General features: G+C 56.4%; 55 protein-coding genes, 3 tRNA genes and 1 pseudogene (1 of these 59 cut by a window edge). 20 read left to right on the forward strand and 39 right to left on the reverse strand.

The annotated features are described in order from the left end of the window. Positions 1–123 precede the first annotated feature (123 nt). From creD to creA, 4 genes are read right to left on the reverse strand one after another with little or no spacing between them, the layout of a single operon-like run. Positions 124–1,482, reverse strand: a complete 1,359-nt coding sequence (gene creD, locus GVK32_RS17760; protein WP_200842902.1) for a cell envelope integrity protein CreD — start codon at positions 1,480–1,482, stop codon at positions 124–126. Between the two features lie 57 nt (positions 1,483–1,539). Then, positions 1,540–2,964: a two-component system sensor histidine kinase CreC gene (creC, locus tag GVK32_RS17765; protein WP_159871260.1), complete on the reverse strand. Its 1,425-nt coding sequence runs from the start codon at positions 2,962–2,964 to the stop codon at positions 1,540–1,542. Continuing rightward, positions 2,964–3,653 (reverse strand): two-component system response regulator CreB, encoded by a 690-nt coding sequence (gene creB / locus GVK32_RS17770; RefSeq protein ID WP_159871263.1) that lies wholly within the window; start codon positions 3,651–3,653, stop codon positions 2,964–2,966. The genes creC and creB overlap by 1 nt, the downstream gene beginning before the upstream one ends. Positions 3,654–3,665: 12 nt before the next feature. Further along, positions 3,666–4,139 (reverse strand): protein CreA, encoded by a 474-nt coding sequence (gene creA, locus GVK32_RS17775; protein ID WP_159871266.1) that lies wholly within the window; start codon positions 4,137–4,139, stop codon positions 3,666–3,668. A gap of 207 nt (positions 4,140–4,346) precedes the next feature. Here creA and robA point away from each other — a divergent pair, with 207 nt between their 5' ends. After that, positions 4,347–5,216: an MDR efflux pump AcrAB transcriptional activator RobA gene (gene robA, locus GVK32_RS17780; protein ID WP_159871269.1), complete on the forward strand. Its 870-nt coding sequence runs from the start codon at positions 4,347–4,349 to the stop codon at positions 5,214–5,216. On the opposite strand, the gene gpmB is transcribed toward robA, so the two are convergent. Continuing rightward, the gene (gene gpmB / locus GVK32_RS17785; protein ID WP_159871272.1) at positions 5,213–5,860 is read right to left on the reverse strand and encodes a 2,3-diphosphoglycerate-dependent phosphoglycerate mutase GpmB; all 648 of its coding nucleotides are present in this window, start codon (positions 5,858–5,860) and stop codon (positions 5,213–5,215) included. The genes robA and gpmB overlap by 4 nt on opposite strands. A 113-nt stretch (positions 5,861–5,973) precedes the next feature. On the opposite strand from gpmB, the gene yjjX reads away from it, so the two are divergent. Further along, positions 5,974–6,489: an inosine/xanthosine triphosphatase gene (gene yjjX / locus GVK32_RS17790; RefSeq protein ID WP_133600716.1), complete on the forward strand. Its 516-nt coding sequence runs from the start codon at positions 5,974–5,976 to the stop codon at positions 6,487–6,489. Here the strand turns inward: yjjX and trpR are convergent. Both trpR and sltY read right to left on the reverse strand, forming a co-directional pair. Further along, the gene (gene trpR, locus GVK32_RS17795) at positions 6,476–6,808 is read right to left on the reverse strand and encodes a trp operon repressor (RefSeq protein WP_041143958.1); all 333 of its coding nucleotides are present in this window, start codon (positions 6,806–6,808) and stop codon (positions 6,476–6,478) included. The genes yjjX and trpR overlap by 14 nt on opposite strands. Positions 6,809–6,953: 145 nt before the next feature. After that, on the reverse strand, positions 6,954–8,891 hold the full coding sequence (sltY, locus tag GVK32_RS17800) for a murein transglycosylase (RefSeq protein ID WP_159871275.1): 1,938 nt from the start codon (positions 8,889–8,891) through the stop codon (positions 6,954–6,956). A 269-nt stretch (positions 8,892–9,160) separates the two neighbouring features. Between sltY and ettA the strand changes: the two genes are divergently transcribed. Beyond that, positions 9,161–10,828, forward strand: coding sequence for an energy-dependent translational throttle protein EttA (gene ettA, locus GVK32_RS17805; protein WP_123552680.1), 1,668 nt, complete (start codon positions 9,161–9,163; stop codon positions 10,826–10,828). An 83-nt stretch (positions 10,829–10,911) separates the two neighbouring features. Here ettA and nadR read toward each other — a convergent pair whose 3' ends face one another. The 3 genes from nadR to serB form a co-directional block, all read right to left on the reverse strand. Further along, positions 10,912–12,144, reverse strand: coding sequence for a multifunctional transcriptional regulator/nicotinamide-nucleotide adenylyltransferase/ribosylnicotinamide kinase NadR (nadR, locus tag GVK32_RS17810; RefSeq protein WP_095103923.1), 1,233 nt, complete (start codon positions 12,142–12,144; stop codon positions 10,912–10,914). A gap of 151 nt (positions 12,145–12,295) precedes the next feature. Next, positions 12,296–13,678 (reverse strand): DNA repair protein RadA, encoded by a 1,383-nt coding sequence (gene radA, locus GVK32_RS17815; RefSeq protein ID WP_159871278.1) that lies wholly within the window; start codon positions 13,676–13,678, stop codon positions 12,296–12,298. A 9-nt stretch (positions 13,679–13,687) separates the two neighbouring features. Beyond that, positions 13,688–14,659, reverse strand: a complete 972-nt coding sequence (serB, locus tag GVK32_RS17820; protein WP_095103927.1) for a phosphoserine phosphatase — start codon at positions 14,657–14,659, stop codon at positions 13,688–13,690. A 103-nt stretch (positions 14,660–14,762) separates the two neighbouring features. Between serB and GVK32_RS17825 the strand changes: the two genes are divergently transcribed. Further along, the gene (locus tag GVK32_RS17825; RefSeq protein ID WP_159871281.1) at positions 14,763–15,410 is read left to right on the forward strand and encodes a YtjB family periplasmic protein; all 648 of its coding nucleotides are present in this window, start codon (positions 14,763–14,765) and stop codon (positions 15,408–15,410) included. After that, on the forward strand, positions 15,410–16,426 hold the full coding sequence (gene lplA / locus GVK32_RS17830) for a lipoate--protein ligase LplA (protein WP_159871284.1): 1,017 nt from the start codon (positions 15,410–15,412) through the stop codon (positions 16,424–16,426). The genes GVK32_RS17825 and lplA overlap by 1 nt, the downstream gene beginning before the upstream one ends. An 87-nt stretch (positions 16,427–16,513) precedes the next feature. Here the strand turns inward: lplA and deoD are convergent, their stop codons facing one another. The 12 genes from deoD to GVK32_RS17890 form a co-directional block, all read right to left on the reverse strand. Next, positions 16,514–17,233 carry a purine-nucleoside phosphorylase gene (deoD, locus tag GVK32_RS17835; RefSeq protein ID WP_041143950.1) on the reverse strand — a complete coding sequence of 240 codons (720 nt, stop codon included), beginning with the start codon at positions 17,231–17,233 and terminating at the stop codon, positions 16,514–16,516. Between the two features lie 57 nt (positions 17,234–17,290). Then, positions 17,291–18,514 carry a phosphopentomutase gene (gene deoB / locus GVK32_RS17840; protein ID WP_076946445.1) on the reverse strand — a complete coding sequence of 408 codons (1,224 nt, stop codon included), beginning with the start codon at positions 18,512–18,514 and terminating at the stop codon, positions 17,291–17,293. A 52-nt stretch (positions 18,515–18,566) separates the two neighbouring features. After that, positions 18,567–19,889 (reverse strand): thymidine phosphorylase, encoded by a 1,323-nt coding sequence (gene deoA, locus GVK32_RS17845; RefSeq protein ID WP_159871287.1) that lies wholly within the window; start codon positions 19,887–19,889, stop codon positions 18,567–18,569. Between the two features lie 156 nt (positions 19,890–20,045). Next, positions 20,046–20,825 carry a deoxyribose-phosphate aldolase gene (gene deoC / locus GVK32_RS17850; RefSeq protein ID WP_132513396.1) on the reverse strand — a complete coding sequence of 260 codons (780 nt, stop codon included), beginning with the start codon at positions 20,823–20,825 and terminating at the stop codon, positions 20,046–20,048. A 438-nt stretch (positions 20,826–21,263) separates the two neighbouring features. Further along, the gene (locus GVK32_RS17855) at positions 21,264–22,043 is read right to left on the reverse strand and encodes a TatD family hydrolase (RefSeq protein WP_159871290.1); all 780 of its coding nucleotides are present in this window, start codon (positions 22,041–22,043) and stop codon (positions 21,264–21,266) included. Then, complete coding sequence (locus GVK32_RS17860; protein ID WP_123710181.1) at positions 22,040–23,113, reverse strand: patatin family protein; 1,074 nt, start codon at positions 23,111–23,113, stop codon at positions 22,040–22,042. The genes GVK32_RS17855 and GVK32_RS17860 overlap by 4 nt, the downstream gene beginning before the upstream one ends. Before the next feature lie 142 nt (positions 23,114–23,255). Further along, entirely contained in the window at positions 23,256–23,417 is a 162-nt protein-coding gene (locus GVK32_RS17865) for a DUF1328 domain-containing protein (protein ID WP_004857650.1), read from the reverse strand. Positions 23,418–23,538: 121 nt separating this feature from the next. Then, on the reverse strand, positions 23,539–24,150 hold the full coding sequence (gene osmY, locus GVK32_RS17870; RefSeq protein ID WP_159871293.1) for a molecular chaperone OsmY: 612 nt from the start codon (positions 24,148–24,150) through the stop codon (positions 23,539–23,541). Positions 24,151–24,368: 218 nt separating this feature from the next. Continuing rightward, positions 24,369–25,958, reverse strand: a complete 1,590-nt coding sequence (gene prfC / locus GVK32_RS17875) for a peptide chain release factor 3 (RefSeq protein ID WP_041143943.1) — start codon at positions 25,956–25,958, stop codon at positions 24,369–24,371. 91 nt (positions 25,959–26,049) lie between these two features. Beyond that, positions 26,050–26,727, reverse strand: coding sequence for a pyrimidine 5'-nucleotidase (gene yjjG, locus GVK32_RS17880; RefSeq protein ID WP_123710183.1), 678 nt, complete (start codon positions 26,725–26,727; stop codon positions 26,050–26,052). A gap of 14 nt (positions 26,728–26,741) precedes the next feature. Then, entirely contained in the window at positions 26,742–27,188 is a 447-nt protein-coding gene (gene rimI / locus GVK32_RS17885; protein WP_159871296.1) for a ribosomal protein S18-alanine N-acetyltransferase, read from the reverse strand. Then, positions 27,157–27,570, reverse strand: a complete 414-nt coding sequence (locus tag GVK32_RS17890) for a DNA polymerase III subunit psi (RefSeq protein WP_041143940.1) — start codon at positions 27,568–27,570, stop codon at positions 27,157–27,159. The genes rimI and GVK32_RS17890 overlap by 32 nt, the downstream gene beginning before the upstream one ends. A 175-nt stretch (positions 27,571–27,745) precedes the next feature. Here GVK32_RS17890 and rsmC point away from each other — a divergent pair, with 175 nt between their 5' ends. From rsmC to GVK32_RS17910, 4 genes are all read left to right on the forward strand, one after another. Then, positions 27,746–28,774 (forward strand): 16S rRNA (guanine(1207)-N(2))-methyltransferase RsmC, encoded by a 1,029-nt coding sequence (rsmC, locus tag GVK32_RS17895; protein ID WP_159871299.1) that lies wholly within the window; start codon positions 27,746–27,748, stop codon positions 28,772–28,774. Positions 28,775–28,944: 170 nt separating this feature from the next. Next, a tRNA-Leu gene (locus GVK32_RS17900) sits at positions 28,945–29,030 on the forward strand. 28 nt (positions 29,031–29,058) lie between these two features. Then, positions 29,059–29,144: transfer RNA gene (locus GVK32_RS17905), tRNA-Leu, on the forward strand. 30 nt (positions 29,145–29,174) lie between these two features. Then, positions 29,175–29,260 (forward strand) — tRNA-Leu (locus GVK32_RS17910). Between the two features lie 22 nt (positions 29,261–29,282). Here the strand turns inward: GVK32_RS17910 and GVK32_RS17915 are convergent. Next, entirely contained in the window at positions 29,283–29,522 is a 240-nt protein-coding gene (locus tag GVK32_RS17915) for a DUF1435 domain-containing protein (RefSeq protein WP_041147516.1), read from the reverse strand. 261 nt (positions 29,523–29,783) lie between these two features. Here GVK32_RS17915 and GVK32_RS17920 point away from each other — a divergent pair, with 261 nt between their 5' ends. Both GVK32_RS17920 and fhuF read left to right on the forward strand, forming a co-directional pair. Next, positions 29,784–30,830 (forward strand): GGDEF domain-containing protein, encoded by a 1,047-nt coding sequence (locus tag GVK32_RS17920; RefSeq protein WP_159871302.1) that lies wholly within the window; start codon positions 29,784–29,786, stop codon positions 30,828–30,830. A gap of 112 nt (positions 30,831–30,942) precedes the next feature. Continuing rightward, the gene (fhuF, locus tag GVK32_RS17925; protein WP_159871305.1) at positions 30,943–31,731 is read left to right on the forward strand and encodes a siderophore-iron reductase FhuF; all 789 of its coding nucleotides are present in this window, start codon (positions 30,943–30,945) and stop codon (positions 31,729–31,731) included. Between the two features lie 43 nt (positions 31,732–31,774). Here fhuF and GVK32_RS17930 read toward each other — a convergent pair whose 3' ends face one another. Continuing rightward, positions 31,775–33,118 carry a PTS sugar transporter subunit IIC gene (locus GVK32_RS17930; RefSeq protein ID WP_159871307.1) on the reverse strand — a complete coding sequence of 448 codons (1,344 nt, stop codon included), beginning with the start codon at positions 33,116–33,118 and terminating at the stop codon, positions 31,775–31,777. Between the two features lie 339 nt (positions 33,119–33,457). Between GVK32_RS17930 and GVK32_RS17935 the strand changes: the two genes are divergently transcribed. Further along, positions 33,458–33,916, forward strand: a complete 459-nt coding sequence (locus tag GVK32_RS17935; RefSeq protein ID WP_159871309.1) for a YbaK/EbsC family protein — start codon at positions 33,458–33,460, stop codon at positions 33,914–33,916. Positions 33,917–33,930: 14 nt separating this feature from the next. On the opposite strand, the gene bglJ is transcribed toward GVK32_RS17935, so the two are convergent. The 4 genes from bglJ to pobA form a co-directional block, all read right to left on the reverse strand. Then, positions 33,931–34,608 carry a DNA-binding transcriptional activator BglJ gene (bglJ, locus tag GVK32_RS17940; RefSeq protein WP_159871311.1) on the reverse strand — a complete coding sequence of 226 codons (678 nt, stop codon included), beginning with the start codon at positions 34,606–34,608 and terminating at the stop codon, positions 33,931–33,933. Next, positions 34,569–35,291 carry a LuxR C-terminal-related transcriptional regulator gene (locus tag GVK32_RS17945; RefSeq protein WP_159871313.1) on the reverse strand — a complete coding sequence of 241 codons (723 nt, stop codon included), beginning with the start codon at positions 35,289–35,291 and terminating at the stop codon, positions 34,569–34,571. Before GVK32_RS17945 ends, bglJ begins: the two co-directional genes overlap by 40 nt. Positions 35,292–35,516: 225 nt before the next feature. Then, positions 35,517–36,386, reverse strand: coding sequence for a helix-turn-helix domain-containing protein (locus tag GVK32_RS17950; protein ID WP_159871315.1), 870 nt, complete (start codon positions 36,384–36,386; stop codon positions 35,517–35,519). Positions 36,387–36,409: 23 nt separating this feature from the next. Continuing rightward, the gene (pobA, locus tag GVK32_RS17955; RefSeq protein ID WP_159871317.1) at positions 36,410–37,594 is read right to left on the reverse strand and encodes a 4-hydroxybenzoate 3-monooxygenase; all 1,185 of its coding nucleotides are present in this window, start codon (positions 37,592–37,594) and stop codon (positions 36,410–36,412) included. A 288-nt stretch (positions 37,595–37,882) separates the two neighbouring features. Here pobA and GVK32_RS17960 point away from each other — a divergent pair, with 288 nt between their 5' ends. The 6 genes from GVK32_RS17960 (at position 37,883) to opgB (ending at position 43,619) form a co-directional block, all read left to right on the forward strand. Continuing rightward, positions 37,883–38,659 carry a threonine/serine exporter ThrE family protein gene (locus GVK32_RS17960; RefSeq protein WP_159871319.1) on the forward strand — a complete coding sequence of 259 codons (777 nt, stop codon included), beginning with the start codon at positions 37,883–37,885 and terminating at the stop codon, positions 38,657–38,659. Next, the gene (locus GVK32_RS17965) at positions 38,650–39,123 is read left to right on the forward strand and encodes a threonine/serine exporter (protein WP_041143930.1); all 474 of its coding nucleotides are present in this window, start codon (positions 38,650–38,652) and stop codon (positions 39,121–39,123) included. Before GVK32_RS17960 ends, GVK32_RS17965 begins: the two co-directional genes overlap by 10 nt. 106 nt (positions 39,124–39,229) lie before the next feature. Continuing rightward, a complete protein-coding gene (dnaT, locus tag GVK32_RS17970) occupies positions 39,230–39,769 on the forward strand; it encodes a primosomal protein DnaT (RefSeq protein WP_041143929.1) in 540 nt (179 codons plus the stop codon). Positions 39,770–39,771: 2 nt separating this feature from the next. Next, a complete protein-coding gene (dnaC, locus tag GVK32_RS17975; RefSeq protein WP_041143928.1) occupies positions 39,772–40,509 on the forward strand; it encodes a DNA replication protein DnaC in 738 nt (245 codons plus the stop codon). A 66-nt stretch (positions 40,510–40,575) separates the two neighbouring features. Beyond that, positions 40,576–41,070, forward strand: coding sequence for a DUF2501 domain-containing protein (locus GVK32_RS17980; RefSeq protein WP_159871321.1), 495 nt, complete (start codon positions 40,576–40,578; stop codon positions 41,068–41,070). A 257-nt stretch (positions 41,071–41,327) separates the two neighbouring features. Next, entirely contained in the window at positions 41,328–43,619 is a 2,292-nt protein-coding gene (gene opgB / locus GVK32_RS17985; protein ID WP_159871323.1) for a phosphatidylglycerol--membrane-oligosaccharide glycerophosphotransferase, read from the forward strand. A 50-nt stretch (positions 43,620–43,669) separates the two neighbouring features. Here the strand turns inward: opgB and GVK32_RS17990 are convergent. The 10 genes and pseudogenes from GVK32_RS17990 to GVK32_RS18035 form a co-directional block, all read right to left on the reverse strand. Next, positions 43,670–44,230 (reverse strand): annotated as a pseudogene (locus GVK32_RS17990) (Rpn family recombination-promoting nuclease/putative transposase); the annotation flags it as partial. Positions 44,231–44,344: 114 nt separating this feature from the next. Continuing rightward, positions 44,345–45,355 carry an SIS domain-containing protein gene (locus tag GVK32_RS17995; protein ID WP_200842903.1) on the reverse strand — a complete coding sequence of 337 codons (1,011 nt, stop codon included), beginning with the start codon at positions 45,353–45,355 and terminating at the stop codon, positions 44,345–44,347. A gap of 17 nt (positions 45,356–45,372) precedes the next feature. Then, a complete protein-coding gene (locus GVK32_RS18000) occupies positions 45,373–46,434 on the reverse strand; it encodes an SIS domain-containing protein (protein WP_159871325.1) in 1,062 nt (353 codons plus the stop codon). 12 nt (positions 46,435–46,446) lie between these two features. After that, positions 46,447–47,298 (reverse strand): PTS system mannose/fructose/sorbose family transporter subunit IID, encoded by an 852-nt coding sequence (locus tag GVK32_RS18005; protein WP_182236105.1) that lies wholly within the window; start codon positions 47,296–47,298, stop codon positions 46,447–46,449. Continuing rightward, entirely contained in the window at positions 47,276–48,055 is a 780-nt protein-coding gene (locus tag GVK32_RS18010) for a PTS mannose/fructose/sorbose/N-acetylgalactosamine transporter subunit IIC (RefSeq protein WP_004108505.1), read from the reverse strand. The genes GVK32_RS18005 and GVK32_RS18010 overlap by 23 nt, the downstream gene beginning before the upstream one ends. Before the next feature lie 16 nt (positions 48,056–48,071). Then, positions 48,072–48,542 carry a PTS sugar transporter subunit IIB gene (locus tag GVK32_RS18015; protein WP_159871327.1) on the reverse strand — a complete coding sequence of 157 codons (471 nt, stop codon included), beginning with the start codon at positions 48,540–48,542 and terminating at the stop codon, positions 48,072–48,074. A 14-nt stretch (positions 48,543–48,556) separates the two neighbouring features. Beyond that, positions 48,557–48,979: a PTS sugar transporter subunit IIA gene (locus GVK32_RS18020; RefSeq protein WP_159871329.1), complete on the reverse strand. Its 423-nt coding sequence runs from the start codon at positions 48,977–48,979 to the stop codon at positions 48,557–48,559. 99 nt (positions 48,980–49,078) lie between these two features. Next, complete coding sequence (locus tag GVK32_RS18025) at positions 49,079–51,844, reverse strand: sigma 54-interacting transcriptional regulator (RefSeq protein ID WP_159871331.1); 2,766 nt, start codon at positions 51,842–51,844, stop codon at positions 49,079–49,081. Between the two features lie 135 nt (positions 51,845–51,979). Then, the gene (locus tag GVK32_RS18030) at positions 51,980–53,425 is read right to left on the reverse strand and encodes a tagaturonate reductase (RefSeq protein WP_159871333.1); all 1,446 of its coding nucleotides are present in this window, start codon (positions 53,423–53,425) and stop codon (positions 51,980–51,982) included. Positions 53,426–53,436: 11 nt separating this feature from the next. Further along, a complete protein-coding gene (locus GVK32_RS18035) occupies positions 53,437–54,459 on the reverse strand; it encodes a zinc-binding alcohol dehydrogenase family protein (RefSeq protein WP_159871335.1) in 1,023 nt (340 codons plus the stop codon). 141 nt (positions 54,460–54,600) lie between these two features. Between GVK32_RS18035 and GVK32_RS18040 the strand changes: the two genes are divergently transcribed. Further along, positions 54,601–55,515 carry a GntR family transcriptional regulator gene (locus GVK32_RS18040; RefSeq protein WP_159871337.1) on the forward strand — a complete coding sequence of 305 codons (915 nt, stop codon included), beginning with the start codon at positions 54,601–54,603 and terminating at the stop codon, positions 55,513–55,515. Positions 55,516–55,695: 180 nt separating this feature from the next. After that, positions 55,696–57,057, forward strand: coding sequence for an MFS transporter (locus GVK32_RS18045; RefSeq protein WP_159871340.1), 1,362 nt, complete (start codon positions 55,696–55,698; stop codon positions 57,055–57,057). A 3-nt stretch (positions 57,058–57,060) separates the two neighbouring features. Here GVK32_RS18045 and GVK32_RS18050 read toward each other — a convergent pair whose 3' ends face one another. Further along, a protein-coding gene (locus GVK32_RS18050; protein ID WP_159871343.1) for a GNAT family N-acetyltransferase crosses the window boundary here: on the reverse strand, positions 57,061–57,181 show its end. It continues 716 nt past the right edge of the window; only the last 121 of its 837 coding nucleotides appear in the window; its start codon lies beyond the right edge, outside the window; it ends in the stop codon at positions 57,061–57,063.

Below are 57,181 nucleotides of genomic sequence, written 5' to 3' on the forward strand. Positions count from 1 at the left end.
AAAGCATGAAGTTGAAGAGAGCCAGCTCCCTCTAAAAGAGGTGTGAAGGGAAGGCTCTCAGAGTCTGGACTTAGTACGCCCCTATGGGGCGTTTTCAATGCCACCTGCTATGCAGGTGGTTTTTTACTTCCAGATCCTAAACGTATCGTCTCCCCCGCCGTCGGGCTGCTCCGCTTTTTTTGGCTTCTGAGACGATAGCGCATACCAGTCAACGTGGCGGGTCAGCAGCATCAGCGCGCTTAGCGCCAGCAGCAGTACGCCGGTCCCAAGCAGCAGCGCGCTATCTTCCGAACGCAGCAGCATCCACATAACGCTATCCAGCAATAATAGCGCACAGACGAAGAGCAAGCTGTTGCGCCATCCTTTCAGCACGGCGTGCAGATACACGGCGTTGATCAGCGCGCCAATGGCGCTGGCGGCAATCCACGATGGCGTAAAGCCAATATGTTCCGAGAGCGCCAGCAACACCAGGTAGAACATCACCAGCGACAGGCCAACCAGCAGATACTGCAGCGGATGCAGGCGGTACATCGTTAAGCTTTCGAAAACAAAGAAAGCCATAAAAGTTAGCGCAATCAAAAGGATGGCATATTTAGTCGCCCGATCGGTCAGCTGATATTGATCGGCTGGCGTGGTGACGTTTACGTTGAAAGCCGGCAGCTCTCGCCACTCAATCTCCCTATCGTCCACAAAGAACCTGGACATATTGTTGGCAAACCAGCTGCTTTGCCAGCGGGCGCGATAGCCAGAAGCGCTGACCTCGCGGCTAACGGGAAGAAAATCGCCAAGAAAACCGGGATGCGCCCAGTTGCTTGCCAGCTGCAGCTCGCTATTGCGCCCAACGGGCACCACCGAAAAGCTTCCCGTTCCGTTCAGGTTGAGGGTGAACGCAAGGTCCAACGTTTTCTGCTGCGCCGACAGCGGCGGCAGCGGCATATGAATCCCCTCTCCGCTGCCGCTGAGGCCCAGCCCAGGCTCCACGGGCAGCGTCTCGCCGCCGAACTCCGGCGCGTTAATCGCGCCAATTCCTCGCGCATCGCTGACGCCGACCACCACAAAGGGCCTGCCCAGCGTAATATTATCTTTTTTGAGTTCAGCCAGGCGGGAGGTATCAAACTGCGCCCTGATCCCAAGCGTGTTGTGCCAGATTTGGCCCTCATAAATGCCTATCTGTCGGGATTCCACGTTCTGCTTGCCGCTTATCGCCAGCAATTCCGGTAGCCAGTAGTGCACCCAGGTCTGCTGATACTCAACCTCTTTTTTATCTTCAAGACGGGTCAACGTCTCGGTGACCGGGATTGCGATCAGCGGCCCGGTCAGCTTTTGCGCGCCGCTGGTGCTTTTCTCCAGCGCATCAACAACATCGCTACGATAGTCCGCCCGCTCGACAATCAGCTGCCGGACCATCATCAGGGGGATAGATAACAACACGATGCACCCCAGCAGGGTGCTCATTTTCCAGAATAGCGGTGATTTCAACATAGCGTCCTCCTCAGTGAAGCGCTCACCTTAGCCGGGCTATGTGGGGGGAGTTTGAAGCTATGTGAAGGGACGGTGAAGTATCAGCACGGCGCGCACTCCGCCCTGCGGGCGATTGCTGAGCTGAATATCGCCCTGATGCAGCCGCGCCACTTCGCGGACGAAAGCCAGCCCCAGGCCGCTGCTTTTCTGGCCGTTCTCGCGCGGTAGCGAATAGAAACGTTCGAAGATGCGTCCGAGCGCATAATCCGGGATGCCGCTGCCGCTATCGCTGACGGTCAGCGCCAGGCCCGCCTGCTGCTGCTCTGCGCTCATGACGATCTCCCCTTGCGCAGGGGTAAAATCAATGGCGTTATCCAGCAGATTGCCCAAGGACTGCGCCAGCAGCTCGCCGTCGGCCTCCGCCGTCAGGTCGCTCTCCTGCCAGCGTAAGCGGATTTTCTTTACCGCCAGTACCGCCTCGCGCTCCTCGGCTAAGCGACGGAAAAGGCTATCAATTGCGAGCGGCTCAAGGGCGATCTCCAGCCGGTTCTCCAGCCTTGCCTGGCGTAACAGCTTTTCAATCAGCAACTGCATCCGCGCATTCTGCGTCAGGATATTGCCGGTAAAACGTGCGGCGATCTCCGCCGGGGGCCCTTCACGCAGGATCTCTGCGGCGCCTCGAATAGCGGCCAGCGGACTTTTCAGCTCATGCGTCAGGGCGTGAACGTAGTTTTCAATGGTGTTCTTACCCTCCAGCTTGACGCGCATGCTTTCCAGCGCCAGCGCCAGCTTGCGTAGCTCGCTGCTGCCAACGTCCGGCAGCGGAAGCGGCCGGTCGGCCGTCACCGAATCGGCGTAGCGCACCAGCTTGCCGATCGAGAAGTTGATCCACCAGACCATCAGCGAGCCTACCAACAGCGCGATCCCCAGCAGCGCCCCGCCGGCCCAGAGCATTCGCCGTTCGCTGCGCTTAATCACCGGCGCCATCGCCTGGTTGGGTTTACTGACGCTCAGCACCCCAATAATACGGCCGCCATCGGTGACCGGTGCAGCGACGTACATCACCGAACTGCCCGCGTCGTTAGGGTCGGCCAGGGTGCTGCGCGCGCCGTACTGGCCGCGCAGGGTCAGCCACACGTCATTCCAGCGGGAATAGTCCTGCCCCACCGCTTCTCCCGCCGAATCGAATACCACCTTGCCCTTCTCATCGGTCAGATAGACGCGATACTCGTTACGCGTTTTGCTGATGCCCGCGATATTCGCCTCGATCGGCCGCTGATGCAGCGTCTGAAACGCCTTGGCCAGGCGCCCATGCTGCGGCTGAGCGGAAAGCAGATCTTCTCGCGCCAGCTCCGCCAGCAGCGTGGCGGTATCAATCAGCGTACCTTCCGTCGCCCGGCGTACCCCAGGTTTGATTTCCTGAACGAAAATGAAAAGCACGAACCATGCCGCAATCGCGACAATCAGAAAGTAGCCCAGCAGCAGCCGCATGCCGATACGCATCAGGTGCCTCCCAGGCTATATCCCATGCCGCGATGCGTATTAACCGGTGAGAGGTGGGGATTGACCTCGCGCAGCTTTGCGCGCAGGGTTTTGATATGCGTATCAACGGTGCGGTCAAAGCTTTCATGCGCATCCCCCCACACCGCGTCCATCAGCTGCTGGCGGGAAAAGACCCGCCCCGGCGAGCGCAGGAGCGTTTTTAGCAGCAGGAATTCATAGCGCGTCAGGGTTAACGGCTGGCCGCACCAGGTGACCCGCGCCGCGGCCTCATTGAGCTGAAATTCGCCCACCTGCAGCACTGCGCCAGAAGCCGCAAACTTTTGCACCCGCCGCAGAACGGTCCGCACCCGGGCGCACACTTCGCGCGGCGAGAAGGGCTTCGCGATGTAGTCATCGGCGCCTATTTCAAGGCCCAGCAGCTTATCCACCTCTTCGCCACGGGCGGTGAGAAACAGGACCGGGAGCGTCGGATAGCGGCCCAGCAGCTGACGGCACAGCTCAAAGCCGCTGATGTCGGGCAGGCCCACGTCCAGAATGGCCAGGTCCGGCATCCGGTGGCGAGCGGCATCGAGCGCGGGCAGCCCACGCTCAAAAACGCTCACCACAAAGCCTTCCTGCTGGAGCATGTAGACAAGCGTGTCGGCAATACTCTGCTCATCCTCCACCAACCAGATCTGCGGCTGCTGCATCGTCGTTCCCTGTTATTTATTCCACGGCATGATCGGCACGGCGCTGATCGCATTCTTCGGCGATCCGTCAACGACCTTATCGGAATAGCTCATGTAGATCAGGGCGTTGCGCTTGTTATCGTAAAAACGGACGACCTGCAGCTTTTTAAACACCAGCGAAGTGCGTTTCTGGAACACAACGTCTCCCTGCGACTTGCCGTTTTTGATCTTATCGGTCACTTCAATCGGCCCAACCTGCTGGCAGGAGATCGCCGCGTCAGAGGTGTCTTCAGCCAGCCCCAGACCGCCCTTAATGCCGCCGGTTTTCGCCCGGCTGATATAGCAGGTCACGTTCTGCACGTCCGGATCGTCAAAGGCTTCAACGACGATCTTATGGTCCGGGCCGAAGAATTTGAAGACGGTATCTACCGAGCCAATCTGTTCCGCCTGAGCCGCCTGGCCGCCGGCCAGTAAAAGCAGTCCGATCATTAACTTCTTGTATTTCATATTGTTACCATTTTTTAGAATTTCCCCGAGCGCTGATTATCTGCTCAATGGAAAAGGTTTATAGATCACAGCTTTACAAAAAGTGCGGGATATTCGCTGACAAATCGCATTTAAAAGCAAAAAAAACACTGAATGCTAAAACATCAAAAAATGCTATTATCCGCTACCTTAGTAGCAGGCACCTAAGTTTAAGGATGAGGACATTTTATGGATCAAGCAGGGATTATTCGCGATCTCCTTAGCTGGCTGGAAGGTCACCTGGATCAGCCGCTGTCGTTGGACAATGTGGCAGCGAAGGCTGGTTATTCCAAGTGGCATTTGCAAAGAATGTTCAAAGACGTGACCGGCCATGCCATAGGTGCCTATATCCGCGCGCGCCGTTTATCAAAATCGGCGGTGGCTCTACGCCTGACCGCGCGTCCGATCCTCGACATTGCGCTACAGTACCGCTTCGACTCTCAGCAGACCTTTACCCGGGCGTTTAAAAAACAGTTCTCCCTGACGCCTGCGCTCTACCGCCGCTCCCCTGACTGGAGCGCTTACGGTATGCGCCCTCCCCTACGCCTGGGCGAATTCACCATGCCGCAGCATGAGTTTATCACCCTGAGCAATACGCCGCTGATTGGCGTGACCCAGAGCTATACCTGTAAGCTGGAGGAGATCTCTGATTTCCGTAGCCAGATGCGCGTGCAGTTCTGGCGGGATTTCCTCGGCAATTCGACGTCGATTCCGCCCACCCTTTACGGCCTGCATGAGCCGCGCCCAAGTCTTGAGAAAGATGACGAGCAGGAGGTCTTCTATACCACGGCCGTAACGCCGGAGATGGCCAACGGTCTCCTGCACAATTCGCATCCGATCGCCCTGGAAGGCGGTGAGTACGTGATGTTCATCTATGAAGGATTAGGGATCGGGCTGCAGGAGTTTATCCTGACGGTGTACGGCACCTGTATGCCGATGCTGAACCTCACCCGCCGCAAGGGCCTGGATATCGAACGCTTCTTCCCTGAGGATGAAAGCCGGGATCCGGATACGCCGATTCAGCTGCGCTGCGAGTACCTGATCCCGATCCGCCGCTAGCGCTGCAGTTCGTCCATCGCGGGGGCATCAAGATGCGAAATATCCCCCGCGGTCTCCACCACCCAGCCTGAAGCCAGCCACGGGCTTTGCTGATAGTCAACGCGCGAAATGGAACAGTTACGCAGGCGCAGCCGACGTTCGGCGTGCGCGGGCAGGCCAAGAATCGTGCTCACCAGACAGCCCAACGCAATGCCGTGACTCACCAGCAGCGGCCGACTCCCCTCAGGCAGCTCCAGACAGGAGGTCAGCGCCGCGTGCATACGCTGGCTGAGCTCCCGCATCGACTCGCCTTGCGGAATACGCCCGTCCGGGGTGCCGTTAACCAGCCGACGACGCCAGCCCTCCTCCTCCGCGCTCAGCGAATCGATATGGCGTTTCTCAAGAACCCCCATATCCAGCTCGCGCAGGCGTGAGTCGAGGACGACGCTGCAGCCGCAGGCTTCCGCGATAATTTCTGCCGTTCGCCGCGTACGGCCTAAATCGCTGGCAATAATATGCGTAATGTTAAGCGTTCTGGCGCGTTCGCCAACCTGCCAGGCCTGGCGCTCACCGTGGGCGGTTAGCGGACTGTCGGACTGGCCCTGAATACGTCGCTCGGCGTTCCACTGCGTTTCACCGTGGCGAACAAGGTGTACCTGTAACATGCTTTTTATCCGTTCTGTGCTCTTCACAATTTCGGCTGGCGGGCCGGTGGCCTGCAGCGAAAACGATTTGGAGTATACTGCGATGACGTTAATTTATTCTGAGTTGTTTGATTATGCACCATGTTGTCTCAGCTACCACTAATCCCGCCAAAATTCAGGCAATTCTGCAGGCTTTTAACGAGATCTTCGGCGAAGGATCCTGCCACATTGAGTCCGTCTCCGTCGAGAGCGGCGTGCCGGAACAGCCGTTTGGCAACGACGAAACGCGCGCTGGCGCACGAAATCGGGTCGAAAACGCGCGGGCTGCGCGCCCGGATGCCGATTTCTGGGTCGCCATTGAGGCCGGGATCGACGACGGCAGTACGTTTAGCTGGGTCGTTATCGAAAATAGCCTGCAGCGCGGCGAAGCGCGCTCGGCCACGCTGCCGCTGCCAGCGGCGATCCTCGAACAGGTCCGCGCCGGCGAAGCCTTAGGACCGGTGATGTCACAGCATACCGGCATCGATGAAATTGGCCGTAAAGAGGGGGCTATCGGCATTTTTACCGCCGGTAAGCTGACGCGCAGCAGCGTTTATCATCAGGCGGTAGTGCTGGCGCTTAGCCCGTTTCATAACGCTATTTATCGTTAACGTTCAGCAGCGCCTGCTCCAGCCACTGTCGCAGCTCGGGGGGCGCCGATTTCAGGCTATTTGAGCCGCGGGTAATGGTGGCAATCCCGGCGCCGAGCTCGCTTTTCAGCTCGCGCTGGCTCATCTCTCCGCGCAGCAGCTCTTCAATAATCCGCACGCGGGTGCCCAGCGCCTCGCGCTCATCGGGCGTCAGCATCAGCTGCAGCAGCGGCAGGTGCAGATCGTCGGCGTACGCCTGCTGAAGCAGGGCCACGAAACGAAGCCACTCCTGATGACGTTGTTCGGCCACCGCCGCTGAATAAGGGGATTGTTGGGTCATGTTGCGCCGCCATGTTAAGGCCGACGGCTCGAGCCGCCGAGCGTGTGTACTCATTAACGAGTACAAAGAATAGCATACTCCGGTCAATACTCTATGGATTTCGGGCGGCATAGCAAAATGCTATGCCGCCCGCAGGCCGTCGGCGCTAGTAACGCTGCTGCCACTCCGCGTCGGTGAGCATTCCCGCTTTCTCACCCATGAAGTAGCGATAGTAGGCGTCATAGGAGAGCACGTTCTTCACGTAGCCGCGTGTTTCCGAGAACGGGATGCTCTCGATAAACGCCACCGCGTCGATCCGACCGGCGCTATTGCTCCGCCAGGTGCGCACGCGCCCAGGCCCGGCGTTGTAGGCGGCGGATGCGTAAATACGGTTATTGCCGAACTGCTGATAAACGTACTGCAGATAGCTGGTGCCAATATTGATATTGGTCTCCGGATCCAGCAGCTGTGACGGGCCGCCGTAGCCGGCAATATTAAACATCCCAACCGTATGGGTGGCGGTACCCGGCATAATCTGCATCAGGCCGCTGGCGCCAACCGGCGAGCGGACCTTCGGATTCCAGGCGCTCTCCTGACGGGCGATCGCCATGGCGTAGCTTTGCGAAATGTCCTTGCCGCTGATGTAGCGGGAGAAAAGATCGTTGTAGGCCAGCGGGAAGCGCTCTTCCAGCTGATCCCACAGCTTCCCGGCGATCGTTGCCTGAACGCTCAGATCCCACCAGTGCTGGTTGAAGGCATAGCGCGCCAGCTGCGCCTGCTGATCTTTGGTCCGGCTGGTCACCAGGTTCGCCCACTCGCTGCGCGCGGTGTTATCCATATTCCAGTACATCAGCTCGCGCACCCTGGCCATTTCCGGCCCCGAGGTCAGCGCCGGATCAAGGGTGGCGGGCGCCTTGTCGATTCGGAAGGTGAACGCTTCCCCCAGCCGCTGGGCGGCAATCATCGGGTAGAAACCGCGCTGCTGCATCAGCGAACGGAGGATGGCTTTCGCTTCGTCGTCGCGACCACGCTCCAGCAGCAAATCGGCCTGCCAGTAGCGCCACTCGTCTTTCTCTTTGGCCTCCATCGGCAACCGCGACAGCCAGGTGTTCAGCCCGTGACGATCGCCGGTCCCCAGCGCCATGCGCACGCGACGCTCCACCAGCGGCGTGGACTGCGAGCGCATAATGGCGTCATCGCGCCAGACCGCCTGCTCGTCGGTCACGTCGGTGCCCATCAGGCGCCAGGCCACGATATCGCGCAGCGCCTGGGTTTGATCGTCATTGAGCTGCTGCGCCTGGACCAGCGAAGGGATCATCAGCCGGGCGTTTTCAACGTCCTGACGCGCCACGCTCTCAAAGGCCACCGCCGCCATCTGGCGGGTGAAATCGGTGGCTCCGGTGGTGCGGGCAAAATTCATCACGGTATTCGGATCGTTAGCCAGCGCCACAATCGCCGAAGAGATGGTCAGATACTCAGGCGGCATCTGCTGCGCCAGCGATCGCACCAGGCTGGTGTTGCCCGCCTTCATCGCCAGGCGGATGCGTTCGAGCCAGGCCAGCGGGTCCTGCTGGCCGGAGGCGCGCCAGGCGCTAAACAGCGCGTCGCACGCGTTGGGCTGGCTTTTACCGGTGAGCCACAGCGTTTTTGCACCGTCCCAGGCCTCCTGCGCCTGGCCAACGCTCAGCTTCGCATAGTAATAGTTACACTGCGCTTCGGTGCTGACCGGCTTGTCGGGGCTAAACGCCAGCAGACCTTGCCAGTCGCTGCGGCGGGCCAGCTCATTGACGAAGCGTGATTTCAGGGAGCGCGCGGGCGGAAGCGTGGGATTAGCCTCAATAAAATTCTTCACCACCAGCGTCGGCTGGTTCATCAGGTCATCGGTTATCTGCCGGTACTGGAGGTACGGGTATAACGGATAGGTCGACAGCGTGGGCATCAGCTCGTCGACGACCGACATCTGCCGGCTATCCCACGCCTGCTTAATTTGGGCGTAGCGACTGCGCTGTTCATCCAGTGAATCCGCATGCGCCAGCTGGCTAAGCGCCAGCAGGCTTACGCTGGCAGCCAGAAGACGCCATGCCGTAGTTTTGGCCTTTTCCACAAGCTATTCCCCTATTTAAGTCCATCAGAGCAGCATCGTGCCGCTTTTAAAATATTCTGGTATCGCTTTAGATATGCTAACCAGACAACGCCAAACGTGCCACGTCCTGAACATTTTTTTACTCTTCTGTGAATCCCATCGCCTCTCTGGGATTAAAGCGCGAAAAAGGCTACACTTCGCCTTTGAAAACTATTCACTACCCTACTCAAAATCACTCTCGCTAATGCAGCCTGAAGGATGAAGAGTATATAAAAGAGGCGAAGTCCAACGTGGCTCAATTCGTTTATACCATGCATCGTGTCGGCAAAGTGGTTCCGCCGAAACGTCATATTTTGAAAAATATCTCCCTGAGCTTCTTCCCTGGCGCAAAAATCGGCGTTCTCGGCCTGAACGGCGCCGGTAAGTCCACCCTGCTGCGCATTATGGCCGGTATCGATACCGATATCGAAGGCGAAGCCCGCCCGCAGCCGGGCCTGAAGATTGGCTACCTGCCGCAGGAGCCGAAGCTTAACCCGGAGCAGACCGTTCGCGAGTCCGTGGAAGAGGCGGTTGCCGAAGTGGTTAACGCCCTGAAAGGCCTCGATGAGGTGTACGCTAAGTACGCTGAGCCGGATGCCGACTTCGACAAGCTCGCCGCACAGCAGGGCAAGTTCGAGGAGATAATCCAGGCGCACGACGGCCATAACCTGAACGTCCAGCTCGAGCGCGCGGCCGACGCCCTGCGCCTGCCGGACTGGGATGCCAAAATCGCCAACCTCTCCGGTGGTGAACGCCGCCGCGTGGCGCTGTGCCGCCTGCTGCTTGAAAAACCGGACATGCTGCTGCTCGACGAACCAACCAACCACCTGGATGCCGAATCCGTGGCCTGGCTGGAACGCTTCCTGCACGACTTCGAAGGCACCGTTGTGGCCATTACCCACGACCGTTACTTCCTTGATAACGTCGCCGGCTGGATCCTCGAGCTCGACCGCGGTGAAGGCATTCCGTGGGAAGGCAACTACTCCTCCTGGCTGGAGCAGAAAGATCAGCGTCTGGCCCAGGAAGCCTCTCAGGAAGCGGCGCGCCGCAAGTCCATTGAGAAAGAGCTGGAGTGGGTCCGCCAGGGCGCCAAAGGCCGTCAGTCCAAGGGCAAAGCCCGTCTGGCGCGCTTCGAAGAGCTCAACAGCGTTGAATACCAGAAACGTAACGAAACCAACGAACTGTTTATTCCGCCTGGAGCACGTCTGGGGGATAAAGTCGTTGAGGTCACCAACCTGCGTAAATCCTACGGCGATCGCCTGCTGATTGACGACCTGAGCTTCTCGGTACCGAAAGGGGCCATCGTCGGGATCATCGGGCCAAACGGCGCGGGTAAATCCACCCTGTTCCGCATGATGTCCGGTCAGGAACAGCCTGACGCTGGTTCAATCACCCTGGGTGATACCGTCAAGCTGGCCTCCGTCGATCAGTTCCGTGACGCCATGGATAACAGCAAAACCGTGTGGGAAGAGGTCTCCGGCGGGCTGGATATCATGAAGATCGGCAACACCGAGATGCCGAGCCGCGCCTACGTTGGCCGCTTTAACTTCAAGGGCGTCGATCAGGGCAAACGCGTCGGCGAGCTGTCCGGCGGTGAGCGCGGTCGTCTGCACCTCGCCAAACTGCTGCAGGTTGGCGGTAACGTTCTGCTGCTCGATGAACCAACCAACGACCTGGATATCGAAACCCTGCGCGCGTTAGAAAACGCCCTGCTGGAGTTCCCGGGCTGTGCGATGGTTATCTCGCACGACCGCTGGTTCCTTGACCGCGTCGCGACCCACATTCTGGATTACCAGGATGAAGGCAAGGTGGAGTTCTTCGAAGGTAACTTTACCGAATACGAAGAGTACAAGAAGCGCACCCTCGGCGCCGATGCGCTGGAGCCGAAGCGCATCAAGTACAAACGTATTGCCAAGTAATAAGAACAGGTAATAAAAAACGGGTGGCCCAGGCCGCCCGTTTTTCTGTTCATCGCCGCCGCATAATGCGGCCATCGCGCCCGTTAGCCCGGCTCACCCATCAGCTGCTTCACCAGCTCGACGCAGCGCAGAAAGCGCGTATCGTAGTCCGCCTCTTTCACGTGCACGAAGTTTATTTCGTTCTCTTTCAGCAACGACACCAGCAGCGTCTGGAACTCCGTACGATCCACCGAGCTTCCCAGACTGCGTAAACCGTCAGCCACCCACGGCGTGTTGTTCTCCAGCAGGATAACCAGGTCAAAACGGTACTCGTCGATCAGCGCCTGGACGAAGGGATGCTCGCGGCCTTCATACTTCAGACAGAACGCCTGGGTACTGACAAAATCGGTATCGATAAACGCCACTTTATTGGCATATTTCACAGCGAAATCAATGTACTGAGCGTGTCCGAGCGCAATTTTATCATAGTCAGAATACTGCAGCGCCATCTCGTCGCCGCCAAGATGGGAGAAGACGTAGTCCCGACCATACTCCCAGGCGCTGGTGGTATTGAAGATGTTGGCCAGCTTATTGACCAGCGTCGATTTACCGCTCGATTCGCCGCCGAGGATCGCCACCGTGCGCACGAAGAACGGCTTCACTTCGGTGGGAATATATTCCCAGTAGCGGAACGGGTTTTCACGAATCTGCCCGCCGCTGATGTTCATAAAGGTTCGCTTAGGATCGATCAGTACCGTTTCGATCCCCAGCTGCTCCAGATACTGCGGGGCGTCGGACTCTTCAGAGGAATAGATCCAGTTTGGCTGAATGCCCTTCTCGTCCATAAAGGCGCGGATCCCTCGGCTCCAGACGTCCCAGCCGTGCGGATAAGGCTCCATCCCCTCTTCATTAAAGGCGTGAATGCGGATGTTTTTCTGATACTTGAAGGTTTGCAGCAGCCAGCGCAGGCGGTCGGGCACCGTCGGCTGCTGCGACATGGCGCTCTCTTCAAACAGCTGGCGGTCGCGGGTATCGTCATAGCCCATGATGATATGCAGCTCGTCGACCTGACTGCAGGCGCGCTGGATCAAATAGATATGGCCGGTATGCAGCGGGTAAAACTTACCAAACACCACGCCGACGCTTTTTTGCCGACGCGGGAACTCAAGGCCGAGAAAGCGGTGCAGCGCTTCCAGCTTCTGCGCGCTCGGGCTTTTAATTTTCGCATTCAGCAGCTGGCTCAGATAGCCTTTGGTCATCCCGCTGGCTTCAGCCACCTGCTGCAGCGTGCAGCCTTTTTGCTTAATCGCGGTTTTGAGATAGTCGAACGATGACACAAGAGCCTCCTGCTTGAGCAATACTGAAAAAATATCCTGTGGGTTTCTGCTGGCGGCAAGCGAGCAAACCCCGATGAGCTGAGTGAACTCAGTGATTCGGGCAAGCGACGCCGCCAACACACCTGCCGCCGAAAAGACGACGGATATTTAATTATAAGTCGTCAAAAACGCTTAGCGCATCCGCAAGCTTTTTCACGCCAAAGATTTGCATCCCTTCCGGTACTTTTTTCGGCACGTTGGCCGCCGGGACGATGGCGCGGCGGAAGCCGTGCTTGGCCGCCTCTGAGATGCGCTCCTGACCGCTGGGCACCGGGCGGATCTCACCGGAGAGCCCCACTTCGCCAAACACCACCAGATCGTGCGGCAGGGGACGATCCCGCAGGCTCGACACCATCGCCAGCAGCAGCGCGAGGTCCGCGCTGGTTTCCGCCACCTTCACCCCGCCAACGACGTTGACGAAGACGTCCTGGTCGGACATCTGCAGGCCGCCGTGACGGTGCAGCACCGCCAGCAGTATCGCCAGCCGGTTCTGCTCCAGCCCCACGGCCACCCGGCGCGGGTTGGACATCATCGAGTGATCGACCAGCGCCTGAATCTCCACCAGCAGCGGACGGGTGCCTTCCCAGACCACCATCACCGAACTACCGGAAGTGACCTCATCGCCGCGGCTGAGGAAAATAGCCGAAGGGTTGCTGATTTCGCGCAGCCCCTGCTCGGTCATCGCGAAGACCCCTAGCTCATTCACCGCGCCGAAGCGGTTCTTATGGCTGCGCAGGGTGCGAAAGCGGGAATCGGCGTCACCATCCAGCAGTACCGAGCAGTCAATACAGTGTTCGAGCACCTTCGGCCCGGCCAGCGAGCCGTCTTTAGTGACGTGACCCACCATAATAATCGCCACGTCGCGGGTTTTCGCAAACCGCGTCAGGTAAGCGGCGGTCTCACGCACCTGGGCCACGCTGCCCGGCGAGGACTGCACGTCGGCCATATGCATCACCTGGATGGAGTCGATAACCATCAGCTGCGGCTTTTCTTCGTCGGCGATCTGGCAAATTTGCTCAATGCTGGTTTCGGAGAGCATGTTGAGATTGGCCGTCGGCAGCCCCAGACGATGCGCGCGCATCGCCACCTGCTGCAGCGACTCTTCCCCGGTGACGTACAGCGTTTTCATTCCTTCCGCCAGCCGGCACAGCGTCTGGAGCAGCAGCGTCGATTTCCCCGCCCCCGGGCTGCCGCCAATCAGAATCGCGCTCCCCGGCACCACCCCGCCGCCAAGCACGCGGTCAAACTCTTTAAAGCCGGTGGAAAAGCGCGGCAGCGCCTCAAGGCTGATCTCCGACAGCTTTTGCACCTTCGACACGCCGGCATTACCGGCATAGCCCGTCAGGCGTTCGTTTCTCGCCACCTGCGGCGAAGCGGCAATACGCACCTCGGTGATGGTATTCCAGGCATGGCAGGCGCTGCACTGCCCCTGCCAGCGGGGGTAATCCGCACCACATTCATTACAGACAAATGCGCGTTTTGGAGCTTTCGCCACGTTAACCTCTTACTTTTGGTTCATGCTGCCCGAGAGAATACAGAATACCCCCATCAGGTCAGCGTGGCGGATCGTTACTTCCGCCAGCTCGTTCACTTTCGGTTTCGCATGATAGGCGATACCGAGGCCCGCGGCCTTGATCATCGGCAGATCGTTGGCGCCGTCGCCGATCGCCACGGTTTGCGCCGGCGGAATTTCGTATTTTTCCGCCAGTTTGCGCAGCGTCGCGGCTTTGTACTTAGCGTCGACGATATCACCAATCACGTTGCCGGTTAGCCTGCCGTCCATGATTTCCAGCTCATTAGCGAACACGGCGTCAAGATGCAGCTTGTCGCGCAGGTATTCCGCAAAGAACGTGAAGCCGCCGGAGGCGATAGCCACCTTCCAGCCCAGCGCTTCCAGCTTCAGCACCAGCTGAGTCAGCCCCGGCATCAGCGGCAGCGCTTCACGCACCTGCAGCAAAATATTGGCATCGGCATCTTTCAGCGTCGCCACCCGCTGGCGCAGGCTGGCGGTAAAGTCCAGCTCACCGCGCATCGCGCGTTCGGTCACTTCCGATACCAGCTCGCCGGTTCCCGCGAGCTTCGCAATTTCATCGATACACTCAATCTGAATGGCGGTGGAGTCCATATCCATCACCAGCAGCCCCGGCGAGCGCAGGTGCGGGATCTTACCCAGCGGCGCGACGTCCAGCCCGGCTTCGTGCGCCAGTCGGGTCGCGCGCAGGGTCAGAGAGCCTGCCAGACGAATAACCTGATAGTCTTCAACGACCCAGGAGGCGACGATAACCAGCGCCGCGCCCAGCTCACGCTGCCAGTCTGTTAAACGGCGCTTATCAAGGCCCCGGCCGTAGAGCAGCCAGCCGCTGCGTCCGGCATGATAATCCAGCGGCATGACCTCATCACCGCTCAGCGAAAGCGGTAATCCAGGCCACAGGGAAACATCTTCGGGCAGATCGCACCAGGTCAAACTGTTCGGCATTACGGCTCCAGATTTCTTCATTCAGGCGAGGAAAATAACGCATGAGGCTACCTTGTAACCAGCGCTTCTGGCAACATTAAGCTGCAAATATTAAAGGTGGAATATGGTACGCGCAAAACTGAAATTCCGACTGCATCGCGCCGTCATCGTTCTGATCTGTCTGGCGCTTCTCGTCGCTCTGATGCAGGGAGCCTCGTGGTTCAGCCAGAACAGCCAAAAACAGCGTAACCCGCAGCTGGAAGAACTGGCACGCACGCTTGCCCAGCAGGTTTCGCTAAATCTTGCGCCGATGATGCGCAGCGAAACGCCCGATGAAAAGCGCATCGGCCAGCTGCTGGAGCAGCTGACCCGACAGAGCCGAATCCTCGATGCCGGGGTCTATGACGACCAGGGCGATCTGGTGGCGCGCTCCGGCGAAGGCGTCAACGTGCGCGACAGGCTCGCCCTCGACGGCAAAAAAGCCGGTGGCTACTTTAATCAGCAAATCGTCGAACCTATCCAGGGCAAAAACGGTCCGCTCGGCTACCTGCGCCTGACGCTGGATACCCATACGTTAGCGACCGAGGCGAAACAGGTGGATAATACCACTAATATTCTCCGCCTGATGCTGCTGCTGTCGCTGGCTATCGGCGTCGTGCTGACCCGCACCCTGCTGCAGGGTAAACGCACCCGCTGGCAGCAGTCGCCATTCCTGCTTACCGCCAATAAGCTGGTGGAAGATGAAGACGATGATAAAAAAGGAACCCCCTGATGCCGACGCTACGCCTGCTGCTCTCCGACTCTTACGATCCGTGGTTCAACCTCGCGGTTGAGGAATCTATTTTCCGCCAGATGCCGGCAACCCAGAGAGTGCTGTTCCTGTGGCGCAATGCCGATACGGTGGTTATTGGCCGGGCGCAAAACCCGTGGAAAGAGTGCAACACCCGCCGAATGGAGGAGGATAACGTGCGCCTGGCCCGCCGCAGCAGCGGCGGTGGCGCCGTTTTTCACGATCTGGGCAACACCTGCTTTACCTTTATGGCGGGCAAGCCCGAGTACGATAAAACCGTCTCCACGCGTATCGTCCTGGAGGCGCTCAACGCGCTGGGCGTTGCGGCGGAAGCCTCCGGGCGCAACGATCTGGTAGTGAAAACCGCCGAAGGCGACCGCAAGGTCTCCGGATCCGCCTACCGTGAAACCATGGATCGCGGTTTTCACCACGGCACGCTGCTGCTGAACGCCGATTTAAGCCGTCTCGCCAACTACCTCAATCCGGACCAAAAAAAGCTGCAGGCCAAGGGGATAACCTCGGTACGCGGCCGGGTTGCCAATCTGGTGGAGCTGCTGCCGGACATCACCCACCGTCAGGTTTGCGCCGCCATCGAAGAGGCTTTTTTCAAACACTACGGCGAGCGGGTGGAAGCCGAAGTTATTTCGCCGGATAAAACCCCCGATCTGCCTAATTTTGCCGAAACCTTCGCCCGTCAGAGCAGCTGGGAGTGGAATTTTGGCCAGGCGCCGGCCTTCTCTCACCTGCTGGATGAGCGCTTTCGCTGGGGAGGCGTCGAGCTGCATTTTGACGTCGAGAAGGGGCATATCACCCGTACGCAGGTATTTACCGACAGCCTGAACCCGGCGCCGCTGGAAGCGCTGGCCGCGCGGCTGCAAGGCTGCGCGTATCGCGCCGAGGCGCTACAGAAGGCGTGCGAGGCGCTACGGGTCGATTTCCCCGAGCAGGAACAGGAGCTAGGCGAGCTGTCCTCATGGATAGCGGGTGCGGTACGGTAAGGGCGGGAGGCGGCTATCCGGCAGCGGCGTGCGCACCTTAGCCGGAAACTGCGGCCCTCCCCGCATCGGGGAGGGCCGCTCATCTTATTACTCTTGATCGCCCAGCAGAACGGATTCCAGCGCGATTTTGATCATATCGTTGAAGGTGGTCTGACGCTCGGCAGCGGTGGTCTGCTCGTGCGTACGGATATGGTCAGAGACGGTGCAGATGGTCAGCGCTTTTGCACCGAACTCCGCGGCCACGCCGTAGATACCGGCTGCTTCCATTTCCACGCCCAGAATGCCGTATTTTTCCATCACGTCAAACATCGACGGATCCGGCGTATAGAACAGATCGGCGGAGAAAATGTTACCGACGCGCGCGTCAACGCCCAGCGCTTTCGCGGCATCAACGGCGTTGCGCACCATGCCAAAATCGGCGATAGCGGCAAAGTCATGGTCTTTAAAACGCAGACGGTTCACTTTGGAATCGGTGCAGGCGCCCATACCGATAACCACGTCGCGCAGCTTCACGTCAGCGCGCACCGCGCCGCAGGAGCCGACGCGAATGATTTTCTTCACGCCGAAATCGGTGATCAGCTCTTTGGTATAGATGGAGCAGGATGGGATACCCATACCGTGGCCCATAACGGAGATTTTGCGACCTTTGTAGGTCCCGGTGAAGCCCAGCATGCCGCGTACGTTGTTCACTTCACGCACATCTTCAAGGAAAGTTTCCGCAATGTGCTTCGCGCGCAGCGGGTCGCCCGGCATCAGAACAACATCAGCGAAATCACCCATCTCGGCGTTAATATGTGGAGTTGCCATCGTTTTATCCTTTTATATTTGAATGCATGAAGGGCGGGAAATTCCCGCCCAAATCCATCAGAACATGGCTTTGCCGTAGTCCATCGCGGAAGTCCCGAAGTAGCTCGCCAGCGTTTGGCCGATGTCCGCGAAGGTTTCACGGTGGCCAAGCGAGCCGGGTTTAACCTTCGGACCGTAGACCAGTACCGGAATATGTTCCCGGGTATGGTCGGTGCCCTGCCAGCTTGGGTCACAGCCGTGATCGGCGGTCAGGATCAGAATGTCATCTTCCCCGACCAGCGCCATCAGCTCAGGCAGGCGGCGGTCAAACAGCTCCAGACCCGCGGCGTAGCCGGCGATATCACGACGGTGGCCCCATGAAGAGTCGAAATCGACGAAGTTGGTGAAGACGATAGTCTTGTCGCCCGCTTCTTTCATCTCTTTGATAGTCGCGTCAAACAGCGCGTCCAGGCCGGTCGCCTTCACTTTTTTAGTGATCCCGCAGTTCGCGTAGATATCGGCAATTTTACCCACCGACACCACGTGGCCGTCTTTCTCATCCACCAGCTTCTGCAGCACGGTGGCGGCAGGCGGCTCAACGGCGAGGTCATGACGGTTACCGGTGCGCTGGAAGTTACCCGCCTTGTCGCCGATAAACGGACGCGCAATGACGCGGCCGATGTTGTAGCCGCCTTCGGTCAGCTCTTCGCGCGCGATTTCGCACAGCTCATACAGCTTATCGAGACCGTAGGTCTCTTCGTGACAGGCAATCTGGAACACCGAGTCAGCGGAGGTGTAGAAAATCGGCTTGCCGGTTTTCATATGCTCTTCGCCGAGCTGATCCAGAATGACGGTACCGGAAGAGTGGCAGTTGCCGAGGTAGCCCGGCAGGTTTGCGCGCTTAACCAGCTTGTCCAGCAGCTCCTGCGGGAAGCTGTTCTCGTGTTCCGGGAAGTAGCCCCAGTCGAACAGCACCGGCACGCCGGCGATTTCCCAGTGGCCTGACGGCGTGTCTTTACCGGAAGAGAGTTCGTGCGCCCACGCATAGGCGCCGACAACCTCCGCATTTCCATCCATTCCAGCCGCGATGGAACCCGTAGAACCTTCATGCGCTTTTACCAGACCGAGACGGGTCAGGTTTGGCAAATTCAGCGGGCCTTTGCGGCCGATGTCGGCTTCCCCTTTGGCACAGGCTTGCGCAATGTGTCCGAGGGTATCTGCGCCAACGTCGCCAAAGCGAGCAGCATCTTCAGTCGCACCGATGCCGAAGGAGTCCAGCACCATAATAAATGCACGTTTCATATTATTCTCCGTACCTTTTGCGCTGCAAAAAAGCGATCAGATCAGTATACAGCTATTCAGTAATGCGACGATAGACCGTCGGCGTTTCTTTCGGTGCGGTATCGTCCAGTTTTATTGCCGCCTTCACGGCTTTGGCGGCCTCCTGCCAGCTGGATTCATCTTTCGCGTGAATCACCGCCAGCGGCCGCTGCCCGTCGACGCTATCGCCCAGGCGGGCCATATCGGTAAAGCCGACGCTATAGTCAATCGGGTCGGATGCCTGACGACGGCCGCCGCCCATCGACACCACCGCCATGCCCAGCGCGCGGGTGTCCATTTCAGCGACAAACCCTTCGCCATCGGCATAGACCGCCTTGCTCAGCATCGCGGTCGGCAGGTATTTATCATAGTTTTCAACGAAATCGTTCGGGCCTTTCTGCGCAGCGACCATTCGGCCAAAGACCTCGGCCGCTTTACCGTTATCCAGCACCGCCTGCAGCTTCGCCCGCGCGTCGGCGTCGTCCTGGGCCAGCTTGCCGGAGACCAGCATTTCGACGCACAGCTCCATGGTCACGTCAAACAGACGCGGATTGCGGTATTCGCCGGTCAGGAACCGCACCGCTTCGCGGACTTCGACGGCGTTTCCGGCGCTGGAGGCCAGCACTTGATTCATATCGGTCAGCAGCGCGGTGGTGCGCACGCCCGCGCCGTTGGAGACGCCAACGATCGCTTCGGCCAGCGCCGCAGAGAGTTCGTAGGTCGGCATAAAAGCGCCGCTGCCCACCTTCACGTCCATCACCAGCGCATCCAGGCCTTCAGCCAGTTTTTTCGCCAGAATAGAGGCGGTGATCAGCGGAATCGAGTCTACCGTCGCGGTAATGTCGCGGGTGGCGTAGAAGCGCTTGTCGGCAGGCGCCAGCGAGCTGGTCTGCCCGATGATAGCCACGCCAACATCCTTAATAATGTCGCGGAAACGGCCGTCGTCCGGGAAAATATCAAAACCGGGGATCGCTTCCAGCTTGTCGAGCGTTCCGCCGGTATGCCCCAGTCCACGACCGGAGATCATCGGCACATAGCCGCCGCAGGCGGCAACCATCGGGCCAAGCATCAGCGACGTAACGTCGCCCACGCCGCCGGTAGAGTGCTTATCCACGATCGGCCCATTAAGATTGAGGCTTTTCCAGTTCAGTACGGTTCCTGAATCCCGCATCGCCATGGTCAGCGAAACGCGTTCTGGCATAGTCATATCGTGGAAAAAAATGGTCATCGCCAGCGCGGCTATCTGCCCTTCGGAGACGCTGTTATCGCGGATCCCGTTGATGAAAAAGCGAATTTCATCATCGCTCAGCGCGTGACCATCACGTTTTTTACGAATAATTTCTTGTGCGAGAAACAAGGTAACCCCCTGAGGAATAAGGTCAAACACGACGGGCGGCGTTATCTGCGCCCGTGCTAAAATCCTGAAGCCCGGCCGCTCGTGGCGCCGCCGGGGATCTCCCGGCCTCGGCGCTAGTGCGCCTCGTCCGGGATACGGTTATGTCACCGTTACGCCTTAGTAGCTGCTGGCGCTCTTACCGTCGCCGTGGCCCAGCGCTTTCAGCAGGCTAGCCAGCAGGCTGGAGGCGCCGAAGCGGTAGTGACGCGAGTCAGCCCACTCTGCGCCGAACAGCTCATCGGCAATCGCCAGGAACTGCTGCGCGTCTTCCGCGCTACGTACGCCGCCCGCTGGCTTAAAGCCTACGGTTTCCTGTACGCCCATATCGCGGATAACTTCCAGCATGATGCGCGCGCTTTCCGGCGTGGCGTTTACCGGCACTTTACCGGTAGAGGTCTTGATGAAATCCGCACCCGCCTTGATGGCGATTTCGGAGGCTTTGCGGATCAGCGCTTCTTCTTTCAGCTCGCCGGTTTCGATGATCACTTTGAGCAGAACGTTAGCCGCCGCGCAGGCCTCTTTACAGGCTTTAACAAGGTCGAATCCAACCTGCTCGTTGCCGGCAATCAGCGCGCGGTACGGGAATACCACGTCAACTTCATCGGCGCCGTAGGCGATCGCGGCGCGGGTTTCCGCCAGGGCGATATCGATATCGTCATTACCGTGCGGGAAGTTGGTCACCGTGGCGATATGAATATCCGGCGTGCCCTGCTCATTCAAGGTCTTACGAGCAATCGGGATAAAGCGTGGGTAGATGCAGACTGCTGCCGTGTTACCGACCGGCGTTTTCGCCTGATGACACAGCGCGATCACCTTCTCATTGGTGTCGTCGTCATTCAGGGTGGTCAGGTCCATCAGCTTCAGTGCGCGCAGGCTGCTTGCAGATAAATCAGTCATTTCATACTCCGACGGCGTATTGCCGGTTCAATAGTTTGTCACCTTGCGAGTCTGTTACTATTGTAACATCACCTCGCCGTTACACTTCGATACTCATCACAGTTAATGAAAACTAATTACTAACTTGCATAACAATAATGAGATGTAAATCACATAAAAATGCTAGTACTCACCGTCTCAGCGACAAGTTTTCTTTAAGCATAATCAGAATTCCTCATCGTGCGACAATGTTATTATTATAACATACAGGCGGCATAAAACTCGACAGAAGCGCGCACATATTGTGCTAAAGAAAGGAGGGTTATGTGATTATAGATTGAAAAACAACGATTTTAATCAAAGCCAGGGAGTGATGGAATTTTCACAAACAAGGGGCCGTAGCGTGAGTTTTGCCGCCGCCACGGCCCAGAGGGCGGGTTTCGCTTGTTAAGCGAGGTGTTACAGCGTGCCGAACAACGCTTTGGTGTTGCTCAGAAGAGCGTGCGCGATAACATCAGCCGGCTCCTGGCGCAGCTCGCACAGAGTGGCAAAGACCCGAGCCGCCTGCTCCGGGCGGTTTGGCTCTCCCTGAAAGCCGTTTAGCGGCATATCCGGAGCGTCCGTTTCCAGCAGCAGCGCCGACAGCGGCAGGCGCGACATGACCTCGCGCGTTTTACTGGCGCGGGGATAGGTAATGGTTCCGCCAACACCAATTTTGTATCCTGACTGCACGAAACGCTCCGCCTGCTGCAGGCTGCCGGCAAAGCCATGCACCACCCCGGTACGCGCCAGAGCGTGCTTTTTCAGCAGCATCGCCAGCTTATCGTGGGTGCGTCGCGAATGAAGGATAACCGGCAAATCATAGCGCTTTGCCAACCGCAGCTGCGCCTCAAGCACCGCCTGCTGGCGATCAAACTGCGGATCCTCGCGATAGAGATCGAGGCCAACTTCCCCAATCGCCACCACCTTTGCGCTGCGCTGCTGCAGGCATGCCTCAAGCCGCTGAAGGCTGCTCTCATCATGACGCTCAATCACTATCGGATGTAGGCCCAGCGCGGCATACAGCGCATCATGCTGTGCAGCCAGGGCCAGCACGCGGGGAAAATTGTCCGCCTCGGTGGCGGGAACAATAATCCGCATCACTCCTTCACGCACGGCCCGGGCGATGCTGTCCGTTTCATCATCGGCAAACGGCGGGAAATCGAAATGACAGTGGGTATCGATAAATTGTCGCATCATGCCAGATCCTCATTATCGAAGCTGGCATCGTTGGCCTGCGCGGCGTTAATCAGGGTTGCCTGGTGCGCATCGTTGGCCACGGAAGCCGGCGGCACCACCACCGGCGCGGGCACCGCGAGACGCGGCATATGCCGCAGCAGCGGCGGACGGTCGGCCAGCAGCTTGCCCACCGTTGCCAGGAAATAGCGGCCGCACTGACGGCCGGTTTTATAGTCCTCCAGCAGCGCAGGCAGCCGGCTCCCCAAGGCCATGCTTTTTAACGGCTTCTGCGGGTAGATTTCGAGGATCCGCAGCTTATCCGGCGGCTTCTCAATAAACTGCTGGGTGGCGCGGTAGGTGGCCTCATGGTGCTGGACCAGATTGACAAACGGCTGCAGGCTGCTTTCGCCGAGCCAGCGCTCCATACGTTTAAACCACTGCGGGGTATAGTACATCTGCGACGGGACCGTGCGGATCACCACAATCGTCTGCGCGCCACGTTTTGCGGCCTCCTGCACCGGGATCGCGTCGCTGACGCCGCCGTCGAGATAGCTGATACCGTCAAGCATCACGCCGCTGCGATAAAAACCGGGGATCGCGCTGGAGGCGCGGATCTGATCGAGCCACGTGGACTGCGTCGGGGAAAAGTAGTTAGGAGTATAGTCGTCGCCGCGGCAGGCGCACATCCACAGCTCTTTGCCCTGCGCAAACCGCTCTTCGGCGTAGCTCATCGCCAGAGGCATTTTTTGCGCCGTGGTCCCCACCAGCCAGTCAAGGTCGATAAGATTCCCGCCGCGCACGAAGCGCATCGGGTCAAAAAACTCGCGGGCGGTGGTGTAACGCGTGATGACCTTGCGCGCGTAGCCCTGCTGGTTGCACATATAGGCTGACAGATTTTGCGCCCCGGCAGAGGTGCCGAGCATAATGTCAAAAGGGTTGAATCCGGCGCGCATGAACTCATCCAGCACCCCGGCGGTAAAAATCCCCCGTTGTCCTCCCCCCTCACACACCAGGCCAAGCTTGCCAGGGTGAAAAGGTTTAACCGATAATGGCGCAATGTTGCCAAGCGTGACGGGAATTCGCTGCCCCACTCTGTCTTCCTGTTTGCTTATTCTATCGCCTCAAGGTAACGCAATTTTTAACCCCCTGATACAGCAAAAGCCAGTCATATAGACTGGCTTTATGTAAAACACTATGTCATCAATACGCTTAATGCCGTTCTGGCCTTAGTCTCTACGGGCGCCGGCGCCCGGTAAACAGGCTGACCAGGAACAGAATAATACCGACGACAAAGACAATTTTTGCCGCCCAGGCTGCCGTACCCGCCAGGCTACCGAATCCTAAAGCGGCGGCAATTAAGGCGATGACCAGAAAAATAATGCCCCATCGAAACATAATGCTCTCCTTACCATAGTGGATAACGGTCGCTTTTCTACGCGCTCAGGTCGCGCAGGCACCAACCCTGTCGTGCTCTGATTAAACGGCAGTCGCCGAAAAACTTATTTAGTGAACGGTATTATTGGACGCTGAGGTCATTTTTCACGGTTTTAACGCCAGTAACGGCTTTGGCTATCTCAACGGCGCGTTCCGCCTGCTGACGAGATGCCACCGTCCCGGACAGATGCACGGTGCCGGCGCTGGTTTCAACCGTCACCTTCCGCGAAGGGACAATATCGTCGGCCAGCAGCTTAGCTTTGATTTCACTGGTAATCGCCGTATCGCCAGCGTAGCCTTTCAGGCTTGCAGGCTGCTCGTTGGCGACGCTCAGCTTGTCGTTAACCGTCGAGACGCCCTTAATCTCTTTCGCTATTCTGACCGCCTGCTCTTTCTGCTCGGTGCTCTCTACCGAGCCGCTCAGGGTGACCGCTTTATTCTCAGTTTTCACCGAGATATCCGTGCTGCGGATGCTTTTATCATCGATCAGCGCCGCCTTAACTCTGGCAGTAATGGTGCTGTCATCCATAAAGTCGCCGACTTTATTCATCGAGCTATCGACAGCCTGCCCGGCGCTGTTGGCAACGGACTTGGCGCTGTCCGTCGTTGAGTTGTCCGCATATGCCGAGGCGCTGATCATAGCCGAGCCCAAGAAGAGCGCCAGCAGCCTGCTGGTATTCTTTCGTCTTGTCATGGTGATCTCCTCGTTATTTCTATATCGGCAAAGCAAAATAAGTAGTTTATTAAGCCAGCATTTTGAAAATTACTTATTAAATATAGTAGACGGTCGCAAGGAGGGAGGGAAATATGCATAAAAAAACGGGAGAACGGAAAAAATTAAGAACTTTCTTTAGCGGCGCAGACGGCGGGAAAATCGAGCAGAGCGCGGCACAGGCCGCGCTCCAGAAGGGATTAATGCTCGCGTGTTTTGCGGAACATCACTTCAGGGTAACGCTCCTGAGTCAGGTTAAGGTTCACCATCGTCGGGGCAATATAGGTCAAATTATCGCCGCCATCGAGCGCCAGCTGAATTTCGTTTTTACGCTTAAACTCTTCGAATTTCTTCACGTCGGTCGATTCGACCCAGCGGGCGGTCGCCACGTTGACCGATTCGTAAATCGCTTCCACGTTATATTCGCTCTTCAGGCGCGCAACCACCACGTCAAACTGCAGCACCCCGACGGCCCCAACGATCAGATCGTTATTGGCGATCGGACGGAAGACCTGTACCGCGCCCTCTTCAGAGAGCTGAACCAGTCCCTTGAGCAGCTGTTTCTGCTTCAGCGGATCCTTGAGGCGAATACGACGGAACAGCTCCGGCGCGAAGTTCGGAATGCCGGTGAACTTCATCATCTCACCCTGGGTAAAGGTATCGCCAATCTGAATGGTGCCGTGGTTATGTAAGCCGATAATATCGCCAGGGTAGGCTTCTTCAACGTGCGAGCGATCGCCGGCCATAAAGGTTAGCGCGTCGGAAATCACCACGTCTTTGCCAATACGCACCTGACGCAGCTTCATGCCCTTTTCGTACTGCCCGGAAACCACGCGCATAAAGGCGACGCGGTCGCGGTGTTTCGGGTCCATGTTGGCCTGAATTTTAAACACAAAGCCGGTGAACTTCTCTTCTTCCGCACGAACTTCGCGCGTATCGGTTTTACGCGGCATCGGTGCGGGCGCCCAATCCACCAGGCCATCCAGCATATGGTCAACGCCGAAGTTACCTAAAGCCGTCCCGAAGAAGACCGGGGTGATTTCCCCAGCCAGGAACAGCTCTTTATCAAATTCGTTGGAAGCACCCTGTACCAGCTCCAGCTCATCGCGCAGCTGCTGCGCAAGGTCTTCACCGACCGCGCTGTCGAGATCCGGGTTATTCAGGCCCTTAATAATGCGGACTTCCTGAATTGTGTGGCCTTTGCCGGTCTGATAGAGATACGTTTCATCTTTATAGAGATGGTACACGCCCTTAAACAGCTTCCCGCAGCCAATCGGCCAGGTGATCGGCGCGCAGGCGATGCGCAGCTCGTTTTCAACTTCGTCCAGCAGCTCCATCGGATCGCGAATATCGCGATCGAGCTTGTTCATAAACGTCAGGATCGGCGTGTCGCGCAGACGGGTCACTTCCATCAGCTTACGGGTACGATCTTCGACGCCTTTGGCCGCATCGATAACCATCAGGCAGCAGTCCACCGCCGTCAGCGTACGATAGGTATCTTCAGAGAAGTCTTCGTGACCCGGGGTATCCAGCAGGTTAACCAGGCTACCGTGATACGGGAACTGCATCACCGACGTGGTAATAGAGATACCACGCTGCTTTTCCATCTCCATCCAGTCCGATTTCGCGTGCTGGTTGGAGCCGCGGCCTTTAACGGTACCGGCGGTTTGAATCGCCTGTCCGAACAGCAGCACCTTTTCGGTGATGGTAGTTTTACCGGCATCCGGGTGAGAAATAATGGCAAAAGTGCGGCGCTTGGCCACCTCCTGCAGATAAGGAGACAACGTCATAATTGAATCTTCTTAGTAAACGCGGCAACCAGCCACGCATGTTAAATACGAAAAATTGCGGCTATTTTACCCATCAACGGGGGGGAGGCAATCAGTGTTTACACAGGAGCTGCTCCAGTTCGCTTAACGAGGTTACCGTCCAGTCCGGGCGGAGATCCTCAGGCAGCTCGCGCTGATGGGCGTTGAGCCAGCAGGTCGCGAGGCCGGCGTTGACGCCGCCGCGAATGTCAGACTCTGCGGTATCCCCTACCATCAGCACGCGGGAACGATCCGGGAAGCCCGCCTGCGCCAGGGCGTAATCAAAGATCCGCGCATCCGGCTTTGCGACGCCGACTTGTTCAGAAATAATCAATAGATCAAAGTGATCGCGCAAACCGGTTCGTTCCAGACGGATCTGCTGCAGCGAGGTGAAGCCGTTGGTAATAATCCCCATCTTCACCTTACCCTGCAGCGCGTTCAGCAGCGATACCGCCCCGGGAAGCGGCGAGCAAATCTCGGCCATGGCGTTCATAAACGCATCGTTAAGCTCGCCCGGCGGCACGCTCAGGCGGCTGGCCCAGCTATCAAAACGCTGGTGCTGCAGCTGAAGCGAAGTGATGGCGCCGTTTTGGTAGTCCACCCACAGCGGCTTATTCACGGCCTGATAGTCCTGAAAATCTTCAGCGGTAAACGTCACGCTATAGTCGAGGAACATCCGCTGTAAACCGGTGAAGGAGTCAAACGTAAACAGCGTTTCATCGGCATCAAAGAAAATCCAGTCCCACTTCATCGTATCACCTTGTCTTACATGCTTAGCGGTAGAGCCATAATGAGTGCATCCTCACGGCCGTCGGCGGTGGGGTAGTAGTTGCGGCGGATGGTCGCCTCGTTAAAGCCCAGGCTTTCATACAGCGCAATGGCCGCAGCGTTAGAGGCGCGAACTTCCAGCCACAGCGTGGCGACGCCGCGTTTTTCGACCTCATCAATCACCCGTTCCAGCAGCTCTCGGCCCAGGCCGCGCCGCTGGAAGGCCGGATCGACGGCGATGTTAAATAGGGTCGCCTCGTCCAACACAATTTGCGTAATGGCAAAGGCCGCCATTTCACCATCGACCGCCAGCCGGAGATTCAGGTAGCGTTCTCCCTGATTGCTGGCGAAGGTTTGCTCGCTCCACGGAAAAGCGTGGGCGCGGGATTCTATTTGCCAGGCTCGGGGCAAATCAGCCGTGTTGAGGGTAGAAATCGTGTTCATGTGCGCAGATTTGTTGCCAGAGCGCCATACGGGCAGGCGCGCTGGTCTGGAGTTCATCAAAAGCGGGCGAGGTTACCTGTGCGCCCGCCAGCAGCAACGGTGCGTCCGTGCCTAACCGCCAGCTGTTACAGCGGCCGTTCTGCGGCAGCATCGCCACGCGGTCTGGCGTCAGCTGCAGCACCTGATCCGGCGTCAGCGCCAGCGCCCGTAGAACATCACCGATTAGCGGTTCACTGAGCGACGGCGGATTTTCCGCCACCATCACCAGACGAATATGCCCAGCCAGTGAGATAGCGATTTCGCCCTGCAACGCCCCGGGGCGACGCAGCGACCACTGGGTAATGCCCAGCTGCTGTAATTGCCAGTCTCGTCGGGATGTCATAGCGAAACACTCCTGTTAATCAAGCGCGCAATATAGCAAATCCGTCGTATTTGCGCCAACAAACTCCGCCCCTGTCGGCGGCAGAATACGGCGATGCTCGCAGGGACAGCCAACAAAGAGGCAGCGCTAAGGATAACGTGTATAATCGGCGCCAGTCTTAATGAAGGAGTGTTTCATGTCTGCTTTTACCCCGGCAAGTGAAGTCTTGCTGCGCCACAGTGATGATTTCGAGTCCGCCCGCGTTCTGTTTGCCGGTGACCTGCAGGATGACCTGCCCGCACGTCTGGACACCGCTGCCAGCCGCGTTCACACCCAGCAGTTTCACCACTGGCAGGCACTGAGCCGCCAGATGGGCGAGAGCGCCAGCTTTGGCCTGGTGGCGCAGGCCAGCGACGTCGCCGATTGCGATACGCTGATTTACTACTGGCCGAAGAACAAACCGGAAGCCCAGTTCCAGCTGATGAACCTGCTGTCGCTGCTGCCGACCGGTATCGATATTTTCGTGGTCGGTGAAAACCGCAGCGGCGTGCGCAGCGCCGAGCCGATGCTGGCCGACTACGCGCCGCTGACCAAAGTTGACAGCGCCCGCCGCTGTGGGCTGTATCACGGTCGCCTGGAAAAACAGCCAACCTTCGACCCTGAGCAGTACTGGGGCGAATATCCGCTCGATAACCTAACGATTAAAACCCTGCCGGGCGTATTCAGCCGCGACGGGCTGGACGTCGGTAGCCAACTGCTGCTCTCAACGCTGACGCCGCATACCAAGGGCAAAGTGCTCGACGTCGGCTGCGGCGCGGGCGTGCTGGCGACCGTACTGGCAAGCCATTCGCCGAAGGTCCGCTTAACCCTCTGTGACGTCAGCGCGCCGGCGGTAGAAGCCAGCCGCGCCACCCTTGCCGCCAACGGCATTGAAGGTGAAGTCTTCGCCAGCAACGTGTTCTCCGAAGTTAACGGCCGGTTTGACATGATCATTTCCAACCCGCCGTTCCATGACGGCCTGCAGACCAGCCAGGAAGCGGCGCAAACCCTGATTCGCGGGGCGGTACGCCACCTCGGCAGCGGCGGCGAGCTGCGCATTGTCGCTAACGCCTTCCTGCCTTATCCGGACGTGCTTGACGAAATCTTCGGCTTCCACGAAGTTCTCGCGCAGACCGGCCGCTTTAAGGTCTACCGCACCGTGATGACCCGCCAGGCGAAGAAATAACGCCTTGCTACCGTCCGGCGACGTAACCGCGCGTCGCCGGCCTTTTACCGCCTCCCGCCGCGCCTTTTTGCAACAATCAATTCCGCCAGCACAATTAACTATTGACGAATAGCTGAAAACCACTAGAATGCGCCTCCGTGGTAACGATACTTTCATAGTGTCGATGGTATGCGAAGGTGGCGGAATTGGTAGACGCGCTAGCTTCAGGTGTTAGTGTCCTTTGGATGTGGGGGTTCGAGTCCCCCCCCTCGCACCATCATCCACGTAGATATCGCTCGCACTGTGCGAAGGTGGCGGAATTGGTAGACGCGCTAGCTTCAGGTGTTAGTGTCCTTAGGATGTGGGGGTTCGAGTCCCCCCCCTCGCACCAACGAGGCGATATCGAAATTAAGAATACTGTGCGAAGGTGGCGGAATTGGTAGACGCGCTAGCTTCAGGTGTTAGTGTCCTTAGGATGTGGGGGTTCGAGTCCCCCCCCTCGCACCAATATTCTTACTCTCCTCCTGAATTACCCCATCAGCCTTAAATTCAACGTCATCAGCATAATCCCGCTGACCAACGCCACGCATGACGGCAGCAACACGAAATGACGCAGCTGTCGGTGCCAGATCATCACGGCAGACATCAGCAGTCCCAGGGTTACCAACCCGCGCCAGGCATCCAGCGACAAATCAGCAAATCCAAGAGCAGCAATGACTGCGCCCGGAAGCAGCACGCCCCACCCGCTGCCTAAAGTCCGCTGCAACATCTTTTCACCTCTCATAACGATAATGATAACCAATATCATATGATAGCTTTTATCATTTGTCATGTTAACCAGAGCGGATACTTTATTCTTTACGTTTGCGGTAATGACATACATTCATGAAGGTGATAAATTAAGCGCGAAACGCTTATATATTAAAAAATTTGATTATTTCGCAAAAACCTTATATTGCGCATTGCTTTTTATTGTTCATTTTTGGCAGCCATCATTTTGAAATTTAACGACTAATAATGATACCCCCATATGACTGCACAATCCTGGCGAGCTCATTACGAAAAAAAATATCAGTATTCCTTACGGCTTTTTTTAGTCCTTAATTTGATTTCAGCACTCTTATCCCTGGCCAGCCCGCTCTTTACCATCGTGAGCTTTACCCTGCCCTGCACCCTGATTTTCGCCTGCAGCGCCGGTTTATTGTTATGGCACTGGAAATTCGCCCAGCGCAGAATAAATATTTCCTTTATTTCTCTGATATTTGGTCTGCTGTGGGCCTGGCACGTTTGCGAAAAGTCATCAATGATGCCGCCACCGCATTTTAACTTTCTGGTGATCGCCCTGTTAAGCGTCCTATTTATTGGCGCAATCGCTTTTTCCAATAATATCATTGCCTTTACCCTGCACTCCTTCCCCACTTTTATTGCCTGTCTGATCCTGGCGGAAGGCGAGCAGTGGCTGCGCATGCTCTACTGCTTCGTGCTGCCCATCGCCGGCATCACGATGCAAAACCTGATTCAGAAACGCAGCGATACCTTTACCCAGGGGCTGATGGATAAGCTGCTGAAGGAGCGTAATACGCTGAACGACCTGAGCATGCTCGACCCGCTTACCGGGCTGTACAATCGCCGCGGTTTGCAAAACCGGCTGGATACCCTCCTGGCCCTGGATGGGAATAGCCATCATGTGCTGCTGCTGGATATCGATCACTTTAAAGCCTACAACGATCACTACGGGCATATGATGGGCGACCAGGCGCTGATTCAGGTCTCTGCCGCGATCCGTAACGCCGTTCGTTCACGGGATATTGTGGCCCGTTTCGGCGGGGAGGAGTTTATGGTACTACTGACCAACAGCACGGCGGAAACTGCTCAGCAGGCAGCAGAACGGATCCGTCAGCGGGTCTACGATTTGAAAATCGCCCACATGTTTAATGAAAGCGTCGCCACCAACGTTACCATCAGCATCGGGTTGACGCCGCTCGTCGACGCTGATATCGACGGCGCCCTGAAGCGAGCCGACAGCGCGCTCTATGAAGCCAAAAACCTGGGCCGTAATATTATTCTCGCCAGCTAACCCCACCTCCGCGCCGCCAGGGAAGCGCCGCGCGGACAAAGATCTTGCCATCCTTTACGCAAGCAACTAGTATCAGAAATCATTATCATTTAGATTTGTATCTGGCGATCTGATGGCTTACCGTTCAATTCCATTCAGCAACGACATTATCTGGCAGGCCCCGTTTCAGCCGGCTGAGCATGCGCTGGCGGAGGCCATACGGGAAAAAATCACCGCCTTGCGCCCGCATCTGCTGGATTTTCTCCGTCTGGATGAAGAGGCCCCGTCCTGCGCGCTGACGCTTGCAGAGTGGTCCTCACCGGTTACCCTGAGCTCCCTGCTGGCCACCTACTCCGATCATATCTATCGCAATCAGCCAACGCTGCCGCGGGAGCAAAAACCGCTGCTCTCGCTGTGGGCGCAATGGTATATCGGCCTGCTGGTGCCGCCGCTGATGCTGGCCGTGTTAAGCGAAGAGCAAACCATCAGCCTGGCGCCGGAGCATTTCCGTGTCGAGTTCCATGAAACCGGCCGGGCAGCCTGCTTTTGGATCGACGTCCACTCCGCAACCGCCGGTAGCGGGCAGTCGCCGCAGTCGCGGATAGAAACGCTGGTCAATGACGCCCTGCAGCCGGTCATTCAGGCGCTGGAAGCGACCGGAGATATCAACGCGAAGCTTATCTGGAGCAATACCGGCTATTTGATTAACTGGTATCTGGGTGAGATGAAGACGCTGCTGGGAGAGGAGCGGGTGGCGGCTCTGCGCCAGCACTGTTTCTTTGAAAAGCAGTTTGCCGATGGCCGGGATAACCCGCTATGGCGTACGGTCGTTATCCGTGAAGGCGCGCTGGTACGGCGTACCTGCTGCCAGCGCTACCGCCTGCCGGACGTCCAGCAGTGCGGAGACTGTACGCTAAAATAATCCGCTTTTTCACGCGGGCGGCCTTAGCGCCGCCCGCCTGCTTTTATGCCGTTTGCTGGCTCTCTTTCGCCACGCGCTGGGCCTCTTCCGCCTCCTGCTCTAACAGCTGTTTCTCGTATACCTTAAAGAACGGGAAATAGATGATGGCTGAAACGCAGGCCAGAAGAATCACCAGGATCGCCGCGCGGAAATCCCAGCCTAGCGCCCATGCTGCACCAATCGGCGCCGGGGCAGTCCAGGGTACAACCGAAATAACCCGGCCAATCAGATCCAGCTTCATTGCCGCCCAGGCGAGCACGGCGTTTACCATCGGCGACAGCAGGAACGGAATAAAGAATACCGGGTTCATGACGATTGGCGTGCCGAAAATAACCGGTTCGTTAATGTTAAACAGGCTCGGTACCACGCTCAGACGGCCAATAGACCGCAGATGGGCCGAGCGGCTGCGCAGATAGCAGATAACCAGCCCCATGGTGGCGCCAGAGCCGCCTATCACAATGAAGAACGTCCAGAACGCCTCCATAAAGATGTGCGGTAACGGCGCGCCCTGTGCCAGAGCCTGCTGGTTCATACCCAGGTTGGTCAGCCAGAACATCTGCAGCATACCGGAGACAATTGCCGCCCCGTGGATCCCTGCAAACCACAGCAGATGACCGATCAGCACCGCCAGTAAAATTGCCGGCAATGAATCCGCGGCGGAAACCAGCGGTTTAAAGACGGACATAATGGCCTGCGGAATAAGCATGTCAAACTGATGCTGAATAAACAGGCTGAGCGGATAGAGCGTCAGCACCACCACCAGCACCGGGATCAGCAGGTCAAACGAGTTTTTAATCATCGGTGGAACCTGATCCGGCAGGCGGATCCCGATGTTATGCGCCTTCAGAAAGCGCATCATCTCAACGCAATAGATCGCGACCAGGATCGCGGTAAAGATCCCCGTTCCGCCGAGGCTATCCACCGGTAAAGTGCCGCTCGTTTTCGGTGCCGCTACCAGCAGGAATGCCATAATTGACAGCATGCTGCACATAAAGGGATCGAGCTGGTGAGATTTTACGTAATGCTTGCCGAGGTTATAAGAAATCGCCGCGCAGATGTAGATAGACATAATGCCCATCGTCATATCGAACGGCGTCAGAATTCGTCCTTCAAACTCTTTTGCCAAATCCAGCCAGGCGCGCGCGAAGCCCCAGGTGGTATCCGGGGAAAACGGCGGATAGGCAAACACCAGCAGAAATGAGCCGACGATCATAAACGGCATGGCCGAGATGAAGCCGTCACGAATAGCCATCACGTGGCGCTGCGACGAGATTCGGCCGGCGACAGGGCTAATATAATTTTCTACAAAGCGGAATATCAGATTAAACGCAGCATGGTTAGCAGACATAGCAGCCCTCCTGACAGGCTATAGAAACAGGCCCAACAACGATTATCCTGCCGTTGTGATGAAACATGTTCTGTGAGCGAAAAAGCACATTAGCCATTCGCCCAGCTATACTGCTCAAGTCAGTACGATTCATACACGGCTCTTTGTTATAAGTGACGCAGGGAAGTTACCCATTCAGTATTCATCTGAGCGACCATAACCGCAACCGGTTACAGTAACCGGTTGCGGTGATTGTGAAGAAGATCCAGAAATTGGAAAAATTCTCGATTATCAGCCGGCAATATTTACACTCCGCGAGGCTTATGCCAGATTAAAACGGGCATTAATCAGGAGATCCTAATGAGTCTGCAGTCCGTACGGCAGTTTTTTGCCGAACACGCCCCCGATATCGAAATCATCGAGCTCACGCAAAGCACCGCGACCGTGGCCCTCGCCGCCGCCGCGCATCACGTTGAGCCGGGACAAATCGCCAGGACCCTGTCGTTAAAGGTGAAAGACCGGGTGATACTCGTCGTCTCTTGCGGCGACGTGCGTCTGGATAATAAAAAACTGAAGGATGCATTTGGGGCGAAGGCCCGTATGCTGAGTAGCGATGAGGTCGTCACGCTAACCGGGCATCCCGTTGGCGGCGTATGCCCTTTCGGCCTGGAAAACCCGCTGACGGTCTATTGCGATATTTCGCTGAAGCAGTATCAGGAAGTCCTGCCCGCGGCCGGCGCCATCCACAGCGCGGTACGCATTTCTCCTGACCGGATGGCCCAGCTCACCGGCGCGACCTGGGTTGACGTTTGCCTGTAAAAACGGGCGGAGGGTTACCCGAGGCACTCCTCCGCTGCGTCCTCGTCAAGAGCCGATAAATGCATCAGGATATCGGCCGCGCTCAGCAGGCCGAGATCTGAGCTGACGCCGAGCTTGGTCATGGCGTTGAACTTATGGGCGCGGATGGTTTTGATATTACGATCCAGCCGGGCCGCTATTTCTGGCAACGAATAGCCGTAGGTCATATAGCGAAGAATATGCTGTTCCGTTGGGCTCAGAATTTGGCTGCCGAGGCCCGGCCCTGGGTTAATCAGCGCCTCGTCCGCCTGCTGCGTCGGGTTAATCAGCTGAATAAGCTGCTCCTGCAAGCGCAGGCGGCAGATCGATTTATTCAGCACGCCGTGCAGCATGGAGGGCGTCAGCTGGCAGACTAAACGCGCTTCAGCGCTATCATGCGCTAAAACGATGCGCCGTATTTCAGGACTGGAACAGGCGATTTCATGAAGAAAAAGCAGGCCCTCCATGCGGAAGAGGCGATTGCTGAAAAGCGAAAAAATAACGGCGATAGCTTTTGTCGACTGCAGCGTCCAGCGCAACGATTGGGTATCTTTAAAAAACCGCACAATATAATTACCTGCCCCCGCGCCGGTTAGTATATGGCGCAGCGCCAACTCGGTCAGCATACATTTTCCTACAACAGCGACATATCGAGGTGAAGTGTTTTTTTCCATTGCTTTTGTTCTCCAAAAGCGGCGTAGATATTCAGCTCCTTCATTCCCTGAGCGCTATTAATCCAGGCGTACATCTGCGCATTGCTGCGCAATGAGAGGCGGCGCATAGCGCTATTTTTCTGCGCGCTAATCGTTTTATTGCTCTTTTTCAACAGCGCGGCAATTTGGTTAATTCCCCAGCCTTTCGCCAGCAAACGTAAAACCTTACGTTCAGAAAGCGTCAGAAAAATTGCCGTTGGCCAATTGTCTTCACTATTTCCTGACGCGGCGGATAAGAGCGTCTGGCTGATTCTCTCCCGCGTCGTGCCGTCCGCGTGAATAACCTCAAGCAGATGTTTTACGGACTCATGGCTGGAAACGAGGGTGCTTTGCGCACAGACTAATATCTCCATGGTCTGGAGATCGCAGGCATGGCCAACCATATAGACCCAATGAATATCGCTATATTGGGTCATCAATGAGTGATAGTCCCCGCACACCTCGCGGAGCTGATGGCTTTCACCTGATAAATCAGCGATAACCAGCACCGCCTGCCGTAGCTGAAGCAGAGTCAGCTCCTCCGGAGAGCCGCAAACGCCGAAGGCGTGTTCGGGAAGGTGATCCCCGGCAATTGCCTTCAGCCCACGCTGCATAACTGGTATTTTACTGATAATAATGCCGTATTTACCCTGTCCCAGTAACATAAACCCTCCGCTTCCCATCGAAGACTCGCGCCTTTAACAATAAAGATGAATAATTTGGCGGCCGTTATATTACTGTGCCAGATAGATCTTTATTCGTCTGGCGAGGAATTGAGCCTGACCTTGCCAACTATCAACGCTAACACAGGCAATAACGCTCAATAAGTTAGAAAAATTTAAAATCAAAGTTAGGAAAAGTAATTTATTACGGAGCAGAATAACGCTATTTCATTTGATGCTATTTCTGAAGGCCTTTGGCGACACGCCGCTGTAGCGTCGGAAAAAACGAGAGAAGTAGGTTGAGTCGGAAAAGCCTAAATAATCAGATAGTTGAGCTATCGTCATCCCGGTATACTGCAGATTACGCCGCGCTTCAAGCATCAGCCGATGATGCAAAACCTCCAGCGCGCTGCGGCCATGAAATTCACGGCACAAATAATTAAGGTGCGTCGCCGATATACCCACCCGCCTGGCGTACTCTGCCAGCGGGAGATGTTCGCGATAGTGGCTCTCAATCAGACGAGAAAAGTGACGCATGGCGCTGCGTTTCCTCTCCGCTCTGTCTGCCGCTACCGGAGCCGGGAGGCAGCGTCGGTTCAGCCACACCAGCAGCGCGCCGAGCAGCGAATGGAGCATCATTTCGCGCGCATCAAGCTCTTCACAGTACTCCTCGCGCAGCGCCGTAAACAGTGCCCGAACGTGGCCTCGGGAGCGACTGACCGGCACGCACTGCGGCTGGCTAAGCACATCGAGCTGGCGGCCAAACTGGTTTTCAAAACGGCTGAGCAGCGGCAGCGCCAGCGAGAGCACGAATCCCTGAGTGCCCGGTGAAAAGCGAAATCCGTGAACGCACAGCGCCGGTACCACCTGGATGCAGGCTTCCGTCATCACGGTGGTCACGCCCTCAATCTCGATCTCAGCGCTTCCCTTATGGAGATACAGCAGCTGCACCAGCTCGGCGTGCTGATGCATGCGGATATGCCATTCGTACAGGCTGCTGCGCTGCAAAATAGACTCGCAGTGCAGGAGATCCGGCGTCGGCCAGTCTCGTTCTTCCCCATACAGCTTAAACACGGGAACGCTATTCGTTGCCTGCATTGCGACTCCTGCCCTTTTCAACGCTACGCCACGCGCTCCATTGGCAGACCGACATAGTTTTCCGCAATGGTGGTCAACCCGGCACGTGAGCCAAAATAATAGCGGCGATCGGCCGCCTGCATTTTTTTATCAAACTCGCTCTGCTGCGGGAAATCATGCAGCAGGCGGGTCATAAACCAGCTGAATCGCTCGCCTTTCCACACGCGATCCAGCGCGAAACGCGAGTAGCTGGCCAGAAGGTCGTCACGACCGTGGTGATAGTATTCGCACAGGATCCGCCACAAATAGTTGACGTCTGAGGCGGCGAGATTCAGCCCTTTCGCCCCGGTTGGCGGCACGATATGCGCCGCATCCCCGACGAGGAAAAGCCTGCCGTACTGCATCGGCTCCACCACGTAGCTGCGCAACGGCGCGATGCTCTTCTCAAGTGAGTGACCAGTCACTAACTTTGTGGAGAGTTCGTTCGGCAGGCGGTTCTTCAGCTCTTCCCAGAAGCATTCGTCCGACCACTGCTCTACCTTATCGCTGAGCGGTACCTGTAAATAGTAGCGGCTACGAGTTAGTGAGCGCTGACTACATAGTACAAATCCGCGTTCATGATGGGCATAAATCAGCTCGGGATTCACCGGCGGCGTATCGGCCAGCATCCCCAGCCAGCCAAACGGCCAGACGCTTTCATACTCTTTAAGAAGCTCACGCGGAATGCTTTGCCGCGACACGCCGTGAAAGCCATCGCAGCCGGCGATGAAATCACAGCTCAGCCGGTGCGTTTCCCCGCCGCTGACGAAGGTGATGGCCGGCCGATCGCTTTTCGCATCGTGAATCACCACGTCGCTGACGCCGTAAACGATCGGCGCCCCGCAGTCGGCGCGGGCCGCCATTAAATCCCGGGTCACCTCGGTCTGGCCGTACACCATCACGCTTTTCCCGCCGCTGAGCGCCGTCAGGTCGAGCGGAACACGCTGCCCCTCAAACAAAAACTCAACCCCGTGATGCACCAGCCCTTCCGCGTCCATCCGCTGCGCCACGCCTGCTTCACGGAGCAGATCGACGGTGCCGCTTTCGAGGATACCTGCCCGGATCCGCCCGAGGACGTATTCAGGCGTCTGCCTTTCGAGGATAACGGTTCGAATCCCAGCATTATGCAACAGCTGCCCCAGCAGCAGCCCGGAGGGGCCGGCACCGATTATCGCGACCTGAGTTTTCATAGAGGTGTCTCGCTCTCGAATGGTTAATTATTTGTTTGTTTTTTGTTTATTAAAAGTTCTCATGTGCATTTTTGATAAGTCAGGTGGGAAAAAGAAGGCAATAACGGCGGCAAAAACTGCACTTTTCAACAGTTTTAGCAAAGTGTGGTGCGGTTCAAAATTTATCCATGCCGCCGGGAGCCGGCTTTTTGCACATTGTTTGATCCCGACCCCCTCAGGCAAAGCGAGAGTTCAGGTTAAAGTAGCGACGGACACTACGGCATCGGGCGTTACTGACGGCAGGTATTTATGCAAGCAGATCGGACAGTTCAGCGCACAATTACGCGATTGTGCATTCAGTGTGGTCTTTTCTTACTGCAACACGGGGCGGAGAGCGCGCTGGTTGAGGAGCTTTCTACTCGCCTGGGGCGGGCGTTAGGCATGGACAGCGTCGAGAGCGCCATTTCATCGAATGCGATTGTCCTCACCACCATCAAAGACGGCGAATGCCTGACCTCGACGCGCAAGAATATCGATCGCGGTATTAATATGCACGTGGTGACCGAAGTACAGCATATTGTGATCCTTGCCGAGCATAAGCTGCTGGATTATAAAGATGTGGAAAAGCGCTTCACCCAGATAAAACCGCTGCGCTACCCGCGCTGGCTGCTGGTGCTGATGGTCGGGCTCTCCTGCGCCTGCTTCTGCAAATTAAACAACGGCGGCTGGGACGGCGCGCTGGTCACCTTCTGCGCCAGCACCGTCGCCATGTACATCCGCCAGCTGCTGACCCACCGCTCGATGCATCCGCAGATTAACTTTTGCATTACCGCCTTTGTGGCCACTACTATCTCCGGGCTGATGCTACGCTTGCCGATGTTTGCCAGCACGCCCACCGTAGCGATGGCCGCCAGCGTGCTGCTGCTGGTGCCCGGCTTTCCGCTGATCAACGCCGTGGCGGATATGTTCAAAGGACATATCAATACCGGCCTTGCGCGCTGGGCGCTCGCCAGCCTGCTGACCCTTGCCACCTGCATTGGCGTGGTGATGGCGATGACCATGTGGGGGCTACGCGGATGGGCATAATCACATATCTGTTTGCGCTGGCTCAGGACATGGCGCTGGCGGCCATCCCTGCCGTTGGCTTCGCGATGGTCTTTAACGTCCCGCAGCGGGCGCTGCGCTGGTGCGCGCTGCTGGGCGCCATTGGCCACGGTTCACGAATGGTGATGATGACGGCGGGCTTTAACATCGAGTGGGCAACCTTCCTTGCCGCCCTGCTGATTGGCTGTATCGGCATTCAGTGGTCCCGCTGGTACCTGGCCCATCCGAAGATCTTTACCGTTGCCGCGGTGATCCCGATGTTCCCCGGCATATCCGCCTATACGGCGATGATCTCGGCGGTCAAAATCAGTCATTTTGGTTATTCTGAAGAGATGATGATTATGCTGTTAAGCAACTTTTTAAAGGCATCGTCTATCGTTGGTGCGCTCTCTATCGGCCTTTCTATTCCAGGCCTGTGGCTGTACCGCAAGCGTCCGCGGGTATAGCAAGCCGCGCCGCCGGGATGGCTCAGCCGCTCCATCCCGGCCGGGCGCTGTGCTACTATGTGTGCTATTCCCCCTCTCTATCGTTGTTCAGAGTTGAGATAGTGTTATGTCTTCGCGAATTTTAACTACCGATTTTAGCGGCCTGGATGATTTCATTCAGGATCCTGCGGCCATTCTCGCGAAATCGGCCGGCGGTGCCGTTGCCGTTTTTGCCAACAATACTCCCGCCTTCTACGCACTGACGCCGGAACGCCTGGCCCAGCTGCTTGAACTGGAGAGTAAACTGGCGCGCCCCGGCAGCGATATCGCGCTTGATACGCAGTTCTTTGACGAGCCAACCGCCGCGCCGGCGGCGATCCCTATGGGGAAATTCGCCATGTACGCCGACTGGCAGCCGGACGCCGATTTCCAGCGCCTCGCGGCGCTGTGGGGTATCGCCCTCAGCCAGCCGGTGACGCCGGAAGAGCTGGCGGCATTCGTTGCCTACTGGCAGGCGGAAGGCAAAGTTTTTCATCACGTGCAGTGGCAGCAGAAGCTGGCGCGTAGCGTGCAAATCGGTCGTGCCGGCAACGGCGGCCAGCCGCGTCGTGATGTGAATACGGTCAGCGAGCCGGATAACCATATTCCACGAGGGTTCCGAGGATGAGCATGAAAAACGTTGGCGAACTGATGAAGCGCCTGCAAAAAATGATGCCTGCTCATGTCGAACCGGCGTTTAAAACCGGCGAAGAGCTGCTGGCGTGGCAGAAAGAGCAGGGCAAGCTGCGTTCTGAAGCCCTCGAGCGGGAGAACCGGGCGATGAAAATGCAGCGGACGTTTAACCGCTCCGGCATCCGCCCGCTGCATCAAAACTGTTCGTTTGAGAACTACCGGGTTGAATGCGAAGGCCAGATGAACGCGCTCTCCAGAGCGCGCCAGTACGTGGAAGAGTTCGACGGCAACATCGCCAGCTTTATCTTTTCCGGCAAGCCCGGCACCGGTAAAAACCACCTTGCGGCCGCCATTTGTAACGAGCTGCTGCTGCGCGGCAAATCGGTGCTGATCATTACCGTTGCCGACATCATGTCGGCAATGAAGGACACCTTCGGCAACCGGGAGATCAGCGAGGAGCAGCTGCTGAACGATCTCAGCCGGGTCGATCTGCTGGTGATCGATGAGATCGGCATGCAAACCGAATCGCGCTATGAAAAGGTGATCATCAATCAGATCGTCGATCGCCGATCCTCGTCAAAGCGCCCGACCGGGATGTTAACCAACAGCAACATGGACGAGATGAACAAGCTGCTCGGCGAGCGCGTAATGGACCGCATGCGCCTCGGCAACAGCCTGTGGGTAATTTTCAACTGGGATAGCTATCGTCACCGGGTCACCGGCAAAGAGTATTAAGACATTTCCGATCTCAGGCGGCGTTATACTCAAGAAATTCTTATATAACGACGAAGAGTACCGTTTATGAAATCTGCTAAATCCTTGTTCCGCTGCAGCGTCGCTGCCGCGGCGTTTCTTGTCACCGGCGCGCAGGCTGCTTCGTGGCAGGACTCTCTCTCCAGCGCTGCCAGCGAGCTCAGCAGCCAAAGCGACTCGCAGCAAAGCGGCGCGCTGTCGATGTCCTCGCTGACCAGCCTGCTGAACGGCGGGAGCCAGTCGCTGACCGCCAGCAGCATGAATAATGCCGCCGGCATTATGTCGTACTGCGCGAAGCAGAAGCTCTCCTCGGTGACCAACACCGAAAACGTCAAAAACCAGGTGCTGGATAAGCTCGGCCTCGGCACCCCGGAAAAACAGAAAGAGGACACCGGCTATCTTGAAGGTTTACAGGGTCTTCTGAACAGCAATAACGGCCAGCAGCTGAACCTGAGCACCCTCGGCAGCAGCCCGCTGGCGGAAAAAGTCAAAACGCAGGCCTGCGATCTGGTTCTCAAACAGGGCACGAAATTCCTCTCCTGATCCTCTCCCCCGATGCCGCGTTTGGCGCCTTTACCTGGCCGACGCGGCCGCAACGGCGTTTTTTAGCATCGTTCGTCTCATTTTCCCCCGTAGGGAAGGATGAGACGTCGCTTAAAAATGGCGACTTATAAACCAATTCTGAACCACAGCACAGTTTCATGACTCTACAATTGCAGCAATATGGCGCTGCCATTACAGTATATCGTGGAAAGTGATCTATTCGGCTAGCGGTCAGCTGGCGCTAATGAGGGTAAGCTGTGTCAGAGTTGTTATCCATCGCCCTGTTTCTCACCTCGGTGGTGATTTATGCCTTGAAGGCCGGTCGCAATACCTGGTGGTTTGCCGCTACGCTGACGGTGCTTGGCCTGTTTGTGGTCCTCAACATCACCCTCTACGCCAGCGATTATTTCACCGGCGACGGCATTAATGACGCGGTGCTTTATACCCTGACCAACAGCCTGACCGGCGCGGGCGTCGGCAAATATATCCTGCCCGGCGCCGGAATTATCGTGGCACTGGTGAGCGTTTTCAGCGCCCTGGGCTGGATACTCCGCCGCCGCCGTCATCATCCTCACCACTTTGGCTATAGCCTGCTGGCGCTGGTTCTCGCGCTGGCCTCCGTTGACGCCAGCCCGGCGTTCCGCCAGATTAGCGAGCTGGTGAAATCCCAGTCCCGCGACGGCGATCCGGATTTTGTCGCCTACTATAAAGAGCCGTCGAAAAGCATCGCCAACCCCCAGCTCAACCTGGTCTATATCTACGGCGAAAGCCTTGAGCGCACCTATTTTGATAACGAGGCGTTCCCCGACCTGACGCCCGAGCTCGGCAAACTGAAAAGCGAAGGCCTCGATTTCAGCAACACCGTGCAGCTGCCCGGCACCGACTACACTATCGCCGGGATGGTCGCCTCGCAGTGCGGTATTCCGCTGTTTGCGCCGTTTGAAGGCAACGCCTCGGCCTCGGTCTCCAGCTTCTTCCCGCAGAATATCTGCCTCGGCGACATTCTGAAAAACTCCGGCTACGAAAACTATTTTGTGCAGGGCGCCAACCTGCGTTTCGCCGGAAAAGACGTGTTCCTGAAGTCCCACGGCTTCGATCACCTGTACGGCGCTGAAGAGCTGAAAACCACGGTTGCCGACCCCGCCTACCGCAACGACTGGGGCTTCTACGACGACACCGTGCTGGATGAAACCTGGAAAAAATTCGAACAGCTTTCGCAATCCGGTAAACGCTTCTCGCTCTTTGCGCTGACGGTGGACACCCACCATCCTGACGGTTTTATTTCCCGTACCTGCCAGCGAAAAAGCTATGAAATGGGCGGTAAAAAGAACCTCTCCTTTAGCGCAGTAAGCTGCAGCCAGGAGCATATCGCGGCGCTTATCGAGAAGATCAAAGCCTCGCCCTATTTCAAAAACACGGTGATCGTGGTCTCTTCCGATCACCTGGCGATGAAAAACAGCGCCTGGGAATACCTGAACAAGCAGGATCGCAGCAACCTGTTCTTCGTGCTGCGCGGCGACCAGCCGCAGCAGGATACGCTGGCGGTGAAGCGTAATACCATGGACAACGGCGCCACGGTGCTGGATATCCTCGGCGGCGATAACTACATCGGCCTTGGCCGCAGCAGCCTCTCCGGACAGTCGCTTTCCGGCATCTTCCTCAATATGAAAGATAAGGTGCTGGCCTGGAAGCCTGACGTTATCCGCCTGTGGAACTTCCCGAAAGAGATGAAAAACTTCACCGTCGACGCGCAGAAGAGCATGGTCTCCTTCTCCGGCAGCCACTTCCGCCTGCCGCTGCTGCTGCGGGTCTCCGATAAACGCGTCGAGCCGCTGCCGGAGAGCGAATACTCCGCGCCGCTGCGCTATCAGCTGGCCGACTTTGCCCCGCGCGATAACTTTGTCTGGATCGACCGCTGCTACAAGATGGGACAGCTGTGGTCCAGCGAGCTGGCGCTCTCCACCGACTGGTGCGTATCGCAGGGTCAGCTCGGCGGCGAGCAGACCGTCCAGCGCGTCGATAAGGCCCAGTGGCAGGGGAAGACGGCGTTTAAAGATACCCTTATCGATATGGAGCGCTATAAAGGCAACGTCGACACGCTGAAAATTGTCGATAACGATATTCGCTACAAGGCCGATAGCTTCGTGTTTAACGTCGCCGGCGCGCCGGAGGAGGTGAGGCAGTTTAGCGGCATCTCCCGGCCGGAATCCTGGGGCCGCTGGTCCAACGCGCAGCTGGGTAGCGAAGTCAAAATCGAGTTTAAGAACCCGCTGCCGGAGAAATTCGATCTGGTGATCACCGCCAAAGCCTACGGGCCCAACGCCAATAAGCCGATCCCGGTTCGCGTCGGGGATAGCGAGCAGACGCTGACGCTGGCCAACGACGTCTCCACCACCACGCTGCATTTCGACAACCCGTCGCGCAGCGATACGCTGATCATCGTCCCGCCGGACCCGCAGTCCACCAACGAAGGCAATATTCTCGGCCACGCGCCGCGCCAGCTGGGCATCGGCATGGTTGAAATCAAAGTGGTGAAAAGCGAAGGATAAAACAAGCACGCCCGGTGGTTTTTAAGCCGGGCTATTGTTTTAGCAGGACATCAACAATGCAGCGGCTTTAGCTCATCCGCCGAAAGCCCGGTGATCCGCTGCACCGTCTCTTTATCTAAGCCATCTTGCAGCATACTGCCAGCAATGCGTAGCGCTTCCCGTCGGCTCCCTTCCTGCAGACCTTCCTGCATTCCCTCTTGTCGACCTTCCTGCATCCCTTCTTGTTTGAGTTTTTGAGCGATAGACATCAACCTCTCCTCATACTGTGGCAGACGACGAACCAACTGGCGGATAAACGCGCTCGGATCAGTGGTATTGCCGTACTGCAGCATATAGTGAAACAGCATTCTCAACTGCTTGCGGTTAGTGTATCCCAGCATCACAAGGGCCGCCGACTCTGTGATCCCAGTGAGATCGCGCTGGCGAATATGCTTTTGCATCAGCTCAAGTAGAGCAACCCGACGATGCTGGACAATTTCATTGTCCGGCATCACCGCCACATCAACCAGCGGAAACTGGCAGCCATACAGCTTCTTTGCCATCTCCGGATCAGCAAACTCATTCAGCCAGTTCAGGGAGAAGGGATAGGGGCTGGTCACGCTGTGATAAAAAGGAAAGCCGGACTCTACCACCCGTTTTTACATAGTTTGGTTTGGCGATGATTTTCTGGGAAGCGCCTCGGAGAATAGCGTAGCGGCCAGCAAGCTGGCCGCCATAGACAAAACTTAGTAATCAAACTGACGGTAATAACGACGGATATTCAGGTCGTGACCAGTGTGGTGTTCAAAGTGGGCCGCCAGCCTGTCCACCAGCAGGGTAGACACCACGCACGGCGCCATAATCCAGCGGAAAGCGTCATCAATGCCGTTCAGCGGATAATCGCGCGGGTCGATAACCACCAGGTGGTCGGTTATCTTCTGTGCAAAGCGCTCAACGCGGTCGTCCAGCGCCCGGCATTTGCCCTCACCTTTCACCAGGAACAGCGGAACCTCTTTCTCCAGCAGCTCCAGGGTGCCATGGAAAAACTCGGCCGAACTCACCGACTTGGTTCGCTTCCACTGCATCTCTTCGAGAATACACATTGAGAACAGGTAGACTTCCCCCCACATCTCCGCCCCGCCAATCCACATCATGTAATCACTGGTATGATATTGCGCAGCGATTTTATCTGCCTGCGGATCGAACTGGCGTTTGGCCTGCAGCAGATTTTCCGGCAGCAATTCCAGCTGGCTGGCAAAACGGTCATAATCAGCAAACTCGCCATGACGATAAATCACGCGAAAGAATAACCAGTACAGCAGCATATACTCATATTCCACGCCGTTCTTGTGGCACATCGGAATATGCCAGCTGGCGGCCTCAGCTAATGGTGAATCAGCATTACGTGTAATCGCCACGACGCGAATTCCCTGCGCCTTGCACCATTCAGCAATCGCTACCGACTCTTTGGTATCGCCCGATTTTGATAACGTCACGACAACCGCATCTTTATTTAATTTTTTATGCCCGTGATGAATTAATTCCGCCGCCTGCTCAAGATAAACCGGCACGCCGGTTAATTCTTTAGCAAACTCATTAATGGCCATCATCGGGGCTAAAGAACCGCCTACTGAAACAAAAAATAATGCACTACAGCCACTGTGATAAATATCGTCGGCGACGTTTTCTGCCTGTTGGCGCGCAGAGATTATTTCGCGAGCACTGGTCAGATACTCGTCCTGATTAAAACCCAACATAGTTTTCTCCTGAATAATCAGATTTTACTTTTTAATACGCGGTCAAAATCGTCAAAAATACGTATTGCAAGATCGATGCCCTTGAGTCCTGCGGTATGCCAGGCGAGCATTTGGATTGGCACAAGCAGCAGCAGCGGCGCCAGGTGATGTTCACACGGGCAATTTAGCGCCAGCGTTTGCTCATCTTCCTCACCGCTCAGCGTCAACGTAAAGGCCTGGGCAATGGACGGCGCCATATAATCGCGCAGCGCGCGAGTGCGCTCATCCGGCGCATCTTCAATAAACAGCATCACATGGCGGGCATTGGCCTCCAGATAAGGGCCGTGCATATACGCTTCCAGCTCAAAACCGCTGGAAGGCACGCGCACCGTCTCGGTAAATTTGGTTTCGAACTCCTTCGCCACCCCAACCAGCGCGCCATAGCCGGTGGCGACGAAGCGCTCGCCGCCGCGCAGCGTTTCACCATGCAGGTCAATAAAACACGAAGTGCGGGTCATCACATCCGGGATCGCCGCCGCCAGACGCTGCAATTCGGCAATATAGCGCTGCTCCTCAGCCTCGCTGGCTTTCCCCTGGCTGCGGGCAATTATCAGCGCCATCAGCAGCAGATTCAGCACCGTTGCGCTAAATCCTCGAGTGACAAACCCTACGCTCTCAATGCCGGTATTGATATCCAACACCCCGTCACAGGCCAGCGCTATCGGGCTTTGCGGATCGGAGGTCAGAGCAAAAACCGGTAGATTCGCCGCCTGCACTGTACGCATCGCCTCCAGCGTCGAGGCGCTTTTTCCGCTCTGCGAAATCGCCACCACCAGGTCGGTATGCGGGTCGATGGACTCATAGTGGGTAAAGTTGTACGGCTCTTTAATCTCCACCAGTACACCAAAGCGTTGTTCAAAGAAATAGCGCGCGCAAAGGGCGGCATTTAGCGACGATCCGGTCGCCAGCAGTAGAATACGGCGCACCGGGTGTTGGCGAGCAAAGGTCTCAATCGCCGCCAGCTTTTGCCGGTAGTCGCGAAGGATCTGCGTCAGGCAGGCGGATTCTTCACTGATGTAAGTCATCATCGTTGGTTTCATAGCTCACTCCCGTTAAAACAATCCAATCCACGAGCCCGCAATACCCACCAGCGCCATACCGCCGATGATAGAGAGCGGCTTAACCTTGCGCCCCAGCAGCCAGTAGACAATGCCGAAGCTCACCAACGGCAACATACAGGGCATAATGTCGTTGATAATGTCCTGCACTTGGGTCTTCGCCTCCCCGGCGCCGAAGGAGATGGGGATGGTGATATCAATCATTGAGGCGGTCATCGCCCCCACCACCATCAGACCGATAATCGACGCCCCGTAGGTCAGGCTCTCCATCATTCCGCTCTTCTGGATCCGCTGTAGCACACCGGTTCCCAGTACATAACCCCAGCGCGTAAACAGCCAGCGCACCAGAATATGCGGCACGTTAAACACCAGCAGAAACAGAATCGGCCCAAGAATGTTGCCCTTCAGCGCCAGGCTGGTGCCAATACCGGTGGCGATCAGGCGCAGCGTGCCCCAGAAGAAGGAGTCCCCCAGCCCGGCCAGCGGCCCCATCAGCGACGCTTTGACGTTATCAATCGCGTTGGCATCCATGTTTTTCTGCTGGCTATTTTTCTCCTCCATCGCCGTGGTGATCCCCAGCAACAGGGTGACGATATGCGGCGTGGTATTAAAGAAAACCAGATGCCGTTTTAATGCTCCAGCCAGCTCCTCTTTGCGCGGATAGAGCTTTTTCAGCACCGGAATCAGCGCGTAAACAAAGGCGAGATTCATCTGCCGCTCATAGTTCCAGGAGAACTCCATCTGGAAGGAGCGCCAGAACACCCGGCGTAAATCACGCGGCGTAATACGGGTTTCTTCCTGCTCCTGCGGCGGCAGGGTCTCTTCAGAAATCATCTTCGTCGTCATCGCTGACTCCTTGTTCTGTCGTCGTACGAGGTGAGCTCAGCGCAGTGACGTTAACCATCACTACCGCCACAATAGCGCCGAGAATGGCGATGCCGGTCACCGGGATTTTCAGGTAGGCCATCAGCACGAAGCCGAGGAAAAAGTACGGCGCGACCTTCTTATTAATCAGTAATCTGGCGAGCATCGCGAAGCCCAGCGCAGGAATAATTCCGGTCGCCACGCTCAGTCCGTGTTTGATAAATTCCGGGATCGTATCGAGCAGGGATTTCACCGCATTGCTGCCGACCAGGAACGACACGGTCACCACCGTCGCCAGCATCAACGACAACCCAAATCCGGCAATCAGATGCATTCGTTCAATGCCGCGCGTATCCGCCCGCTCCGCGTAGCCGTCAGCCTTCTGGCTAAGCATCGGAATAAACATCCCCAGATAGACGTTTTTCAGGATCAACGTCAGGGTGGCAATCGGCAGGCCGAGCAGCAGCGCCGTTTCCGTTCCCGCGCCGGAGGTAATGGCGAACGCCACCCCAAGAATGCCGCCGGTGACCACATCTGGTGGGATCGACGCGCCGACGGAGAAGGAGCCAATAAACGCCAGTTCCAGCGTCGCGCCCATGATCACGCCGGTCTGCACATCCCCGAGCACCAGCCCGGTCAGCAGCCCGGTGACGATAGGCCGTGAAATCAGCGACGTCCCCAATGCGTATTCTGATTGCGCAATAAACGCCACCAGACCGAGTAACAGAGCCTCTACCATAATCTGTCCTCCGGAATTAAAGACATTGCGCAAAAAGCTGTTTGCGATCGTTAGGGACCTGGCGAATTTCAACCTCAACGCCTTTCCCAACCAGTTGTTGCAGCTGTTCTATTTCTTTTGGCAGTAAATTAATTGCCTTAGAGATATTCTGGCTGCCCTCTTTCGCTTTAATCCCGCCAAGATTAATGCTCTTGATATTCCCCACCGCACTGGTAATACGCCAGGCATCGTCCACCGATTCAACAACAATAAATAAATTATATTTATCGGTAACGCCGCTTTTAATTGCCTCAATGGAGTCATCAATATTTTTAATTACCAGTTTTACCGACGGCGGCTTAGCGAGCTTAATCGTGGTTTTCCGCAGCTCATCCTCAGGGACATTATCGTTCGCGATCAAAATACAATCGGCACCGACATATTGCGTCCAGGAAAAGGCTACCTGTCCGTGAAGTAATCGATGGTCTACCCTTAAAAGCGTAATCATAGTGTTCCCTCATTTCAGAAGTCTTTATCAGTGGTCATCGCACTGGCAATCGTCTGATTGCAGTACTGAATGCTCTCTTTGGCGCTTATTAATGCTTCAGAAATTAGCTTTTCGGTATTTTCTTCCCCTGCCGAAATAAGCAGGTCAATAATTAATGGCAGATTTAAACCGGACAATAAATGAAAGTGCGGGCGTGATAAAAAGCGCACAAACTCATTATTGACGCTACCGGCGAAGATATCCGTAATTACAATCAGTTCATCCTCGGCGGGAAAACGCGCCAGCAGCGTCTCCACCTGCTGCGTCAGATCGACCTCCTCTTCCACATAGGCGCACAGGGTATGAATATCCGGCTGTTTACCGAGGATCAGCTCCACGGAATTCAACAGACCGTTAGCAAAGGTGCCATGGCTGGCAAAAATATAGTGTCGTTTCATCCTTACCTCGAAAGCGCATTCCACTGCTTTCTTAATTGCAACCGGCGTGCCAGAAACAGTGGCGCGCCGGTTAGCGTAAGGACGAACAGACGAAAGGAATTAAAACTCTTGATCTTCCTGAATAAATTCTGTTTCCCGCGTCAGGATGTCGTGAATGTAATACAGCTCAACCGGGGGGATTTTGACACTATACCCACTCTCTATGACACTAAAGGCCTCACGCAGAATAACCAGCTCACTCTGCGGACACTGCCTTCCCGTGTAATGGGTCGGTGAAGCGTTGCGAATTAACCGCTCAATCAGACAGCTTATATGCACATACAGCGCCACCTTACGATCATTGGGCACATCGCAGCCGGCCAGATGCTCATAGCGCAGTAAAAACTGCTCAACCTGATTGATCACCTTCCCGGTATCGAGGATCGTCACCGACTCGATCACCCTGCGCAGCGAGAAATTCTTCAGGATCAGGTTATTGATTTCGCTGACCTGCTCGGGCGTAGCCAGTTCGCCGAAGATACGCATCAGCGGCCGGCTTCCTTCGCCAGAAATCAGCGAATCGAGCGAGATCCACGGCAGTTCGGCCAGATGCGGATCCAGGGTGCCGACGATCGCCAGCACCTCGTAGCGGCTCAGCATCGACTCCCGCCGTGCGGGATCGGCGAGAGTTTCCACATCGCAGGCCACAATATCAATGCTGAGGGATTCAGGAATGCTGGCTTTTAACAGCGCCGACAGATTGGCTGCAGCCCCCAGACCGGTGGCGCAGGTGGTAAGAATTGCCCGCGGTTTGTCGGTTTGCGGGTAGTAGAGCTGATGCTCAACCGCGAGGTCATCGCCAATCTCACGGACGATATCTTCCAGCATATCGCCCTGTAAAATGCGCTCGCCAACGTACATCGCCATCCCGGTCGAGACGTTATTAATAATCGCCATCGGGGTAGTCAGGCGGCGGTTAAAGTGGCTATGAATCGCCTTCAGAGAACCCATATCGACCAGAATGATCAGCCCGGAGGCCAGCGCGTGGCTCTCAATGTAGCTTATCACCTGGTTGGCGATAGCCTCCGGCGTTACGTCGAGCGGCATATCAAATGACTCAAACAGCTGACTTTTCAACAGCCGGTTCGCCACATTAGCGATACTGCTGGCGGTGGCGTAGCCGTGAGCCACAATCACCGCACGAGTCACCTGCTGCTGGCTGATTGCGCCGGTTTTTTGCAGCCACAGCACCAATAACAGCAGGTCAATGCGCCGGGGCTCGATATCCAACTTCAGCGCCAGCGCGGCGAGGATCTCTTCGCAAAAGCGATACAGCAGCGGGAATTTCTGCGCCAGAAAGTCCTCCAGTTGGCGGCATTTCTCGCTGCTCATCCGGGACTGCGCCTGGCGGGAACGATGTATCAGGTAGTGGCTCAGGGCGTAGATACAGTTGCCGTTAAACTGGATATTGAAACGCTTTTCAAGGCGATAAAACTCTTCCCGCACCTGGTGGGTGATCAGCAGCAGCATATGAGAGCTATTGGCATCGTGATTATCAAAAATCAGCCGATCGAAGAGGGTTTCAATCTCCTCGCCCATGCTTTTTTGCGCCTCTTCCCAGAACATTTTTTTACTCAGCACCGCCTCGTACAGTGCCAGAACGCGGCATTGAGTATCGTAAATCAGCCCCTGCACCGGGTCGCGCGCGCGCAGTAGCCAGACCAGGCTGGTTTGCGGTTCGACGAGCAGCGGCTCCTCCTGGCCCATCGGTTCACTCAGCGCAGGCGTTGCGGCCATGATATTTTCGGGTAGGTCATGCAAAGTGACGTTAAGCACCTCGCTACCGGGGCATTTAGCCCATGCCGACGCCACCGCGTACTTAATCACGTTCTTCAGTTCACCCACGTTGCCGCGATAAACATAGTGAGCCAGCACCTGTAAAAGCCGCGGCGTCAGCTGGAGCCGGGCGGCGAGCGTGCGCGCCTCCTGCCAGAAAAACTGCAGCGTTAACGCTTCTTTCTCGTGACGACTGCGATTTTGCAAATCCGGCAGGCTGACGAGGATTGGAATACGGCGAATAAAAGTGGTCAGAAAAGTGCTGTGAATATCTTCGGTGGTGGCAAATACCAGCCGCAGCGAAATCGGCAGTCCCTGCGCCGTTTCCCCCACCCGATAGATCTCCTTGCGGTCCAGCCAGGTGAAAAGCTTTTCCTGCCCCTGCGCATCCAGGCGATGGACTTCATCAAGAAACAGCATACCGCCGTTTGCCGCCTCAAACGCCCCGACTTTATCGCCCTGCGCGCCGGTAAACGCGCCTTTGACGTAGCCAAACAGGTTGGCGGCCAGCAGCTCCGGGTTGCTGGCATACTGGGCGCAGTTAAAGCTGATAAACGGCGCATCCGGCTCCAGCAATCCCTGAGCGATAGCGAACTCGTGCATCAGCTCCGCCATATAGCTTTTGCCGGTGCCGCTGTCGCCGGTCATCAGCAGCGGTAGCCCGCCGTTGGGATAAAACAGCGCGGTTTTCATCTGCTCAATCGGTTTACGCAGGCTGCCATCATGGCCGGTCAGTAGTGAAAAATGATCCGCCTGCTCCGGCTGCCGGTCGCTTTCAGCAAGCAGCTCCGCCATGCTGGCGTACTCGCTGCGGGAAAGGGGGAAGAACTGCTGGCGAAAGGCTTTTTTATGCAGAAAATAGACCGGGCGAGTGTTGATCTTTACCAGCACATCCTGGGTAACCAGCTGGTTCAGATAGTGGCTGGCGGTATTTCTTTGCATCGCAAAACGCTGAGCCAGATAGCTGGCCGTGAAGACTTCGCTCAGGTTATCCGGATCAAAAAAATCGGTCTGATTTTGCAGAAAAGCCAACAGTTCTGTTTTACGCATGCATCCCCCATCATCACCATCGCAGGCTCTTATGATGCGGGAAATCCACTAGTCATTGGCGCTTAATTCATTTTTTGCGGTTCAGAGCACAAAAAAAACGGCGTCCAAATCCGCGGACGCCGCACAACAAACCGACTACAGCCGCGCCAGGGCCTCGCGTATTCCTGCGCTCAACATCACTTCCAGATACCGCGTGACCTGTTCAGCCAGTCCGGGAATCACCGTTAAATCCTCGCCCCAGTGCTTTTTATCCTGTAACACCTCCACCACCAGTTCATGCAGAGCACGACCGTTCGCCACTTGCGCCCAGCCTTCAGCAAAGCGGGTTAACCAGACTTCATCATCCTGTAGCGGATACGTCTGCCCGTCACGCTGGCCCCGATAAAAGGCAATCAGCGCCGCCAGAGCGAACGTCAGGCGCGGCGGAATCGTGCCATGCTGGCGAATATTCGTCAGCAGCTGCGGTAGGATCCGGGTACGGAATTTGGTCATACCGTTAAGCGCAATCGACAAAAGCTGATGGCGAATGTACGGATTAAGAAAGCGCCCGGTCACGGCATCAGCAAACTGCTGCAGCTCGTCGGCAGGTAAATCGAGCGCCGGAATAATCTCTTCGCCGATGGTCTGCTGCACATAATGGCGAATGGCCTCGTCCCGCATCGCTTCGCCAACCGTATCCACGCCGCACAACCACGCTACGGGGACCAGTGCGGTATGCGCGCCGTTGAGAATGGCGACTTTACGCTCTTTGTAGGGCCGAATATCGTCGACGATACGGATATTAAGTGGGCAACGGTCGAGTCGCAGTTTCTTCGCCAGCGCCTGCGGGCCCTGAATCACAAACAGCCAGAAGTATTCGGCGGTATCAAGGAACGCATCGTGATAGCCCAGCTCCGCTTCCAGCTTTTGCGCTTCATCGCGCGGGTAGCCGGTCACGATGCGGTCAACCAGCGTGGAGCAGAAGGTATTGGCCGTTTCAATCCAGTCGCTAAAAGCCGCAGGCAACTGCCACTCTTGAGCATAGCGCAGCACCAGCGCCTTCAGCGCCTCGCCGTTATAATCAATCAGCTCGCAGGGAATAATCATCCAGCCCTTATCCGCTGCGCCGTCGAAATGGCGGAACCGTTCGAGCAGGAGCTGAGCCAGCTTCGCCGGGAAGCTCACCGGCGGCATATCGTCGGGCCGATCTCCTGCATGGTAGCTAATGCCCGCTTCGGTGGTATTCGAAAATACGAACTCAATTTCCGGGTTACGAGCCAGCGCGAGATAACCGGCAAAATCCTGCCAGGGGTTGATCTCGTTATTAACGGAGCGAATAACCCGCGCCTCGCTCACCGCCTCACCGCGTTCATCCAGTCCGCGGATCACCGTGGTGTAAAGCCCGTCCTGGGTATTGAGCGACGGCGGAAACTCGGTGTTGATCGGGCGAACAATAGTTACCCCAGCGGCCAGATCGGTTTGCTCATTCAGCAGATCCAGCTGCCAGTCAATGAACGCCCGCAGGAAATTTCCCTCGCCAAACTGAATCACCCGCGTCGGGTACTGAGCCCCCGGAAACTCTTTTCTGTTTAATGTTTTCATGGCCTTCCCTGCTAAAAATGAATGACGCCTTTGATCAGCTGGCGATTGTTAATCACTTCGCTTTCATAGATTTCAGCCAACGATTTGAAATCGTAACGATGGGTCAGCATCATCCTGGCGGTCACTTTCCCCTCAGCCATCAGCCGCCCGACTTTGGCAAAATCCTCTTCCGTCGCATTGCGACTGCCCATCATGGTCGTCTCTTTCTTATGAAACTCCGGGTCCGAGAATTGCAGTTCGCCTTTAAACAGGCCGACGAAAACAATGCTGCCACCGTGGCGAATTAAATTCACGGTGTTATTCATCGCATGCTGGTTCCCCGTCGCGTCGATCACTTTTTGCGCCAGAGAGCCGCCAAACGTCTCACACAACTGGTCGGTAAACTGCGGATCTGAGGGGTCAAGGGTGGTCAGGCTAAGATGCTGCGCCACATGATCGCGCCGCGCCGGGCTGGTATCCGCCACCACTACCTGCGCGCCGTCGGCTTTGGCGATTGCCGCCGCGCCCAGGCCAATCGGTCCCGCACCAACCACCAGCACCTGCTCTCCCGGCTGAATATCTGCGCGACGCACCGCGTGGGCGCTAATGGCGAACGGCTCAATCAGCGCCACCGCCTCAGGATCAACGTCATCAACCACCAGCAGGTTCTTCACCGGAACGCTGAGATACTCGCTAAATCCACCGTCGCGATGCACGCCGATCACCGAAATCTTCTCACAGCAGTTTGTCCGCCCGCTCAGGCAGGCCGGACACTGACGACAGGCCACGTAAGGAATAACCGCAACCTGTTGGCCGCTCTTCAGATTAAGAATATTTTTACCGAGGCCAATAATCTCGCCGCATATTTCATGGCCAAGTACTCGCGGGTAGCTAAAAAATGGTTGATTACCGCCCCACGCATGGATATCCGTCCCGCAAATCCCCACCGCTTTTATTTTAATCAGAACTTCATCATTGCCAGGAATGGGAATCTGGCGTTTTTCCCAGTTAAGTTTTTTGGGTTCCTGACACACTAATGTATTCATCGACGTCATAATTATTGCCTCCGTATTTGTTGGCTTAGATATCGATGAAAAAAACTATCCAGGATAAAGTCATTATCAAAATTGTGAAACCTCACGCACAAAACCGTTTTAAATCCGGTTTTAATATCTAAAAAAACAGGGAGTCTATGTATGAGCCGTTCACAAAACCTTCGTCATAACGTGATTAACCAGGTCATTAACGATATGGCGCGCGGTTTTATTCCCTCGCCGCTGCCCTCGCAAAGCGCGCTGGCGGAGATGTACAACATCAGCCGCACCACCGTGCGCCATATCCTCAGCCACTTATGCGAGCGCGGCGTGCTGAGTCAGGTCAATCAGGATTACCTGATCCTCCGCCTGCCCGAAGTGCAGGACGGTTTCGATGGTTCCAGCGCCTCACTGGCCGAACAAAACCGCATCTTCGAACAGGCATTTTTCACCATGATCAACCAGCGCCAGCTGCGCGCCGGAGAGATGTTTTCCGAGCTACAGCTGGCGCGGGCGGCGGGCGTCAGCCCGGTGGTAGTCAGAGAATTTTTATTGAAGTTCAGCCGCTACAACCTGATTGAAAGCGAAAAACGCGGCCAGTGGAATATGAAGAAATTTGAGCAATCCTGGGCGGAGCAGCTGTTCGAGCTGCGAGAAATGCTGGAAACCCACGCGCTCCAGCACTTCCTCAACCTGCCGGACAACGATGCCCGCTGGCTACAGGCGAAAACCCTACTTGAGCGCCATCGAGCGCTGCGGGACAGTATCGGTGACAGCTTTCGTATGTTCTCGCAGCTCGATCGAGATTTTCACACACTACTGCTTTCCGCTGCTGATAATATATTTTTTAATCAATCACTTGAAATCATTTCCGTTATCTTCCACTTCCACTACCAGTGGGATGAGAGCGATCTTAAGCAGCGCAATATCATCGCCATTAATGAACATATGACCATTCTGAGCGCGCTTATCTGCCGCAGCGATCTGGATGCCAACCTGGCATTGCGTAACCACCTGAACTCCGCAAAGCAGTCGATGATCAACTCCCTCAAGCAGAATGAGTCCCTTCTTTATTAAGTACCGATTAAAAACATCAAATGATTATCAGGAGCACAAATCTAAAAACGTAATCCAATGTGAGAAAAAAGGTTATTTATGCTGATAACAAGTCGACTTACTTTACTGTTAAATGTGTGGGTGGTGTTTAACACTGCTCAATGTCACTTGTCGTTCAAATAGAATAGCCAGGAGTCCGGCGTGGAACCCAAAAATATAGCTATTGACCCGCAAACCACCTTTGAAAAAGGTAAATCGGAGACGATTTCAGCTCCGTTAAATAATACATTGCAGTGTAGCGCTCGTATTAAGAAAATTCAGACAACGGCAATAGTTCTGTTATTTCTGGCGGCGGTCATTAACTACCTTGACCGAAGCTCATTATCCGTCGCTAACCTAACCATCCGCGGGGAGCTGGGATTAAGCGCCACCGAAATAGGGGCGCTGCTGTCGGTCTTCTCTCTGGCCTACGGTATCGCACAGCTCCCCTGCGGGCCGCTGCTGGACCGCAAAGGTCCGCGCATCATGCTGGGGCTGGGGATGTTTTTCTGGTCACTGTTTCAGGCCGTTTCGGGGATGGTGCACAGTTTTACCCAGTTCGTCCTGGTGCGCATCGGCATGGGGATCGGTGAAGCGCCGATGAACCCTTGCGGCGTCAAGGTGATCAACGACTGGTTTAATATTAAAGAGCGTGGCCGCCCGATGGGCTTCTTTAACGCCGCCTCAACTATTGGCGTCGCCATTAGCCCGCCGATCCTCGCCGCAATGATGCTGGTGATGGGCTGGCGTTGGATGTTTATTACCATCGGTATGCTGGGGATTTTTGTCGCTATCGGCTGGTATATGCTCTATCGCAACCGGGAAGATATCAATCTCACCGCCGACGAGCAGGCGTACCTGAATGCCGGAAGCGTGAACGCTCGCCGCGATCCATTAAGTTTCGCCGAATGGCGCAGTCTGTTCAAAAACAAAACCATGTGGGGAATGATGCTGGGCTTCAGCGGCATCAACTATACCGCGTGGCTGTATCTGGCCTGGCTGCCGGGCTATCTGCAAACGGCGTATAATCTCGATCTGAAAAGTACCGGTTTTATGGCCGCGATCCCGTTCCTTTTCGGTGCCGCAGGCATGTTAATCAACGGCTATGTTACCGACTGGCTGGTTAAAGGCGGCATGGCCCCGATTAAGAGCCGCAAAATTTGCATCATTACCGGTATGTTCTGCTCCGCCGCGTTTACGCTCGTCGTACCCCAGGCGACAACATCAATCGTTGCGGTGCTGTTAATCGGTATGGCGTTGTTCTGTATTCACTTTGCCGGAACCTCCTGCTGGGGATTGATTCACGTCGCGGTGGCCTCACGAATGACCGCTTCCGTCGGCAGCATTCAGAACTTCGCCAGCTTTATCTGCGCGTCCTTTGCCCCTGTGGTGACCGGGTTTATCGTCGACACCACCCACTCATTCCAGCTGGCGCTGATTATCTGCGGCTGCGTCACCGCCCTCGGCGCACTGGCCTATATTTTCCTGGTCCATCAACCGATTAGCGACCCGCGTAACAGCTAAACCTTACCGCCTTGCTGACGATGGGGCGCTAAATTCCACGCTCATCTCATACTGCTTTAAGGCCAATGGCGCATAGCCTGCGGCTTTAAACAGCGGGGTAAAGGTTTCAGGGATGGTCACCGAC

This window comes from Klebsiella sp. 18074 (assembly GCF_902705905.1).
GTDB classification, from domain to species: domain Bacteria; phylum Pseudomonadota; class Gammaproteobacteria; order Enterobacterales; family Enterobacteriaceae; genus Klebsiella; species Klebsiella terrigena.

Coding starts and splice junctions, on each gene's coding strand:
- creA (WP_159871266.1), bottom strand. CDS start 4,139: ATGAAATACAAGAAGTTAATGATCGGACTGCTTTTACTGGCCGGCGGC.
- deoD (WP_041143950.1), bottom strand. CDS start 17,233: ATGGCAACTCCACATATTAACGCCGAGATGGGTGATTTCGCTGATGTT.
- creC (WP_159871260.1), bottom strand. CDS start 2,964: ATGCGTATCGGCATGCGGCTGCTGCTGGGCTACTTTCTGATTGTCGCG.
- rimI (WP_159871296.1), bottom strand. CDS start 27,188: ATGAACACGATTTCTACCCTCAACACGGCTGATTTGCCCCGAGCCTGG.
- GVK32_RS17930 (WP_159871307.1), bottom strand. CDS start 33,118: ATGTCTGCTAACCATGCTGCGTTTAATCTGATATTCCGCTTTGTAGAA.
- fhuF (WP_159871305.1), top strand. CDS start 30,943: ATGGCTTACCGTTCAATTCCATTCAGCAACGACATTATCTGGCAGGCC.
- gpmB (WP_159871272.1), bottom strand. CDS start 5,860: ATGTTACAGGTACACCTTGTTCGCCACGGTGAAACGCAGTGGAACGCC.
- GVK32_RS18000 (WP_159871325.1), bottom strand. CDS start 46,434: ATGAAACCAACGATGATGACTTACATCAGTGAAGAATCCGCCTGCCTG.
- GVK32_RS18030 (WP_159871333.1), bottom strand. CDS start 53,425: ATGAAAACATTAAACAGAAAAGAGTTTCCGGGGGCTCAGTACCCGACG.
- dnaT (WP_041143929.1), top strand. CDS start 39,230: ATGTCTTCGCGAATTTTAACTACCGATTTTAGCGGCCTGGATGATTTC.
- lplA (WP_159871284.1), top strand. CDS start 15,410: ATGCCGACGCTACGCCTGCTGCTCTCCGACTCTTACGATCCGTGGTTC.
- bglJ (WP_159871311.1), bottom strand. CDS start 34,608: ATGGAAAAAAACACTTCACCTCGATATGTCGCTGTTGTAGGAAAATGT.
- GVK32_RS17920 (WP_159871302.1), top strand. CDS start 29,784: ATGACTGCACAATCCTGGCGAGCTCATTACGAAAAAAAATATCAGTAT.
- GVK32_RS17865 (WP_004857650.1), bottom strand. CDS start 23,417: ATGTTTCGATGGGGCATTATTTTTCTGGTCATCGCCTTAATTGCCGCC.
- creD (WP_200842902.1), bottom strand. CDS start 1,482: ATGTTGAAATCACCGCTATTCTGGAAAATGAGCACCCTGCTGGGGTGC.
- GVK32_RS17855 (WP_159871290.1), bottom strand. CDS start 22,043: ATGATGCGACAATTTATCGATACCCACTGTCATTTCGATTTCCCGCCG.
- GVK32_RS17890 (WP_041143940.1), bottom strand. CDS start 27,570: ATGACATCCCGACGAGACTGGCAATTACAGCAGCTGGGCATTACCCAG.
- yjjX (WP_133600716.1), top strand. CDS start 5,974: ATGCACCATGTTGTCTCAGCTACCACTAATCCCGCCAAAATTCAGGCA.
- GVK32_RS18010 (WP_004108505.1), bottom strand. CDS start 48,055: ATGGTAGAGGCTCTGTTACTCGGTCTGGTGGCGTTTATTGCGCAATCA.
- GVK32_RS17935 (WP_159871309.1), top strand. CDS start 33,458: ATGAGTCTGCAGTCCGTACGGCAGTTTTTTGCCGAACACGCCCCCGAT.
- yjjG (WP_123710183.1), bottom strand. CDS start 26,727: ATGAAGTGGGACTGGATTTTCTTTGATGCCGATGAAACGCTGTTTACG.
- dnaC (WP_041143928.1), top strand. CDS start 39,772: ATGAAAAACGTTGGCGAACTGATGAAGCGCCTGCAAAAAATGATGCCT.
- GVK32_RS17950 (WP_159871315.1), bottom strand. CDS start 36,386: ATGCAGGCAACGAATAGCGTTCCCGTGTTTAAGCTGTATGGGGAAGAA.
- GVK32_RS18025 (WP_159871331.1), bottom strand. CDS start 51,844: ATGCGTAAAACAGAACTGTTGGCTTTTCTGCAAAATCAGACCGATTTT.
- GVK32_RS18020 (WP_159871329.1), bottom strand. CDS start 48,979: ATGAAACGACACTATATTTTTGCCAGCCATGGCACCTTTGCTAACGGT.
- pobA (WP_159871317.1), bottom strand. CDS start 37,594: ATGAAAACTCAGGTCGCGATAATCGGTGCCGGCCCCTCCGGGCTGCTG.
- osmY (WP_159871293.1), bottom strand. CDS start 24,150: ATGACAAGACGAAAGAATACCAGCAGGCTGCTGGCGCTCTTCTTGGGC.
- GVK32_RS18005 (WP_182236105.1), bottom strand. CDS start 47,298: ATGACGACGAAGATGATTTCTGAAGAGACCCTGCCGCCGCAGGAGCAG.
- trpR (WP_041143958.1), bottom strand. CDS start 6,808: ATGACCCAACAATCCCCTTATTCAGCGGCGGTGGCCGAACAACGTCAT.
- GVK32_RS18040 (WP_159871337.1), top strand. CDS start 54,601: ATGAGCCGTTCACAAAACCTTCGTCATAACGTGATTAACCAGGTCATT.
- serB (WP_095103927.1), bottom strand. CDS start 14,659: ATGCCGAACAGTTTGACCTGGTGCGATCTGCCCGAAGATGTTTCCCTG.
- GVK32_RS17825 (WP_159871281.1), top strand. CDS start 14,763: ATGGTACGCGCAAAACTGAAATTCCGACTGCATCGCGCCGTCATCGTT.
- robA (WP_159871269.1), top strand. CDS start 4,347: ATGGATCAAGCAGGGATTATTCGCGATCTCCTTAGCTGGCTGGAAGGT.
- creB (WP_159871263.1), bottom strand. CDS start 3,653: ATGCAGCAGCCGCAGATCTGGTTGGTGGAGGATGAGCAGAGTATTGCC.
- GVK32_RS17915 (WP_041147516.1), bottom strand. CDS start 29,522: ATGTTGCAGCGGACTTTAGGCAGCGGGTGGGGCGTGCTGCTTCCGGGC.
- GVK32_RS17945 (WP_159871313.1), bottom strand. CDS start 35,291: ATGTTACTGGGACAGGGTAAATACGGCATTATTATCAGTAAAATACCA.
- GVK32_RS17995 (WP_200842903.1), bottom strand. CDS start 45,355: ATGTTGGGTTTTAATCAGGACGAGTATCTGACCAGTGCTCGCGAAATA.
- GVK32_RS18015 (WP_159871327.1), bottom strand. CDS start 48,542: ATGATTACGCTTTTAAGGGTAGACCATCGATTACTTCACGGACAGGTA.
- rsmC (WP_159871299.1), top strand. CDS start 27,746: ATGTCTGCTTTTACCCCGGCAAGTGAAGTCTTGCTGCGCCACAGTGAT.
- deoB (WP_076946445.1), bottom strand. CDS start 18,514: ATGAAACGTGCATTTATTATGGTGCTGGACTCCTTCGGCATCGGTGCG.
- GVK32_RS18035 (WP_159871335.1), bottom strand. CDS start 54,459: ATGACGTCGATGAATACATTAGTGTGTCAGGAACCCAAAAAACTTAAC.
- prfC (WP_041143943.1), bottom strand. CDS start 25,958: ATGACGTTGTCTCCTTATCTGCAGGAGGTGGCCAAGCGCCGCACTTTT.
- deoC (WP_132513396.1), bottom strand. CDS start 20,825: ATGACTGATTTATCTGCAAGCAGCCTGCGCGCACTGAAGCTGATGGAC.
- GVK32_RS17965 (WP_041143930.1), top strand. CDS start 38,650: ATGGGCATAATCACATATCTGTTTGCGCTGGCTCAGGACATGGCGCTG.
- GVK32_RS17980 (WP_159871321.1), top strand. CDS start 40,576: ATGAAATCTGCTAAATCCTTGTTCCGCTGCAGCGTCGCTGCCGCGGCG.
- GVK32_RS17960 (WP_159871319.1), top strand. CDS start 37,883: ATGCAAGCAGATCGGACAGTTCAGCGCACAATTACGCGATTGTGCATT.